This is a genomic window from Nonomuraea sp. NPDC047529 (genome assembly GCF_040642995.1).
GTDB lineage: Bacteria > Actinomycetota > Actinomycetes > Streptosporangiales > Streptosporangiaceae > Nonomuraea.
The window spans coordinates 1-53375 of record NZ_JBEYTJ010000007.1 but is presented as its reverse complement, the minus strand read 5'-3'; the positions used below and the strand labels follow the sequence as shown (position 1 = coordinate 53375).

General features: G+C 69.8%; 53 protein-coding genes and 2 rRNA genes. 33 read left to right on the top strand and 22 right to left on the bottom strand.

From position 1 onward, the window contains the following. Positions 1-224 precede the first annotated feature (224 nt). From ABZ815_RS13390 to ABZ815_RS13370, 5 genes are all read left to right on the top strand, one after another. Positions 225-539, top strand: a complete 315-nt coding sequence (locus tag ABZ815_RS13390; RefSeq protein WP_357697330.1) for a hypothetical protein — start codon at positions 225-227, stop codon at positions 537-539. Positions 540-569: 30 nt separating this feature from the next. After that, the gene (locus tag ABZ815_RS13385; RefSeq protein ID WP_357697328.1) at positions 570-1364 is read left to right on the top strand and encodes an inositol monophosphatase family protein; all 795 of its coding nucleotides are present in this window, start codon (positions 570-572) and stop codon (positions 1362-1364) included. Between the two features lie 536 nt (positions 1365-1900). Then, entirely contained in the window at positions 1901-3505 is a 1605-nt protein-coding gene (locus tag ABZ815_RS13380) for a hypothetical protein (protein WP_357697326.1), read from the top strand. Positions 3506-3945: 440 nt separating this feature from the next. Further along, entirely contained in the window at positions 3946-5652 is a 1707-nt protein-coding gene (locus tag ABZ815_RS13375; RefSeq protein ID WP_357697324.1) for a hypothetical protein, read from the top strand. Positions 5653-5832: 180 nt separating this feature from the next. Then, on the top strand, positions 5833-7377 hold the full coding sequence (locus tag ABZ815_RS13370) for a hypothetical protein (protein WP_357697323.1): 1545 nt from the start codon (positions 5833-5835) through the stop codon (positions 7375-7377). Positions 7378-7419: 42 nt separating this feature from the next. On the opposite strand, the gene ABZ815_RS13365 is transcribed toward ABZ815_RS13370, so the two are convergent. Together ABZ815_RS13365 and ABZ815_RS13360 are read right to left on the bottom strand one after the other, a co-directional pair. Beyond that, positions 7420-8778 (bottom strand): hypothetical protein, encoded by a 1359-nt coding sequence (locus ABZ815_RS13365; RefSeq protein WP_357697321.1) that lies wholly within the window; start codon positions 8776-8778, stop codon positions 7420-7422. A gap of 280 nt (positions 8779-9058) precedes the next feature. After that, positions 9059-10267, bottom strand: coding sequence for an NADP-dependent malic enzyme (locus ABZ815_RS13360; protein WP_357697319.1), 1209 nt, complete (start codon positions 10265-10267; stop codon positions 9059-9061). Between the two features lie 262 nt (positions 10268-10529). Here ABZ815_RS13360 and ABZ815_RS13355 point away from each other — a divergent pair, with 262 nt between their 5' ends. From ABZ815_RS13355 to ABZ815_RS13340, 4 genes are read left to right on the top strand one after another with little or no spacing between them, the layout of a single operon-like run. Continuing rightward, on the top strand, positions 10530-11387 hold the full coding sequence (locus ABZ815_RS13355; protein ID WP_357697317.1) for an ABC transporter substrate-binding protein: 858 nt from the start codon (positions 10530-10532) through the stop codon (positions 11385-11387). A 3-nt stretch (positions 11388-11390) separates the two neighbouring features. Next, complete coding sequence (locus ABZ815_RS13350) at positions 11391-12218, top strand: amino acid ABC transporter permease (RefSeq protein WP_357697315.1); 828 nt, start codon at positions 11391-11393, stop codon at positions 12216-12218. Continuing rightward, the gene (locus ABZ815_RS13345; protein WP_357697313.1) at positions 12215-12958 is read left to right on the top strand and encodes an amino acid ABC transporter ATP-binding protein; all 744 of its coding nucleotides are present in this window, start codon (positions 12215-12217) and stop codon (positions 12956-12958) included. Before ABZ815_RS13350 ends, ABZ815_RS13345 begins: the two co-directional genes overlap by 4 nt. Before the next feature lie 55 nt (positions 12959-13013). Continuing rightward, the gene (locus tag ABZ815_RS13340) at positions 13014-13442 is read left to right on the top strand and encodes a CGNR zinc finger domain-containing protein (RefSeq protein ID WP_357697311.1); all 429 of its coding nucleotides are present in this window, start codon (positions 13014-13016) and stop codon (positions 13440-13442) included. A gap of 37 nt (positions 13443-13479) precedes the next feature. Here ABZ815_RS13340 and ABZ815_RS13335 read toward each other — a convergent pair whose 3' ends face one another. Then, positions 13480-13773: a S24 family peptidase gene (locus tag ABZ815_RS13335; protein WP_357697309.1), complete on the bottom strand. Its 294-nt coding sequence runs from the start codon at positions 13771-13773 to the stop codon at positions 13480-13482. 89 nt (positions 13774-13862) lie between these two features. Between ABZ815_RS13335 and sodN the strand changes: the two genes are divergently transcribed. The 3 genes from sodN (at position 13863) to ABZ815_RS13320 (ending at position 15614) form a co-directional block, all read left to right on the top strand. Further along, on the top strand, positions 13863-14264 hold the full coding sequence (sodN, locus tag ABZ815_RS13330; protein WP_352331376.1) for a superoxide dismutase, Ni: 402 nt from the start codon (positions 13863-13865) through the stop codon (positions 14262-14264). A 127-nt stretch (positions 14265-14391) separates the two neighbouring features. Then, complete coding sequence (locus ABZ815_RS13325) at positions 14392-14817, top strand: anti-sigma factor (protein ID WP_357697307.1); 426 nt, start codon at positions 14392-14394, stop codon at positions 14815-14817. Between the two features lie 17 nt (positions 14818-14834). After that, complete coding sequence (locus tag ABZ815_RS13320; protein ID WP_352352343.1) at positions 14835-15614, top strand: RNA polymerase sigma factor SigF; 780 nt, start codon at positions 14835-14837, stop codon at positions 15612-15614. Here ABZ815_RS13320 and ABZ815_RS13315 read toward each other — a convergent pair. Then, positions 15611-15994 (bottom strand): hypothetical protein, encoded by a 384-nt coding sequence (locus tag ABZ815_RS13315; RefSeq protein WP_357697305.1) that lies wholly within the window; start codon positions 15992-15994, stop codon positions 15611-15613. The genes ABZ815_RS13320 and ABZ815_RS13315 overlap by 4 nt on opposite strands. 89 nt (positions 15995-16083) lie before the next feature. Here ABZ815_RS13315 and ABZ815_RS13310 point away from each other — a divergent pair, with 89 nt between their 5' ends. Together ABZ815_RS13310 and ABZ815_RS13305 are read left to right on the top strand one after the other, a co-directional pair. Next, positions 16084-17049: a diacylglycerol kinase family protein gene (locus ABZ815_RS13310; RefSeq protein WP_357697303.1), complete on the top strand. Its 966-nt coding sequence runs from the start codon at positions 16084-16086 to the stop codon at positions 17047-17049. Positions 17050-17321: 272 nt separating this feature from the next. Then, the gene (locus tag ABZ815_RS13305; protein WP_113705541.1) at positions 17322-17576 is read left to right on the top strand and encodes a WhiB family transcriptional regulator; all 255 of its coding nucleotides are present in this window, start codon (positions 17322-17324) and stop codon (positions 17574-17576) included. Positions 17577-17717: 141 nt separating this feature from the next. On the opposite strand, the gene ABZ815_RS13300 is transcribed toward ABZ815_RS13305, so the two are convergent. After that, complete coding sequence (locus ABZ815_RS13300; RefSeq protein WP_357697301.1) at positions 17718-19187, bottom strand: histidine kinase N-terminal domain-containing protein; 1470 nt, start codon at positions 19185-19187, stop codon at positions 17718-17720. 461 nt (positions 19188-19648) lie between these two features. On the opposite strand from ABZ815_RS13300, the gene ABZ815_RS13295 reads away from it, so the two are divergent. Continuing rightward, positions 19649-20368 carry a GntR family transcriptional regulator gene (locus ABZ815_RS13295; protein WP_357697299.1) on the top strand — a complete coding sequence of 240 codons (720 nt, stop codon included), beginning with the start codon at positions 19649-19651 and terminating at the stop codon, positions 20366-20368. A 35-nt stretch (positions 20369-20403) separates the two neighbouring features. Then, positions 20404-21111: a dethiobiotin synthase gene (gene bioD, locus ABZ815_RS13290; protein ID WP_357697297.1), complete on the top strand. Its 708-nt coding sequence runs from the start codon at positions 20404-20406 to the stop codon at positions 21109-21111. Here the strand turns inward: bioD and ABZ815_RS13285 are convergent. Then, positions 21108-21683 (bottom strand): hypothetical protein, encoded by a 576-nt coding sequence (locus ABZ815_RS13285; RefSeq protein WP_357697295.1) that lies wholly within the window; start codon positions 21681-21683, stop codon positions 21108-21110. The two genes, bioD and ABZ815_RS13285, sit on opposite strands and share 4 nt — an antisense overlap. A 135-nt stretch (positions 21684-21818) precedes the next feature. On the opposite strand from ABZ815_RS13285, the gene ABZ815_RS13280 reads away from it, so the two are divergent. From ABZ815_RS13280 to ABZ815_RS13265, 4 genes are all read left to right on the top strand, one after another. Next, complete coding sequence (locus tag ABZ815_RS13280) at positions 21819-22979, top strand: histidine kinase (protein ID WP_357697293.1); 1161 nt, start codon at positions 21819-21821, stop codon at positions 22977-22979. Next, positions 22970-23623 carry a response regulator transcription factor gene (locus ABZ815_RS13275; RefSeq protein ID WP_357697291.1) on the top strand — a complete coding sequence of 218 codons (654 nt, stop codon included), beginning with the start codon at positions 22970-22972 and terminating at the stop codon, positions 23621-23623. The genes ABZ815_RS13280 and ABZ815_RS13275 overlap by 10 nt, the downstream gene beginning before the upstream one ends. Then, complete coding sequence (locus ABZ815_RS13270) at positions 23620-24393, top strand: DUF4097 family beta strand repeat-containing protein (RefSeq protein ID WP_357697289.1); 774 nt, start codon at positions 23620-23622, stop codon at positions 24391-24393. Before ABZ815_RS13275 ends, ABZ815_RS13270 begins: the two co-directional genes overlap by 4 nt. 77 nt (positions 24394-24470) lie before the next feature. Beyond that, positions 24471-26117, top strand: coding sequence for an acetolactate synthase (locus tag ABZ815_RS13265; RefSeq protein WP_357697287.1), 1647 nt, complete (start codon positions 24471-24473; stop codon positions 26115-26117). 4 nt (positions 26118-26121) lie between these two features. Here ABZ815_RS13265 and ABZ815_RS13260 read toward each other — a convergent pair whose 3' ends face one another. Beyond that, a complete protein-coding gene (locus tag ABZ815_RS13260; RefSeq protein WP_357697285.1) occupies positions 26122-27891 on the bottom strand; it encodes a protein kinase in 1770 nt (589 codons plus the stop codon). Positions 27892-28129: 238 nt separating this feature from the next. Here ABZ815_RS13260 and ABZ815_RS13255 point away from each other — a divergent pair, with 238 nt between their 5' ends. Continuing rightward, entirely contained in the window at positions 28130-28513 is a 384-nt protein-coding gene (locus ABZ815_RS13255) for a hotdog domain-containing protein (protein ID WP_357697283.1), read from the top strand. Here the strand turns inward: ABZ815_RS13255 and ABZ815_RS13250 are convergent. The 7 genes from ABZ815_RS13250 to ABZ815_RS13220 all read right to left on the bottom strand — a co-directional run bounded on the left by ABZ815_RS13250 (position 28503) and on the right by ABZ815_RS13220 (position 34932). Next, positions 28503-28715 carry a biotin/lipoyl-binding carrier protein gene (locus tag ABZ815_RS13250; RefSeq protein WP_357697281.1) on the bottom strand — a complete coding sequence of 71 codons (213 nt, stop codon included), beginning with the start codon at positions 28713-28715 and terminating at the stop codon, positions 28503-28505. The two genes, ABZ815_RS13255 and ABZ815_RS13250, sit on opposite strands and share 11 nt — an antisense overlap. A gap of 42 nt (positions 28716-28757) precedes the next feature. Beyond that, the gene (locus ABZ815_RS13245) at positions 28758-30137 is read right to left on the bottom strand and encodes a biotin carboxylase N-terminal domain-containing protein (RefSeq protein ID WP_357697279.1); all 1380 of its coding nucleotides are present in this window, start codon (positions 30135-30137) and stop codon (positions 28758-28760) included. A gap of 101 nt (positions 30138-30238) precedes the next feature. Further along, positions 30239-31537 carry an HD domain-containing phosphohydrolase gene (locus ABZ815_RS13240; protein ID WP_357697277.1) on the bottom strand — a complete coding sequence of 433 codons (1299 nt, stop codon included), beginning with the start codon at positions 31535-31537 and terminating at the stop codon, positions 30239-30241. Then, positions 31534-32889, bottom strand: coding sequence for an HD-GYP domain-containing protein (locus ABZ815_RS13235; RefSeq protein WP_357697275.1), 1356 nt, complete (start codon positions 32887-32889; stop codon positions 31534-31536). Before ABZ815_RS13235 ends, ABZ815_RS13240 begins: the two co-directional genes overlap by 4 nt. Before the next feature lie 225 nt (positions 32890-33114). Then, the gene (locus ABZ815_RS13230) at positions 33115-34053 is read right to left on the bottom strand and encodes an NAD-dependent epimerase/dehydratase family protein (RefSeq protein WP_357697273.1); all 939 of its coding nucleotides are present in this window, start codon (positions 34051-34053) and stop codon (positions 33115-33117) included. Between the two features lie 10 nt (positions 34054-34063). Continuing rightward, positions 34064-34330: a mycothiol system anti-sigma-R factor gene (gene rsrA / locus ABZ815_RS13225; RefSeq protein WP_357697271.1), complete on the bottom strand. Its 267-nt coding sequence runs from the start codon at positions 34328-34330 to the stop codon at positions 34064-34066. After that, on the bottom strand, positions 34327-34932 hold the full coding sequence (locus ABZ815_RS13220) for a sigma-70 family RNA polymerase sigma factor (RefSeq protein WP_357697269.1): 606 nt from the start codon (positions 34930-34932) through the stop codon (positions 34327-34329). Before ABZ815_RS13220 ends, rsrA begins: the two co-directional genes overlap by 4 nt. Positions 34933-35166: 234 nt before the next feature. Here ABZ815_RS13220 and ABZ815_RS13215 point away from each other — a divergent pair, with 234 nt between their 5' ends. After that, the gene (locus ABZ815_RS13215; RefSeq protein WP_357697268.1) at positions 35167-35907 is read left to right on the top strand and encodes a methyltransferase domain-containing protein; all 741 of its coding nucleotides are present in this window, start codon (positions 35167-35169) and stop codon (positions 35905-35907) included. Positions 35908-36003: 96 nt separating this feature from the next. Here ABZ815_RS13215 and ABZ815_RS13210 read toward each other — a convergent pair whose 3' ends face one another. Continuing rightward, positions 36004-36336 carry a TraR/DksA C4-type zinc finger protein gene (locus ABZ815_RS13210; RefSeq protein WP_357697266.1) on the bottom strand — a complete coding sequence of 111 codons (333 nt, stop codon included), beginning with the start codon at positions 36334-36336 and terminating at the stop codon, positions 36004-36006. A 156-nt stretch (positions 36337-36492) separates the two neighbouring features. After that, positions 36493-37236, bottom strand: coding sequence for an SOS response-associated peptidase (locus ABZ815_RS13205; RefSeq protein ID WP_357697264.1), 744 nt, complete (start codon positions 37234-37236; stop codon positions 36493-36495). A 62-nt stretch (positions 37237-37298) separates the two neighbouring features. On the opposite strand from ABZ815_RS13205, the gene ABZ815_RS13200 reads away from it, so the two are divergent. From ABZ815_RS13200 to rsgA, 3 genes are all read left to right on the top strand, one after another. Next, on the top strand, positions 37299-38330 hold the full coding sequence (locus ABZ815_RS13200; protein ID WP_357697262.1) for an NAD(P)-dependent alcohol dehydrogenase: 1032 nt from the start codon (positions 37299-37301) through the stop codon (positions 38328-38330). A gap of 72 nt (positions 38331-38402) precedes the next feature. Continuing rightward, positions 38403-39677: a 3-phosphoshikimate 1-carboxyvinyltransferase gene (gene aroA, locus ABZ815_RS13195; protein ID WP_357697260.1), complete on the top strand. Its 1275-nt coding sequence runs from the start codon at positions 38403-38405 to the stop codon at positions 39675-39677. A gap of 94 nt (positions 39678-39771) precedes the next feature. Next, positions 39772-40803, top strand: coding sequence for a ribosome small subunit-dependent GTPase A (gene rsgA / locus ABZ815_RS13190; protein WP_357697764.1), 1032 nt, complete (start codon positions 39772-39774; stop codon positions 40801-40803). A gap of 12 nt (positions 40804-40815) precedes the next feature. Here rsgA and ABZ815_RS13185 read toward each other — a convergent pair whose 3' ends face one another. Further along, on the bottom strand, positions 40816-41271 hold the full coding sequence (locus ABZ815_RS13185; RefSeq protein WP_357697258.1) for a DUF4442 domain-containing protein: 456 nt from the start codon (positions 41269-41271) through the stop codon (positions 40816-40818). An 89-nt stretch (positions 41272-41360) separates the two neighbouring features. Here ABZ815_RS13185 and hisN point away from each other — a divergent pair, with 89 nt between their 5' ends. Further along, positions 41361-42158, top strand: a complete 798-nt coding sequence (gene hisN / locus ABZ815_RS13180) for a histidinol-phosphatase (protein WP_357697762.1) — start codon at positions 41361-41363, stop codon at positions 42156-42158. A gap of 17 nt (positions 42159-42175) precedes the next feature. On the opposite strand, the gene ABZ815_RS13175 is transcribed toward hisN, so the two are convergent. The 3 genes from ABZ815_RS13175 to ABZ815_RS13165 form a co-directional block, all read right to left on the bottom strand. Further along, positions 42176-42547, bottom strand: coding sequence for an Rv3235 family protein (locus ABZ815_RS13175; protein ID WP_357697256.1), 372 nt, complete (start codon positions 42545-42547; stop codon positions 42176-42178). 165 nt (positions 42548-42712) lie between these two features. After that, on the bottom strand, positions 42713-43498 hold the full coding sequence (locus ABZ815_RS13170; protein ID WP_357697254.1) for a fructosamine kinase family protein: 786 nt from the start codon (positions 43496-43498) through the stop codon (positions 42713-42715). Beyond that, on the bottom strand, positions 43485-43958 hold the full coding sequence (locus ABZ815_RS13165) for a low molecular weight protein-tyrosine-phosphatase (RefSeq protein ID WP_357697252.1): 474 nt from the start codon (positions 43956-43958) through the stop codon (positions 43485-43487). Before ABZ815_RS13165 ends, ABZ815_RS13170 begins: the two co-directional genes overlap by 14 nt. A 137-nt stretch (positions 43959-44095) precedes the next feature. Here ABZ815_RS13165 and pstS point away from each other — a divergent pair, with 137 nt between their 5' ends. The 7 genes from pstS to ABZ815_RS13130 all read left to right on the top strand — a co-directional run bounded on the left by pstS (position 44096) and on the right by ABZ815_RS13130 (position 52195). Continuing rightward, on the top strand, positions 44096-45211 hold the full coding sequence (pstS, locus tag ABZ815_RS13160; protein WP_357697250.1) for a phosphate ABC transporter substrate-binding protein PstS: 1116 nt from the start codon (positions 44096-44098) through the stop codon (positions 45209-45211). Between the two features lie 6 nt (positions 45212-45217). Next, entirely contained in the window at positions 45218-46198 is a 981-nt protein-coding gene (gene pstC / locus ABZ815_RS13155; RefSeq protein WP_357697248.1) for a phosphate ABC transporter permease subunit PstC, read from the top strand. Further along, positions 46195-47067: a phosphate ABC transporter permease PstA gene (pstA, locus tag ABZ815_RS13150; protein WP_357697246.1), complete on the top strand. Its 873-nt coding sequence runs from the start codon at positions 46195-46197 to the stop codon at positions 47065-47067. The genes pstC and pstA overlap by 4 nt, the downstream gene beginning before the upstream one ends. Positions 47068-47082: 15 nt before the next feature. Beyond that, on the top strand, positions 47083-47859 hold the full coding sequence (gene pstB / locus ABZ815_RS13145; protein ID WP_357697245.1) for a phosphate ABC transporter ATP-binding protein PstB: 777 nt from the start codon (positions 47083-47085) through the stop codon (positions 47857-47859). Beyond that, complete coding sequence (locus ABZ815_RS13140; protein WP_357697243.1) at positions 47859-48584, top strand: response regulator transcription factor; 726 nt, start codon at positions 47859-47861, stop codon at positions 48582-48584. The genes pstB and ABZ815_RS13140 overlap by 1 nt, the downstream gene beginning before the upstream one ends. A 513-nt stretch (positions 48585-49097) precedes the next feature. Beyond that, positions 49098-50447 carry a hypothetical protein gene (locus ABZ815_RS13135; RefSeq protein WP_357697241.1) on the top strand — a complete coding sequence of 450 codons (1350 nt, stop codon included), beginning with the start codon at positions 49098-49100 and terminating at the stop codon, positions 50445-50447. A gap of 473 nt (positions 50448-50920) precedes the next feature. Further along, positions 50921-52195 (top strand): PQQ-binding-like beta-propeller repeat protein, encoded by a 1275-nt coding sequence (locus tag ABZ815_RS13130; protein WP_357697239.1) that lies wholly within the window; start codon positions 50921-50923, stop codon positions 52193-52195. A gap of 900 nt (positions 52196-53095) precedes the next feature. Here ABZ815_RS13130 and rrf read toward each other — a convergent pair. Then, a 5S ribosomal RNA gene (gene rrf / locus ABZ815_RS13125) occupies positions 53096-53212 on the bottom strand. 75 nt (positions 53213-53287) lie between these two features. Next, a 23S ribosomal RNA gene (locus tag ABZ815_RS13120) occupies positions 53288-53375 on the bottom strand; the annotation flags it as partial.

Below are 53375 nucleotides of genomic sequence, written 5' to 3'. Positions count from 1 at the left end.
CTCCACCGTTACCTTGCTTCGCGCCCCGGGCATCCCCACCACCACCCCAACCCCCGCCCCGCCCGCCCCCCCCCGGCGGCCCGGGGGGGGGCCGGCCCGCCGACCGTAGGGGAGCACCCATGCACTGGCACGCCTACCTGTGGACCGGCTCCGGCGCCGACCGCGGGAACGAGGCCGAACGCCGTCCAAGCTCCCCCGATTTCCCCACCTCGACGCTCCCTCCGATGCGCACGGGCGACTGGCTGGCGAAACCGGCGGCGCGCATCGCGGCCACGTTCGAGGAACCGGAACCGGCGACCAGGTGGATGGCGGCCGAGTACGGAAAGACGCATGACCAACTCCACCCGCCCGAGCGGATTCCCCTTGAGGAACGGCTTGCGACGGCCCTCGACCTGCTCCCCCGAGGCATCGACGTGCAGTGGGGCGAATGGCTCCAGCGCGGACGATTCATCACGATCGGCGTGATCTGCTGCCCGAACCGACACATCTCCCACCCATGCCCGATCCACCGCCCTTACCGACAAACCCCTCTTCAGTGACGTAAGGGCCCGATGTCTAACATGACACCCATGCTGATCGACGCGGTGACCGAGATCCTTCGCGAGACCGCCGAGATCGCGATCCTCCCCCGATTCCGCGCCCTCGCCGCCGGTGACGTCTCCGAGAAGACGCCGGGCGAAGTGGTCACCGTGGCCGACCACGAGGCCGAAGACCTGATCAGCCGCCGCCTCCGCGACCTCCTGGACGCCCCCGTCGTCGGCGAGGAGGCGACCGCCGCCGACCCCGCGCTCCTCTCCGCCCTCCAGGACGCCCCGACGGCCTGGCTCGTCGACCCCCTGGACGGCACGGCCAACTTCGTCGCCGGCCGCCCCGAGTACGCGGTGATGGCGGCCCTGGTCCGGTCCGGCGAGACGGTCGCGTCCTGGGTCGTGCGCCCGGCCGAGGACGACGTCTACGTCGCCGAGCTCGGCTCCGGAACCTGGCGCAACGGCATCCCCGTCCACCGCGTCCCCGCTCCCGCCGACCCCGCCCACCTCCGCGGCGCCGCCCTCACCCGCTTCCTGGACGACGCCACCAAGGCCCACGTCAGCTCAGCCGCCCACCGCTTCGCCGCCCTCACGCCAGGCACGAAGTGCGCCGGCGTGGACTACCCCCGCCTCCTGAACGGCGACCAGGACTTCCTCCTCTTCCACCGCACGCTGCCCTGGGACCACGCGCCGGGCGTCCTGCTGCTGACGGAAGCCGGCGGAACCACCCGCCACCTCGACGGCACCCCGTACAGCCCGTCGATCCCCAAGGCCGGCCTGCTCGCCGCCGCCGACGAAGCCTCCTGGCAGACGGTTCGCCCCCTCCTTCTCCCCTGACACCCCGCGAACGCGGGGCCGCCTAGGGACGAGCTCCCCCTTGAAGACGCACCGCCGGAGATCCCGGCGGCGCCTTGCCATGCCCAATACCGACAAAAGGCACAAAAGGCACACGGACCGAGCGGTCAGGTTGCCCCCACACCCCCTGCGAAATCGGCCAGATTGTCGAATCCTGAGGGCTCCCGACGCGAACCTGAAGATCACCTGTGAACGATGGACCGATTTAGACGGATGAGCCCTAAATCTGGTTCCTGTGATCTGAGTCACATTCAACCGGTCACAGAGAGCGACAGGCCACTAACGGAACTTTCGTTCCAATGGTCAAATTCCCTACAGGGCCAGCGAAAACATCACCTTCCGGTAACGTCACGCTAAAGCCTCTGACAGATAACAGCACGGTAACGGCGGAAACGGCGCTTACCGATCGCGTCAGAACGGCTTTCACCTGCGGAGATCACTGGCTATGTTCCTTGCTATCCCTTTACTGACGCATGGGACGCATGTTGCGACCCACGACAGAGCAAGGAGCAGTTCCCTTGAAGCGCATCCTCATCCCCGCCGGTGGCGCCATCCTGGCTACCGGCCTCCTGGCCGCCGGCCTCGCCGGCACGGCCTCGGCCGACAGCGACGTCTCCACCGACGCGATGGCGGCGAGCGCGGCCAACGCGAAGGCCATCGCCCAGTTCTGGGCCGAGAACAACGGTGCCGCCCTCAAGGCCGCCACCGAGTCCAACGTCTGGGACAAGGCGGACGTCGCCAAGCTGCAGAGCAAGGGCGGCTACAGCGCCGACACCAAGCCGGGGTCCACCGCCCCGATTGGTGAGGAGAAGAAGACCACCGCCAAGACGCAGAACGTCAACATGCCGCGGACCATCGGCAAGGTGTTCTTCGTCAACGGCAAGGGCGAGAAGAAGTGGTGCTCCGCCACTTCGATCCAGTCGAAGTACCGCAACCTGGTCGCCACGGCCGGTCACTGCGTCTACGACACCGGCGCCAACGCCGACGTCCTGTCCAAGTGGGTCTTCGTCCCCGGTTACTACCAGGGCAAGGCTCCGTGGGGCATCTACGTGGGCAAGCAGGCCTTCACCCACTACGACTTCGACGTGTACGAGGACTACGACCGCGACTACGCGTTCGTCACCGTGTACAACGGCGTCTCCCTCAGCGGCAAGACCACCAAGGTCACGCCGAGCGAGTACAAGTCGCACGTCGCCAAGGGCGGCATCGGCTACGTCGAAGAGAAGACGATCACCAAGGAAGAGTTCGACGCCGGCTTCGAGAAGTACGGCCAGGACGGCCCCTTCAAGTCGAAGGCTGTCGACCCCAAGGTCGAGACCGTCGCCAAGCCGGGTGACGTGACCGACAAGAACATCGACGCCTACATCAAGGGCGAGGGCCCCACCAAGGGTGTCCAGCTCACCGGCGCCGAGGTTTACAAGTCGCAGTACACCGCGGCCGGCACCGGCTGGGACAACGGCGACAAGTTCGAGCGTCTGAGCAACGAGGTCCCCGTCAGCAAGGAGGACTACGAGTCGCTCAAGTCCGCCAAGGCTGACGGCAAGTTCCTCGGTGAGGTCCGTGCCGAGCTCGGCAAGGACGGCAAGACCGAGATCGCTTGGTACAAGCAGCAGTTCTTCATCAAGAAGTGGATCAAGACCACCGCTCAGATCAAGTACTGGGTCGAGGACTACTACGTCGTCGACATCTCGGGCAAGGACTACGGTCGCCTCGGCGACAACGTCGGTGGCCAGGGCTTCGCGTGGAACCAGCCCACCGGCAAGGACGTCCGCGTGTTCGGCTACCCGGCCGCGCCGCACCCCGACGGCCACAAGAACTACACCGGCGTCACGCCGAAGTGGTGCTACGGCAAGACCACCAAGAAGCTGGTCGGTTCGGCCGCCAAGAAGATCGAGGAGCACGTGGCGCTCAAGTGCGCCATGACCGAGGGCGCCGACGGTGGTCCTTGGCTCCTCAAGTACAGCAACTCCAAGCGCCTCGGTTACGTGAACGGTGTCACCAGCACCTTCAACGACCAGGACGGCAACAACCGCGTGGACTACATCTCATCGCCGTACTTCGACGGTGAGACGAACGTCGTCTACAAGGCCGCTGCCAACGTTTGGTCCGGCAAGATCGTCTAAGGGCGGCTCTCCCAACGACCGGCTCTGACCGTTCGTGAGAACCGTTAGCAACTGAAGGGCCTGGCATCCGCCGGGCCCTTCAGCCTTTCCGGCCCGGAAAGTGAAGGCGGTTGGACGCACGCGACGCCGAATCGGTGCCATCAACCTAATGTGATCTGCGTCACATCGCCCAAGCGGACCGGATCGCGCGCGATCGGCGAGCCCGCCCGCCCTCCTCACACCTTCTTTATGTTGATCAGGGCAAACAGTCTCAAGCCCGACTTCATTCAACTCCTGCGCAACATCAGCCTAAACATCACAGAACGATAACGCCCGGCTTGTCGCATCTTTTCCTCTCAAAGCGGCTACCGGATCTCAAGATCGACACTGTATGTTCCTGGCTATCCCTTTACTGACGCATGGGACGCAAGAAGCGTTCCACGACAGCGCAAGGAGTTACCTTGAAGCGCATCCTCCTCCCCGCCGGTGGCGCCATTCTGGCCACCGGTCTGCTGGCCGCCGGTCTCGCCGGTGCCGCCCAGGCCGACCCGGACGTCGACAACGCCGCTCTGGCTGCCAGCCAGCAGAAGGCCGCCGAGATCCTGGACTTCTGGACCAAGTCCGACAACGCTGCCCTGCGGCAGGCCACGGCCTACTACTGGGACAACAAGGACGTCAAGAAGATCGTGCAGAAGGGCGGGTACGTCGCTGACGGCAAGCCCGGCTCCACCCCGCCGATCGGCGCCGAGAAGACCACCACGGTCAAGTCGCAGAACGTGAACCTGCCGAAGTCCATCGGCAAGGTGTTCTTCGAGGGCCGCGACGGCAAGCTGTACTGGTGCTCCGGCACCTCGATCCAGTCGAACTACCGCAACCTGGTTGCGACGGCTGGTCACTGCGTGTACGACATCGCCGCCAACGACGAGGTCGTGTCCCGCTGGGTGTTCGTCCCGGGTTACTACCAGGGCAAGGCTCCCTGGGGCATCTACGTGGGCAAGCAGGCCTTCACGCACTACGACTTCTCGAACTACGAGGACTTCGACCGCGACTACGCGTTCGTCACCGTCTACAACGGTGTCGGCGGCGTGCTGAACAAGTCCACCAAGGTGACCAAGGCCGAGTACCTGAAGCACCCGGGCAAGACGTACTTCGAGGACGAAGAGGTCAAGGCCGAGGACGTTGCGGGCCTCGAGGCCAAGTACGGCAAGGCCGAGCCCGCCTCGGACCCGAAGGCTGGGCCGGTCGTCTACAAGAGCTCCGAGAAGACTGCGGACAAGGTCGGCAACGACTACCCCGCGGCCCAGAAGGAACTCTCCGCTGACGAGACCAACCTCGCCGGCTGGACTGCTGCTTCGGACCCGCAGAGCGAGAACGAGGCTTTCCAGAAGAACGGCGACCGCGCCTACAACAAGAAGACGACGATCACCACGTCTTCGCACCCGCACCTGCAGCGTGGTGGCGCGGACCGCGGCAGCAAGACTTACTACGGCCTTGACATCAAGCCCGTCACTGAGTCGGAGTACGCGGCCTTCGTTGCCGACAAGGCTGCGGGCAAGGAGCCGAACGCGCAGGGCTACAAGAAGGGTGACACCCTCACCCTTGGCCGCGACACCTACGCGGTGAACGACGGCTACTACGTGGCGCGCTTCTACCTCAACCAGTGGTACAAGAAGACGTCGGTCAAGTTCTTCCTGCGTAGCTACTTCGTCTCGGAGCACGAGATCAAGGACGTCGGTCGCCTCGGTGACAACGTCGGCGGTCAGGGCTTCGCGTGGAACCAGCCCACCGGTAAGTACGTCCGTACCTTCGGCTACCCCTACGCCAAGCACCCCGACGGCTCGAAGCCCTACTCCGGCGTTACGCCGAAGTGGTGCTACGGCAAGACCGGTGCGAAGGCCACCAAGGTCCCGAGCCTGAAGATCGAAGAGCACATCTCGCTGAAGTGCGCCGTCACTGGCGGCTACAACGGCGCCCCGTGGCTCCTCAAGTACAGCAACGCCAAGCGCATGGGCTACGTCAACGGCGTGACCAGCGTTCTGTACGACACGGACAACAACGACCGCTGGGACTACATGTCCTCCCCGTACTTCGACGGTGAGACCAACTCGGTCTACGCCGCCGCGGCGAACGTGTGGTCGGGCAGCATCATCCCCAAGGCTGACAGCTAATCCTTGGGATGATCACGGGCTGAGGGTCCAAACCTCCGCTCAACCTAGCTTCACCCGAAGGGCTCGGCATCTGCCGGGCCCTTCGGCCTTTTCTGGCGAAAGAGACAGTAACCCTTACCAGAGTGACTAAAGGGCCGATAGTGTCTTTACGCCATTCTTGACAACTTCGTGGAGCCTCCCTTGAAGCGCCTGCTCATCCCCCTCGCCGCCGCCGGCTTGAGCGCCGCCCTGCTTGCCCACCCCTCCAGCGCCGTCCCCAGCTGGGTCAGCGACAACCTCATGCCGAAGCCCGCCGACGCGTACAGCACCGCCAAGTTCTGGCTGGGCGCGAACGGCGCGGCCCTGCGCAAGGCGACGCAGTACCACTGGGACGCCAAGGACGTCTCCAAGCTGGTCGCCACGCAGAGCAAGGACGGCGCCCCCGACGGCAAGCCCGGCCTGACCGCTGCCACGAGCGCGCCGAAGCCCAGCGCGAGCAAGAACGTCAACCTGCCCAAGACCATCGGCAAGGTGTTCTTCGTCGACAGCGCCGGCCGCCACCGCTGGTGCTCGGCCACCTCCGTCCAGGCCCGCTACCGCAACCTCGTGGCGACCGCCGGCCACTGCGTGTACGAGACGGGCAAGGACGTCTACGCCAAGTGGATCTTCGTTCCCGGCTACTACCAGGGCAAGGCTCCCTGGGGCGTCTACGTCGGCGCCTACGCCTTCACGGCCTACGACCTCGACACCTACGACGACTACGACGGCGACTTCGCCTTCGTCGCGGTGCACAACGGCTTCTCTTTGACCGGCAGCAAAGAGGTCACCAAGAGCGAGTTCACCGCCTGGGGCGGGGACAAGTGGATCGACCAGGAAGAGGTCAAGAAGGACGAGTACGACACCGGCCGGGAGAAGTACGGCTCGGCGGGACCGTACTGGTCGAAGGACTTCGACGTCACCCCGGACAAGGTGGGCCACGACTACAAGGGCGAGAAGGCCCTGACCAGGGTCGAGGTCACCGAGGCCGACTACGCGAAGGCTCCGGCGGGCACCCGGGACGACAAGAACGGCGAGCAGTACGAGAAGGTCGGCCCCACGCCCATCAGCCAGGAGACCTACAAGAAGCTCGTGGCCGACAAGGCCGACGGCAAGGTCCTCGGCAAGCTCGACGTCACCAAGGACGCCAACGGCACCGAGACCGGCTGGTTCGAGACGCACTACTACCTCAAGCAATGGGTCAAGGCGGGCAAGACGGTCCGCTACTTCCGCGACCACTACTTCATGGGCATGGCCAAGGACATGGGCCGGCTCGGTGACGTGGTCGGCGGTCAGGGCTTCGCGTGGAACCAGCCGCGCGGCCAGAAGGTCACCGTCTTCGGCTACCCCGGCGACCCGCACCCCGACGGCGACAAGCCCTACACCGGCGTGACCCCCAAGTGGTGCTCCGGCAAGACCGGCACGAAGACGTACCAGGTCAACACCTTCCGGGTGGAGGAGCACCAGGTGCTCAAGTGCTCCATGACCGGCGGCGCCGACGGCGGCCCCTGGCTCATGAAGTACGACAACGGCAAGCGCACCGGCTACGTCAACGGCGTGACGAGCATGTTCCACGACCAGGACGGCAACGACCGGATCGACTACATCAGCTCCGCCTACTTCGACGGCGAGGTGGCCGACGTCTACAACAAGGCCAACTACGCCGAGACCAAGAGCATCGTCGGCCCGAACGGCGAACTCCTCAAGTAGCGCAGCGATGCCCCGGACCGCCAGGAAAGGCGGCCCGGGGCATCACACGGACGTCAGCTCGCGCGTACGCTCCCGCAACGCCATCACGGCCCGCTCGTTCTTGAAGGGCTCCAGCCGCCGCCGCAGATCCGCCGCGTACGACCGGGACCGCGCCGACTGCAGCTCCCCCGCCAGCGAGAGCGCGCTCCCCGCCGCCTGGCACGCCTCGTCGAGCTCGCCGCACTCCAGCAGCCCGGCCGCCAGCAGCGACAGGTTGAACATGCGCCCCCGGACGTACCGGGTGTCCATGTCGAGGGAGCGCCGCGCCAGCCGCACGGTGCGCTCCCCCTCCCCCAGGTCGCGGAAGCAGTGGGCGAACTTGGCCGACAGGTAGGCCTCGTCGAAGTAGCTGAGCCAGCGCGGCTCCTCGGTGGGCCTGCGGGCGTCGAAGGCCAGCTCGGCCTGGTGCAGGGAGGCGCCGCAGGACCTGGGGTCGCCGAGACCCGCGTGCGCGTGGGCCTCCAGGACCTGGGCGGAGGCCAGCAGGGTCTGGACGCCGGCCCGCCGGGCCGCGAGCTGGGCGGCCCTGGCGAGGTCGAGCGCGTGGGCGGGCTGGCCCATGTAGATGGCCTGGTGGGCCATGCCGGCCAGGATCTCGCCGCCCAGGGTGTGGTCGTCGGCGCCCCTGGCCAGGCGGAGGGCCTGGATGAGATAGCGCTGGGCCAGGCCGTGCTGCTCCATGTCGTAGGCCATCCAGCCGGCCAGGCGGGTCAGCTCGGCGGCCGCGGCGGCGAGCTGCTTGCCGGTGGACTCGCCGTAGCTGCCGTCCTTGAGCAGGGGGGAGACGGCGGTGTCGAGGTACTTCACGACGGACGAGCGCACCCGGCCGCTGCCGAAGCGGTTGTCGAGCTCGCCGAAGGACCGGGTCACCTCGTGGATCGCGGCGATGTCCGCCCGGCCCACCCGGCGTGCCCCGGTGCCGCTGGGACGCCCGTCGGCGGGCGCCGTCAGCCACCGTATGGCTCCGACGGAGCCTGCTCCGATCGCGAAGGTGGAGTCGATCAGAAACCTCCGTCTCTCTACGTCGGCCCGCCACAACGCCGTCACGGTCGCGACCCCCTCCTGCCACGTGTGGGTGAACTCCTGACCGAGGTCGAGGGGCGTGATGTTGGTCGGCATGCCCAGATCCTCCGAGCTCACCGGGCGGCCGAGCCGCAACGCGAAGATCTCCGTGAGCAGGCACGGGACGGGATCCCGTGGTTTCTGGCCGCCGATCCACCGCAGCACCGAGCTGTGGTCGTACTTGAGGCCCGGCGTGCCGCGCGCGGCTCCGAGATCGTTGAGGCGCCGGGCCAATCCCTTGTGGGAGAAACCTGCCTCCGCGATGAGCTGCTGCAGCAATCGATTAGGCTCGCGTTCCATCGCTCTCCTCGTCACAGGAGTCGGCGCCCACATCCTTACAGAGCGCTATTGTTATAGCACGTTGTGTAAAGGCTTTCCGGCGGTTCCCCAAGGTCACGCGAACTCCATCGCAATCCCTCCGCCAGCCCTGCTCGGGATCCGGATCCGCATCCGGTTCCCCTGGACGGGGAACTCACCTACCCACGCCGCGGCCGGGAAACAGCAATGCCCTCCGACCTGCGAGGAAGCGCGAAAAAGCGGCGAACGGGGGCCGATCGGCCCCCGTTCGCAACAGTGTGGATCAGGCGCGGGCGACGCCGTCGGCGCGGGCCTGGGCGGCCACGGCGGCGGTCACGGCCGGGGCCACGCGCGGGTCGAACGGGCTCGGGATGACGTACGTGGCCGAGAGGTCGTCGCCGACGACGGCGGCCAGCGCCTGAGCGGCGGCCACCTTCATGTTCTCGGTGATGGTCGTGGCCCGCACGTCGAGCGCGCCCCGGAAGACCCCGGGGAAGGCCAGGACGTTGTTGATCTGGTTGGGAAAGTCGGAGCGCCCGGTGGCGACCACCCTGGCGTGCCTGGCGGCCACCTCCGGGTGGACCTCCGGGGTGGGGTTGGACAGGGCGAAGACGATGGCGTCGGGGGCCATCGACGCGATGGCCGCCTCGGAGACGGTCGAGCCGGACAGGCCGAGGAAGACGTCGGCGCCCGCCAGGGCCTCCTCGGTGGAGCCGGTGTGGCCGGCCCGGTTGGTGTCGCGGGCCAGGGCCTGCTTGACCGGGTTGAGCCCTTCGCGGCCCTCGTAGATCATGCCCTTGGAGTCGGCGACCGCGATGTCGCCGATGCCGGCGCCCAGCAGGATGCGGGTGACGGCGACGCCGGAGGCGCCCGCGCCGGCCACGACGGCGCGCAGGTCGCCGAGCGTGCGGCCGGTCAGGCGGGCCGCGTTCTGCAGGGCGGCCAGCGCGACGATGGCGGTGCCGTGCTGGTCGTCGTGGAAGACCGGGATGTCGAGCAGGTCGCGCAGGCGGTCTTCGACCTCGAAGCAGCGCGGGGCGCTGATGTCCTCCAGGTTGACGCCGCCGAACGACGGCGCGAGACGCACCACGGTCTCGACGAGCGCGTCGACGTCGGTGCAGTCGAGGCAGATCGGGACGGCGTCGACGTTGCCGAACTCCTTGAACAGCAACGCCTTGCCCTCCATGACCGGCATGGCGGCCGACGGCCCGATGTCGCCCAGGCCGAGCACGGCGGTGCCGTCGGTGACGACGGCGACCACGTTGGAGACCCAGGTGTAGTCGTTGACCAGCGAAGGCGTCTCGGCGATGGCGGTGCAGACCCGGGCGACGCCGGGCGTGTAGGCGAGTGACAGGTCGTCGGCGTCGCGGACGGGAATGGTCGAGCGGACCTCCAGCTTGCCCCCGCGGTGGAGCGCGAAGGCCGGATCGAGGTCGAGCGATTCGACGGAAGCAGAAGCGGGTGTGGCAGACACAGCGACCCCAGTATTCATCGGAACGGACGAAACCATCGGCGTACGAGCGCGAGTGGGCCGGCTTCGGTAGCTGCCGGGCTCCCCTCGTCGGTCGTCTCTGAGGGGTTACGGGGGTCACCCGTCTCCCCATAGTGCCACATGGTGAGATGGTCGATGGTGTCGGAGCCGACGCCGTTCCGTTGACGCATCGTTAAACGCAGGATGACGGACCGCTGCTAAACCCCATTTAAACTGCACAAAACGCAAGTTACGTGGCATAACTCTTTCGAGGAGGCCGTACATGGCCCTCAGCCCCCAGGGCCGCCGTGGCTACGCTGTCGGCGCGCTCGCCCTGACCGCCGCTCTCGCCCTCAGCGCGTGTGGCAGCGACACCGGAGGCTCCTCCGGCAGCACGACCGGTGCGAGCTCCTCCGCGGCCGGCGGCGTGAAGCTCGTCCAGCCCGGCAAGCTCACGGTCTGCACGAACATCCCGTACGAGCCGTTCCAGTTCAAGGACGACAGCGGCAAGATCGTCGGGTTCGACGTGGACATCGTCGACCTCGCCGCGAAGAAGCTGGGCGTGACCCAGAACATCGTGGACATCGACTTCGCGGTGATCAAGAGCGGCGCCGCCATGGCCGCGGGCAAGTGCGACGTGGCCGCCGCCGGCATGACGATCACCGACGAGCGCAAGCAGAACATCGACTTCTCCGAGCCCTACTTCGACGCCACCCAGGCCCTGCTGGCCAAGAAGGGCTCGGGCGCGAAGTCGCTGGAGGACGTCAAGGCCAAGAACCTCAAGCTGGGCGCGCAGGCCAGCACGACCGGCCTCGACTACGTCAAGAAGCAGGGCTTCAACCCCACCGAGTACGCCGACTCGGCCAAGGAGCTGCTGGCCCTCCAGGCCGGGCAGGCCGACGTGATCGTCCAGGACCTTCCCGTGGTGCTGACCTGGCTGAAGAAGCCCGAGATCGCCGAGAAGTTCGAGCTGGTCGCCAGCCTGGACACCGGCGAGCAGTACGGCATCGGCCTCAAGAAGGGCGCCGACCCGACCCTGCTCAAGACGATCAACGAAGAGATCACCAAGGCCAAGCAGGACGGCTCCTACGAGAAGATCTACGTGAAGTGGTTCGGCAAGAAGCCCGGCGAGCTGGGCTGATCCATGGCCGACCAGCCGAAGACCGCTGAGCCCGGCCGTGCCGGGCTCAGCCCTCGGAAGAAACAGCAGATCACGCGTACGGTCCAGTACGTCGTGCTGGCCGCCGCGCTCGTCGCCGTGGTCCTGTACGCGGACTGGGCCAGCCTCGCGCAGAACTTCGCCAAGGCCGACGTCGCCAAGCAGGCGCTGCCCGACCTGTTCACGGTCGCGCTGCGCAACACGATCATCTACACGGTGGGCGGGTTCGTCGTCTCGTTCGTGGCCGGGCTGCTGCTGGCGCTCATGCGGTTGTCGCAGGTGCGGCCGTACCGGTGGATCGCGGTCGTCTACATCGAGATCTTCCGCGGCCTGCCGGCGCTGCTGATCTTCCTGATGATCACCTTCCTGCCGCTGGCGCTGCCCGGGTTCGAGGTGCCGTTCGGCACGTACGGACAGGGCATCCTGGGCCTCGGCCTGGTCGGCGCCGCCTACCAGGCGGAGGTCTTCCGCGCGGGCCTTCAGGCGGTCCCCAAGGGCCAGACGGAGGCCGCCAGGTCGCTGGGCATGTCCGCGACCCGGGCACAGGTGACGGTGGTCATCCCGCAGGCCATCCGCATGGTGATCCCGCCGACCACCAACCAGTTCGTCTCCCTGCTCAAGGACTCCTCGCTGGTGCTGTTCCTGGGCGTCTCCGGCGAGTACGTCGAGCTGGCCAAGTTCGGCAACGACCTGGCCTCCCAGTACGCCAACGCCACGCCCATCATGGTCGCCGGCGTGACGTACCTGATCGTCACGATCCCGCTGGGCTACCTCGCGTCCCGGCTTGAGGGGCGTAAGCGGAGGAGCCAATGACGCACGCCATCGAGCTACGAGACCTGCACAAGTACTTCGGCAAGAACCAGGTGCTCAAGGGCATCGACATGACGGTCGAGCCGGGCCAGGTGGTGTGCGTCATCGGGCCGTCCGGCTCGGGCAAGTCCACGCTGCTGCGCTGCGTGAACCTGCTGGAGGAGCCCACCAAGGGCAAAGTGTTCGTGCAGGGCGTGGAGGTCACCGACCCCGACGTGGACATCGACGACGTACGACGCCGCATCGGGATGGTCTTCCAGCAGTTCAACCTGTTCCCGCACATGACGGCGCTGGAGAACGTCATGATCGCGCAGCAGCGGGTGCTGAAGCGCGGCAAGCGGGAGGCCGAGGTCGTGGCCCGGGAGAACCTGGAGAAGGTGGGCGTCGGCGCCAAGTGCGACTCCTACCCCACCCAGCTCTCCGGCGGGCAGCAGCAGCGGGTGGCCATCGCCAGGGCGCTGGCCATGAACCCCGACCTGATGCTGTTCGACGAGCCGACCTCGGCGCTCGACCCAGAGCTGGTCGGCGACGTGCTCACGGTCATGCGCAAGCTGGCCGAGGAGGGCATGACCATGCTCGTGGTCACCCACGAGATGGGCTTCGCCCGCCAGGTGGCCGACCGGGTGGTCTTCATGGACGGCGGCGTCGTCGTCGAGGACGGCGACCCCGCCCAGGTGATCGGCGACCCGCAGCACGAGCGCACCCGCACGTTCCTGCACCGGGTGCTGCACCCGGAGGAGTGACCCTTCCGGGCCCCCGGAGGTGCCGGGGGCCCGGCAACTCGTGTAATACTCCCGCATGGACCTGACCTCTTACGCGGAGTGGGCGGTCCGCCTGATCAACGATCCCGCCCCGCCCCCGGAGCTGACCGGCCTGCGCGCCGAGCTGGCCGCCGTGTTCGACGCCGCGGGCGACGCGCACTCGGTGGCCGACCGCCTCAACGCCCTGCTGGTGCGCTACCCGGTGCACCCGCGGCTGTCGGACCACGACGGCCAGGGCTGGCACCTCCATCTGGCCGAGGACTCCGCCGCCAGCGCGGTGATGGGCCTGGCCGCCGTCGTCGCCGAGCTGGGCGCCGACCGGCTGGGCCGCTGCCACGAGCCGCGCTGCGCCCGCGCCTTCCTCGACACCTCCTCCAACCGCTCCCGCCGCTACTGCTCCTCCCGCTGCGCCACGCGCGCGAACGTGGCGGCCTACCGGCGCCGCAGGAGCGCCCAAGAAGGCTGAGGGGCCGCCCACGGGGTCGCAGCGGTCGCCTGAGAGGTCAGCTGCGGCGCACCAGCGGCCAGTAGCGCAGCACGACGCGCCCGACGATCTCCTCGACCGGCCCGAAGTCCCAGCTGTCCCGGCGCCCGCCGGCGCGCTGGTTGTCGCTCTCCAGCCACCAGCCGCCCTCGCCGTGCCACTGGGCGCGTTTCACGATGAGCTGATCGGGATCGCCGGGCAGCCTGGCCACGACGAGGTCGCCGGGATGGACGACGGCTCCCCGGCGGACCAGGAGCCAGTCGCCGGGAACCAGCGCGGGACGCATCGAATCGCCCTCGACACGCACTCTCATGGGCAGAGACCCCCTACTCCACAGGCGTTGGGACCCGAGTAAGGTCGGTTGTGGACCAAGCTGATTCAGCATCAAGGAAGGACTTTCTGATGCTCGCACGACTGCTACGACCCAAGCATGTCGCTTCCGCCCACTGCGACCTGCCCTGTGGTGTCTACGACCCCGCCCAGGCCCGGATCGAGGCCGAGTCGGTCAAGGCGATCATGGAGAAGTACGAGGCCAGCGACGACCCGGTCTTCCGTACCCGCGCGCTCATCATCAAGGAGCAGCGCGCCGAGCTGGTCAAGCACCACCTGTGGGTGCTCTGGACCGACTACTTCAAGCCGCCGCACCTGGAGCAGTACCCCCAGCTGCACCAGCTCTTCTGGGAGGCCACCAAGCTGGCGGGCGCCGCGGCCGCCAAGGGCACCGTCGACGGCGGCAAGGCCGACGAGCTCCTGGCCAAGATCGACGAGATCTCCAAGATCTTCTGGGAGACCAAGGCCGCCTAAATCGGCACAAAAGGCTCTGTGCGGTCCAGACCGCACAGAGCCTTTTCCGTTGATGGCGAGTCTGAATCCGCCAAGCACCTCCCGGGAGCGGTAAGTTGCAGTTGGCGTCGGAAACGCGAGGAGGAACGTGACCGAGGAAACCGAGACGCGTCCGGAGGGCGTGGCCGGCATCCGTGACGTGGTGAGCATCAGGCTCCCGGCCGCGAGTGCCTACCTGTCCGTGCTGCGTACGGCCACCGCCGGCCTGGCCGCCCGGCTCGACTTCACCCTGGACGAGATCGAAGATCTGCGCATCGCGGTCGACGAGGCGTGTGCCATGTTGCTGAGCGAGGCGGTCCCGGGCACCGACCTGACCGCCGAGTTCGAGCTGACCGGCGACGTGATGAAGGTCAGCGTCGAGGTGGCCACGGTAGGCAACTCCGCCCCGAAGCGCGACGACTTCGCCTGGATGGTCCTGACCGCCCTGGCCGACGACGTCGACGCCGTGACCGACTCCCCCGACCGCATGGCGATCGTCCTGCGTAAGCGCCGAGGCGCAGCGAGGCCGGCGTGACGGAAAGGACTGGAGCCATGGCCACCAGCGAACACGCCGTGCCCGACAGGGTTCGCGCCCGCTTGCTCTTCGCCGAGCTGGCCGAGCTGGGTCCCGAGGAACCGCGCCGCCAGCGCATCAGGGATGAGCTGGTCGAGCTTCACCTTCCTCTGGTCGAATACCTGGCCCGCCGCTTCCGCAACCGCGGCGAGTGGCTCGACGACCTCACCCAGGTCGCCACGATCGGCCTGATCAAGTCGATCGACCGGTTCGATCTCAAGCGCGGGGTGGAGTTCTCCACCTACGCCACGCCCACCATCGTCGGCGAGATCAAGCGGCACTTCCGCGACAAGGGCTGGGCGGTCCGGGTGCCGCGCCGCCTGCAGGAGCTGAAGCTCTCGCTGACGAAGGCGATCAGCGACCTGTCGCAGCGCGAGGGCCGCGCGCCCACGGTCGCCGAGCTGGCCGCCTACCTCAAGATGACCGAGGAGGAGGTGCTGGAGGGCCTGGAGTCGGCCAACGCCTACTCCACGGTGTCCCTCGACGCGCCCGACTCCGGCGACGACGACGCCCCCGCGGTGTCCGACTCGCTGGGCATCGTGGACGAGTCGCTGGAGGGCGTCGAATACCGCGAGTCGCTCAAGCCGCTGCTCGAACGGCTGCCGCCGCGCGAGAAGCGCATCCTGCTGCTGCGGTTCTTCGGGAACATGACGCAGTCGCAGATCGCGACCGAGCTCGGCATCTCGCAGATGCACGTGTCCCGGCTGCTGGCCCGTACCCTCGCCCAGTTGCGCGAGGGGCTGACCGCGGAGGACTAACCGTCCCCGTAGAGAGCATGGGTGGTGGGGGGCGCGAGCAGCGCCACCAGCCCGGTCAGGGCCACCACGATCAGCGGAACGCCGATCAGTGGCTGGTCCGACTGGATGAGCGTGACCCCGACGGGCAGCAGGAAGATCTGTGCCAGCACGCCCGGCGACCTCCCCCACCGCTCCGCCCGGAGCAGGCCGCCCCAGGCGACCCAGAGCAGCCCGGCCCCGATCATCAGCCCGAAGGCCGACTCCGCGATGGCCGTGGTGAGACTGTCAGGCGTGCTCACCACCGTCTCCACCGCTACGTAGATCCCGAGCCCGAGGGCGACGAGCCCCTCCAGGGCCACGACGACGGCGGCGACGAGCAAACTCCACGGACGCTTCGACACAGCCAAACCCTATCCGCCCCGGGGTCCGGTCCCGCCGGGGATGTTCCCCCACCCCGAGCAGGTCGGCGATCAGCGGCTACGCTGGCGATATGCGCGCAATGTTGCTGGTCAATCCCAAGGCCACCACCACCAACGCCCGCACGAGAGACGTGTTGATCCGCGCGCTCGGCGCGGCCGTGGAGCTGTCGGTGGAGGAGACCGGCTACCGGGGGCACGCCGCGACACTGGCGGCCACGGCCCATGCCAAGGGGTTCGACGTGGTCGCGGTGCTCGGCGGCGACGGCACGATCAACGAGACCGTCAACGGCCTGCTCAACCCGGTCAACGGCCATGACACCCCGCCGGCCGATGACCCCAGCTCCGGCCGCCCCGGCCTCATCGTGATCCCCGGCGGCAGCGCGAACGTGTTCGCCCGCTCACTCGGCCTGCCGAACGAGCCGGTCGAGGCCACCGGCGCGGTCCTGGAGGCGCTGCGCGAGGGCCGGCGCCGGACCGTGGGCCTGGGGCAGGCGCTGTGGGAGGGGCACAACCGGTATTTCACGTTCTGCGCGGGCATGGGGTACGACGCCGAGGTCGTGCGGGCCGTGGAGGGCCTGCGGGGCACGGGGAGGAAAGCTACCCCAGCCCGGTATGTGAACACCGCTCTGCGGCACTATCTGGCCACGGACAAGCGGCATGCTCCGATGACCCTGACCGGGCCGGGCATCCCGGCGGCCGAGGGAGTGTTCATGACGATCATCACCAACACCTCGCCGTGGACGTACCTGGGGGGCAAGCCGGTGACGCCGACGCCGTGGGCGAGCTTCGAGACCGGGCTCGACCTGCTCGGGCTGAGGCGGATGGGGCCAGTCCAGATCGCCGGGCTGATCCGGCAGATCCTCACGGAGAGTGACGCCGTCCCGTCCGGCAAGCATCTCGTCCAGCTGCACGACGAGGCCGAGTTCACCCTCACCGCCGACCGTCCCGTGGCCTTCCAGCTGGACGGGGACTACCTGGGCGAACGCGAATCCGTAACATTCCGGTCTACCCCGAACGCGTTACAAGTTCTGGTCTAGCCGGTTACATTCGGTCATTGTGTGACGCATCCGACATCCATAACCCCCAAAACTTCGCCCCAACCCTCTTGCGTGCACTCTGCGTGGCTGAAAAGCTCAACACTGACGTCGGAACGTAGGACCTTTAACAACCCCAAGGCCCTCCGGCTGTCAGGCGGACAACCCCGGTCCAACACCTGGATGCGGGTAATTGTTCGCGCGAGTTAGTGAAACTCTTCACAAAGTAGCCGCACGGAGCCGACCAAAGGTTCCATCTACTAAGGAGTGGACGCATGGACTGGCGCCACCGAGCTGCCTGCCGTGACGTGGACCCCGAGCTGTTCTTCCCGATCGGCAACACCGGCCCTGCCCTGATGCAGATCGAAGAGGCCAAGCAGGTCTGCCGGTCCTGCCCGGCCGTCGACGCGTGCCTGAAGTGGGCGCTGGAGTCCGGACAGGACGCCGGCGTCTGGGGCGGTCTGAGCGAGGACGAGCGCCGCGCTCTCAAGCGCCGCACCGCCCGCGCCCGCGCCCGCGCCTCCGCCTGACCCCGCTGTTCCCCGCAGGAGCCGTCCAGCTTGGCGTGATCGACGTTTCCGCCAAGACCCCGTCGCGACGCGTACGCGGCGGCCAGGCTCGTACGGACCGGGCGCGCCACCTCTGAGGCGGCCGCCCGGACCTGCAGAACCTCACGCGGACGGCATCGGGATCGACAACCCGACGTGCGTGCCGCCCCCCTCGCGCGGTTCGATCGTGAGCCTGCCCGACAGCTCCCCCTCCACCAGCGTGCGGACGATCTGCAGCCCCAGACTGGTGGACTTGTCGAGATCGAAGTCCGCGGGAAGGCCGCGCCCGTCGTCCCAGACGGTGACGTTCAGCCGGTCGGGAGCGGGCTCGACCACCACCTCCATGCGCTTGGGACGCCCGTGCTGCAACGCGTTCTGCAGCAGCTCGGTCAGCGCCATGGCCAGCGGCGTGGCGATGAGCGAGGGCAGCACGCCGAACGCCCCCACCCGCCTCGGCGTGACCGCCGCCTCGGCCGCCGACACCTCGCCCGCCATCGCGATCACCCGGTCGGCGATCTCGTCGAAGTCGACGAACTCCTCCGGCGCGTGCGACAACGTCTCGTGCACGATGGCGATCGAGCCGACGCGGCGCACGGCCTCCTCCAGCGCCTCGCGGCCCTCGGGCACCTGAAGGCGCCGCGCCTGGAGCCGCAGCAGCGCGGCGACGGTCTGGAGGTTGTTCTTGACGCGGTGGTGGATCTCGCGGATCGTGGCGTCCTTGGTCATCAGCTCGCGCTCGCGCCGCCGCAGCTCGGTGACATCCCTTATGAGGACGAGCGCGCCGATGCGGCCGCCGCCGACGATCAGCGGGATCGCCCTGAGCTGCACGATCGTGCCGCCCGACTCGACCTCGGTCTCCTTGGCCGCGCGCCCGCTGGCCACGATCATCAGGTCTTCGTTGATCGGCTCGTCGGAGTAGCACAGCGTCGCCGTCACCCGGCCCAGCTCGGCGCCCACCAGGTCGGCGTGCAGGCCGAGCCGCCGGTAGGCCGACAGGGCGTTGGGCGAGGCGTACGTGACCCGCCCGGCCCGGTCGAGCCGCAGCAGGCCGTCGCCGACGCGGGGCGAACGGACCAGGATCGGCTCCTCCCCCGAGAACGGGAAGCGCCCCTCGGCGACCATCTGCGCCAGGTCGGACGCGCTCTGGAGGTAGGTCAGCTCCAGCCGGGACGGCGTGCGGGCCGAGGAGAGGTTCGTGGAGCGCTGGATGACGCCGAGGAAGCGGCCCTCGCCGTTGTCGACCGCCCGGCGCACCGGGATGGTCTCCTCGCGGACCGGGACCCCCGTGGACCAGTCGGGGTCGCCCTCGCGGCAGATGCGGCGCTCGTTCCAGGCCGTGTCGATGAGGTGGCGCTCGCCCTTGGCGGCCATGCTGCCGACGATGTCGTCGTGGTAGACGGTGGGGCCGGTGGTGGGGCGCATCTGGGCGATGGCGATCCAGCCGTTCTCGCCGAGCAGCGGCGCCCACAGGATGAGGTCGGCGAAGGACAGGTCGGCCAGCAGCTGCCAGTCGGAGACCAGTGAGTGCAGCCAGTCGAGGTCCGCCTCGTCGAGTGCGGTGTAGCGGGCGACGAGGTCGCTGAGAGTCGGCACGAGTGCATCATGCGTGCTTCGGCCGCCAACAGCCAAACCGACCCCCTGATCGAATGCGCAGCTCCTGGCCGGGGAAGGACTCCGCGCACCGCACACGGGTGCGCCACCGTGCACCCGGCGCGACTTTCGGGGAATCTCATGATGTGAGAACCGTCACACGGCGGGGTCGCCCGATCCCCATGACGGGACTTCACGGGCATGCCGGAGGTGATCGACACGGGCGGGTGGCTCCTCGATGACGCGGGCCCGGCACCGGCCTCGGTTGCGATCGCGCACGCTGCTGTGGATATCCTTCACAATCAGTCTGAGCTGCCCGGATTCGCGCGTACTTGGTGGTGTGCGCGCTCCGTGCGGATATGCCGTCCCTCCAGATGGTTGACCGCTCGGGCCGATATGAGTTCCGATGATCTCGCGGTGATCAGACACGCCCTCACCGCCGTGCCAGAAGTGAAGGTGAGAGCGTGACCGACGACGGCCCCCGCGTTCCCAAGTACTACGACGTGAAGCGCAGTCTTCTGGAGCTCACCAAGAGCCTGCCCACGGGTACCGCCCTGCCTCCCGAGCGCACGCTGGCGGTGCGGTTCGAGACCTCGCGCACCACCGTCCGCCAGGCGCTGACCGAGCTGGTCGTCGAAGGCAGGCTGCTGCGCATCCAGGGCAAGGGCACGTTCGTGGCCCAGCCGAAGGTCGCGCAGGTGCTCCAGCTCACCTCCTACATCGGCGACCTGCGCACGGCGGGCCTGGAGCCGGACACCAAGATCCTGGAGATCGGCTACATCACCGCCGACGAGGCGCTCGCGCGGCGGCTGGCCATCAACCCCGGCGGCCGGGTGCTGCGCATCCACCGGCTCCGGCTGGCCAACGGCGAGCCCGTCTCCATCGACACCACCCACCTGTCCGCGCGGCGCTTCCCCCGCCTGCGCCGGGAGCTGGAGGTGCACGCCTCCCTGTACGAGACGCTGCACAACGCCTACAACGTACGGCTCACGGACGCCGAGGAGATCATCGAGACCGTCCTGGCCACCCCGTACGACGCCAAGGCCCTGGGCGTGGACGTGGGCCTGCCGATGCTCCTGCTGACCCGCCACGCCTTCGACGCCGACGGCCACCCGGTGGAGTGGGCGCAGTCCCTCTACCGCGGCGACCGGTACAAGTTCGTCACGCGCCTGCGGCGTCCCTGACCGCGATCGCGGACGGCGGCTTCTAGGCTGGGACGATGAGCGTTCTCGTCGTGGCCGGCACCGACTTCGGCGTGGGCAAGACCGTCGTGTCGGCCGCCCTGGCCGCCCTGGCCGTGGAGCGGGGGTCGTCCGTGGCCGTGGTGAAGCCGGCGCAGACCGGCGGCGGCCACGACCTCGACGAGGTGATCCGGCTGTCCGGGGTGAGCACCACGTTCGAGCTGGCACGCTACGCCGAGCCGCTCTCCCCGGCCGCCGCGGCGCGGGTCGCCGGGGTGCCGCCGGTGTCGCTGACGGCCGCCGCCCGGTTCGTCGAGGAGCTGGCCGAGAGCAACCGGCTGGTCGTCGTCGAGGGCACGGGCGGGCTGCTGGTGCGGTTCGACGAGGACGGCGCGACGATCGCCGACCTGGCCCGCCTGGTGGGCGCACAGGTGCTCGTGGTGGCCGGGGCCGGGATCGGGGCGCTCAACCACACGGCGCTGACCCTGGAGGCCCTGGCGCACCGGGGGCTCGACCCGGCGGGCGTGGTGATCGGGCGCTGGCCGGCGGAGACCGGGATCATCGAGCGGAGCAACGTCGCCGATCTGGAGATGCTGGCCGCGCGGCCGCTGGCGGGGGTGCTGCCCGAGGGAGCCGGGAGACTCGGCCGCGAGGCGTTCGCCCGGGCGGCGCGTGAGGGGCTGGGCGCCACGCTGGGCGGTTCGTTCGACCCGTCCGCCTTCAAGCGGCGGGTGGGGGTGCTCTAGCAGGCGGCCTCGGGGAGGCGGCAGACCTTTACGGTCATCTCGCGCGCCTGTCCGATCAGCCCCTTGAAGCCCTTGAGCGGCAGGCTCCTGGTCGGCCAGGCCGACTCGCCGGCGATGTAGAGGGCCGCGCCGCGCCTGACGGCGACCGCGTGCTCGCCGTTCTCGAAGAAGCGGCCGCCGGCGCGCAGGCCGTCGTCGCCCACGTCCAGGGGCCGGGTGAAGTAGCGGCGACGGTTGACGCCCTTGCCGACGTCGGCGCAGCGCCTGAGGTCAGCGCGCAGGACGCGCATGGCGGCCTCGGCGTGCCGGACGTCCTGGTAGACGACGAGCTGCTCGTACTTCATCTCGTCCTCGCTGGAGTACAGGACGGCCCGCGCCTCCAGGCGGCCGCCGTCCCGCCTGCGGTACGACAGGCACGGGTCGAGCTGGAGCGGCAGTTCGACGGAGTTCTTGACGGTGTAGGTCTCCCACTGCCTGGCGGGCGGGTGCTTCTCCAGGAACAACATGCCGTGCGGTAACCCGCCCAGCAGCGTGGACACGGCCGCCAGCGCGGCAACCCCTGCTGCGAACATGCGAACCTCCCCTTGGTCTGTTTGGGAATGAGATGTCCGGTGCGCGGCAATGGTTCGAGGGTGGGGTTAGCCCTACCGTCCACCGGCACACCAGACCCATTTCGCGGGGGTCTGGTGGGTCAATACCTTTGACGCATGAAAGTCCCCCGTCCCTGGTCGGCACGTGCCTGGCTCGACACGTCCCACGTGATGATCGGGCTGCCGGTCGCCATGGTGCTCGGCGGGCTCACGTTGCTGCTGGCCGTGGCCCCGCCGGTGCTGCGGCGCGGCGTCCCGGTGTTCACCCGGGTGCAGCGGTCCAGGTTCGCGGCCTTCCTCGACGTACGCATCCCGCCGCCGGTGGGACCGGCCGGCTGGCGCAGGGCGACCACCTGGCGGCAGATCGCCTACCACCTGCTGTCGCCCTTCGTCGGCGCGGCGGCGGCCTTCCTCGTCGCGCTGGCGTGGGGCGGCGCCGTGGTGGGGCTGCTGGCGTTCCTGCCACCGCGCATACAGGCGCCGCCGCTGGTGTTCCTGGTCGACCTGCGCGATCCGGTCATCGCGGGGGTCTCCATGGCGACCGGCCTGGCACTGCTGCTGCTCGCCCCCCTCCTGGCCAGGGGCATGGCGGCGCTCGACCTGTCGGTGGCGCGCACGCTGCTCGGGCCCAGCCGTAACGAACTGGGGCAGCGCATCGAGACGCTGACCGAGAGCCGGGCCGGCGTGATCGACGCCGCCGACGCCGAGCGCCGCAGGATCGAGCGCGACCTGCACGACGGCGCCCAGCAGCGCCTGGTCTCGCTCGCCATGAACCTCGGCCTGGCCAGGGCCACCCTCACCGACCTGCCCGAGCCCGCCCGCGAGGCGATCGAGCGGGCCCACGAGGAGGCCAAGCAGGCGCTCAAGGAGCTGCGCGACTTCGTCCGCGGCCTGCATCCGGCCGTGCTCAACGACCAGGGGCTCGACGCGGCGCTCTCTGGCGTCGCCGCCCGCGCCCCGCTTCCCGTACGCCTGCGCGTCGACATCGACCGGCGCGTCTCCCCGACCATCGAGGCGGTGGCCTTCTTCATCGTGTCCGAAGCACTGACCAACATCGCCAAACACTCCGCCGCGACCAGGGCCGAGGTGACGGCCCGGCGCGAGCGCGACCGCCTGCACGTGCTGGTGCACGACAACGGCTGCGGCGGCGCCCGGCTCGACGGCGGCACCGGGCTGCGCGGCCTGGCCCAGCGCATCGACTCCGTGGACGGGACGCTGCGCCTGTCCAGCCCGCTCGGCGGGCCGACCACGATCGAGGTGGACCTGCCGTGCGAGTAGTGCTGGCCGAGGACTCCGTCCTGCTGCGCGAGGGGCTGATCAGGCTGCTGGACGCGTCCGGCATGCGAGTGGTGGCGGCCGTGGACGAGGCCGAGGGCCTGCTGCGGGCCGCCGAGGAGCACCGGCCGGAGCTGGTGATCACCGACGTCCGGATGCCGCCCACGCACACCGACGAGGGGCTGCGCGCCGCTCTCGTGCTGCGCCGCCAGCATCCCGGCCTGCCCGTGCTGGTGCTCTCCCAGTACGTCGAGGAACGCTACGCCGCCCGCCTGCTGGCCACGGCGACCGGCGGCGTCGGCTACCTGCTGAAGGACCGGGTGGCCGACGTGGCCGACTTCATCGACGCCCTGCGCAGGGTCGCCGGCGGCGGCACCGCCCTCGACCCGGAGGTCGTCGCCCAGCTCCTGCTGCGCGGCGACAGCGACCCGCTGGAACGGCTGACGCCACGCGAGCACGAGGTGCTCAAGCTCATGGCCGAGGGCCGCTCGAACGCCGGCATCGGCCAGGCGCTCGTGCTCAGCGAGGGGGCCGTGGGCAAGCACATCGGCAACATCTTCACCAAGCTCGACCTGTCCCCCGCCGAGGGCGATCACCGCCGGGTCCTCGCCGTCCTGCAGTTCCTCAAGATCAGGAGCATGCCGTGAGGGCCATATGGCTGACGGCGGGAGCCGTGGCCACGGTGGCCGCCCTGCTGCTGTCCGTCCTGCTGGTCTGGAACGGGTTCGCCCGGGCCACCGCGCCGCAGGAGAGGCAGGTCAGGTCGGTGCCGTTCGAGCTGAGCACGCTGAAGGTCACGACGGGCAGCGGCGAGGTGAACGTGGAGATCGCCCCGGGCCCGGCGGGCGAGCTGACGATCGCGCGGAACGTGGGCTGGACCTCGATCGACCGGCCGGTGATCACCGAGGACTGGAACGGCGACACCCTGCGGCTCGACATCCGGTGCGGGGCCTCGCGCGACCCGGACGGTCCCGTGTGCCGGGCCGACTACACGCTTCTGGTGCCGTTCGAGACCGGGATCGAGGCCCGGACGACCGTCGGCGACCTCTCGGTCGGCAACGTGGTCGGCGCCGTGCGGCTGACCACCGTGTCAGGGGACGTGCGGGCCGACGGGATCACTGGCGGGCTGTGGGCCAGGTCCGGTTCGGGGACCGTCAACGGCAACTCGCTGCTCGGCACCCAGGCCGACGTCGAGACCGGCTCGGGCGACGTACGGCTCGACTTCGCCAGCCCGCCCCTCACGGTCAGGGCCGTCGCGCGGGCCACCGGCGACGTCGAGCTGCGCCTGCCGCCGGAGACCTACGACGTGACGACCGAGGGACGGCGCACCGAGGTGGAGGTCGACGCGTCCACGGGCGCGCCCAGGAAGGTCGAGGCACGGGCGCCGCTGGGCTCGGTCCGCGTCTGCTGCGGATAGCGGCGGAGCACCCGGTCCAGCCCAGACGCAAGCCTGAGGATCTGTTTACTCTTATCACTGGTTGGTAAGTTCCCGGCATGGAGTCTGCGAAGCACGCCGGTGACGTCGCCGTCGCCGTGTCCAAGGCCTATGGCGTCGAGACCATGTTCACCCTGTCGGGAGGCCACGTCTTCCCGCTGTACGACGGCGCGGTGCACGAGGGCATGCGCATCCTCGACGTACGCCACGAGCAGAGCGCGGTCTTCGCCGCCGAGGCGACGGCCCGGCTGACCAGGAAGCCCGGCCTGGCCGTGCTCACCGCCGGCCCGGGCATCACCAACGGCGTCAGCGGCATCGCGACCGCGCACTTCAACGGCTCGCCGGTGGTCGTCATGGGCGGCCGCGCCCCCCAGTCGCGCTGGGGCAGCGGCGCCCTCCAGGAGATGGACCATCCGCCGCTGCTCGGCCCGATCACCAAGCTGTCGTTCACCTCCTCCGGCGCCGACTCGGTCGGCCAGGACGTCGAGTCGGCCTTCCGCACCGCCGTCGCGCCCCAACGCGGCCCGGTCTTCCTCGACTTCTACATGGACCACCTGTTCGCCCCCTCGCCCGCCCACGAGGTGCACACGCAGTCGCCCTCGCCGCTGGAGCCCGACCCCGACGACCTGGCCTCCATCGCCCGGCTGCTGGCCGAGGCCGAGCGTCCGGTGCTGGTCTACGGCTCCGACGTGTGGATGGACCGGGCCGAGGAGGCCGCGCGCGACTTCGCCGAGACCTGGCGGCTGCCGGTCATCCCCAACGGCCAGGGCCGCGGCATCCTGCCCGCCGGGCACGAGCTGCTCGTCACCCGCGCCCGCGGCCTGGCCTTCTCCCAGGCCGACCTGGTCATCGTGATCGGCACCCCGCTCGACTTCCGGCTCGGCTACGGCTGGTTCGGCGGCAAGGACGGCGCGCCGCTGGCCCGCGTCGTGCACATCGCCGACGCGCCCTCGCAGCTCGCCACGCACATGCAACCCGCCGCCAAGGCCGCGGGCGACCTGTCGGTGGTCCTGTGGAGCCTCGGCGCGGCCTGCGGCGACGCCGGGGTCAAGCCCGGCTCGTACGCGTCCTGGCTGTCCACGCTGGCCGACGCCGCCGCCGCGGCGATCGAGGGCGACGCCGACCTGCTGGCCGCCGACACCGACCCGATCCATCCCATGCGCATCTACGGCGAGCTGGGCAAGGTCCTGGCCGACGACGCCGTGGTGATCGGCGACGGCGGCGACTTCGTCTCCTACGCCGGCAAGTACGTCGAGCCCAGGCAGCCGGGCAACTGGCTCGACCCCGGCCCGTACGGGTGCCTCGGCACCGGGCTCGGCTACTCCATCGCCGCCCGGCTGGCCCGTCCGTCCTCGCAGGTCGTGCTCCTGCTCGGCGACGGCGCCGCCGGCTTCTCCCTGATGGACGTCGACACCCTCGTACGCCACCGCCTGCCGGTCGTCATGATCTGCGGCAACAACGGCATGTGGGGCCTGGAGAAGCACCCCATGCAACTCCTGTACGGCTACAACGTGGCCGCCGACCTCCAGCCGCAGTGCCGCTACGACCAGGTCGTGACGGCACTGGGCGGCGGCGGCGAGCTGGTCACCAAGCCGTCGGAGATCGGGCCGGCGCTGCGCAGGGCGTTCGACTCCGGCATCCCGTACATGGTCAACATCGCCACCGACCCGCAGGTCGCCTACCCCCGCAACACGACGGGGATCTGACCCCCTACGACTTGGGCGTGGCCGAGGGGGTCGGCGACGGCGTCGGCGTCGTGCAGATGCCGTCGATGACGTAGAGCGTGATCACCTTCGTCTCCGGGACCACCGTGCCACCGGCCGGCACCGTCTTGGTGATCTTGCGGCAGGCGGGGTCGTCGGTGGTCACGGAGGTGTCGCGGACGTGGACCTGAAGGCCCGCCGCCTCGATCATCTCCTGCCCCTTGAGGAAGGACAGGCCGGCGACCTCGGGCACCTTGATCTTCTTGACCGTCGACGTCGGCGTGCTCGTGGGCGTCTTGGTCGGTCCCTTCGTGGTGGTCGGGGTGGTGGTGGGCGTGGTCGTCGGCTCCTCCTCGGGCTCCGACGGCTCCTCGCTCGGAGGGTGCGTGGGCGGCCTGGTGGTGGGCGGCAGGGCCGGCTTCGTGGCAGGCGTCGCCGTGGGCTTGCCGCCCTTCTTGGGGCCGGACTTCGTCGGCGTGGGGCCGTCGTCGCTGTCGCCCTGATGGGTGATGGTCGAGGTCGGCGTCGGCGTGCCGGGGACCATGCCCGTCAGCGCCACCGCGCCGGCGCCCACGCCGAGCACCACCGCGGCCGTGAGCCCGACGACCAGGCCGGTCCTGCGCGGCGCCTTGGCGGCGCGGCGGCCACCCGGGCGGCGCTCGCCGACGGCGGCGGTGGTCTCCTCCGCCGACGCCGGCAGGTGCGTCCCCGTCTGGAACGCGCCACCCCCGGCCGGCGGCTGCCCGCCCTGGTAGGCGGGCGGCTGCCCCTGCTGGTAGGCACCGGTCTGCGAGGGCTGCCCCTGCTGATAGGCGCCCGTCTGCGAAGGCTGACCCGGCTGATAGGCGCCCGTCTGCGGGGACTGGCCCGCCTGGTAGGCGCCGGTCTGGTACGACTCGGGCGGCGGGGCCATCGTGGCCCCCGTGGCCGGCGGCGCGATCTCGGCCACCGGCGTGATCGCCTGGCCCGACCCGGCCGTGCGGGCCGCCTCGCTCATCGCCTTCGCCGTCGGGAACCGCCTGGCGGGGTCCTTCGACAGCGCCACCTCCACCAGCGTCCGGATCGGCGCCGGGATGTCGGCGGGCAGCGGCGGCGGCGCCTCCCGGATGTGCTTGAGCGCGATCGTGACCGCGCTGTCACCGTCGAACGGCCGCTGACCCAGCAGGCATTCGTAGGCGACCACGCCGAGCGCGTAGATGTCCACGGCCGGCGTGACGGGCGCGCCCTCGGCCTGCTCGGGCGCGCAGTAGGCGGCCGTGCCCAGCACCATGCCGGCGTCGGTCAGCCGGTTGGCCAGGTCGGAACGGGCGATGCCGAAGTCGGTCAGCACCAGCGTCCCGTCACGCTGCACCAGCAGGTTGCCCGGCTTGACGTCACGGTGCACGATCCCCTGGTCGTGCACCGCCTGCAGGGCCGAGGCGGCCTGTGCGATGAGCTCCATGGCCGCCTGGGGCGGAATCCGGCCGAGCCGGGCCAGGAGCCGGTCGAGCGGCTCCCCGTCCACGAACTTCATCACGAGGTAGACGGTGTCGCCGCTCACCCCATAGTCGTAGACGTCCACCACGCCGGAATGGTTGATCGTGGCCATCGCCCTTGCTTCCCCCTGGAAGCGGGCGACGAATCCGCGATCATCCATGCGGCCTGGGAGCAGCACCTTGACGGCGACGGTGCGGGCGAGCACGATGTCCTCGCCTCGCCACACCTCGCCCATGCCGCCGGCGCCGATGCGGGTATCCAGCCGATACCGCCCCGCCAGCGTCGTGCCTTGGGCAACCATGACTCCCCCGCTACCCCCTACATCGGTAACCTCGCCCACCCCGCGGTTCTCCAACAAAGCGAACTTTTGTCGCGGTGAGGTAACACCGTGGTCACGGAAACTCCGAGAGTGTACCGGTCTCAGGAGTCCCATATGCCACTCAAATGCCGCAAGCCGTACAAACCCTATCCTGGAGCCTTATAGGCGTTGTTGTCCGCGTTTCCTGGAGATCAGAATCGCCCTGGGTAGGCTGATTCCCATGACGCTCTCACCTGGACTCCGCTCCCAACTGCTCACCATGGTCGAGAGATCCGACACAGCCGAGAAGTTCGGCAGCGGCGACGTGCCCGTGCTGGCCACGCCCAGACTGCTCGCGCTGGCCGAACGGGCCACCGTCGAGGCCGTACGCCCCCAGCTGGCCGAGGGCGAGACGTCGGTCGGCACCCGGGTCGAGCTCGAACACCTGGCCGCCAGCCCCCTCGGCGCCCATGTCGAGCTCACCGCCGAGCTCACCGAGGTGGACGGCCGCCGGCTGGTCTTCACCTTCGAGGCCCGCGACCTGCAGGGCACGGTCGTGGGCAGGGGCACGGTCGAGCGAGTGGTCGTCGACCGCGCCAGGTTCCTGGCCCGCGTCAGTCGATGACGGCGATCAGATCGCCCTCCTGGATCACGTCGCCCTCGGCGACCTGGAGCTGGGACACCACGCCCCCGTCCTCGGCGAGCACGGGGATCTCCATCTTCATCGACTCCAGGATGACCAGCGTGTCGCCCTCGGAGACCGCCTCGCCCTCCCGGACGACCACCTTCCACACGTTCGCCACCATCTCGGCGCGCACCTCAGCCACCGGGGCTCCTCTCTTCCGACGCCACCAACCATGTCAACAGGGTCAAGCCCGCATTCGCCCGACCAGTCCTGTGTCGTAGTCTCCCGCGACGAATGCCGGGTTCTCCAGCAGCTCGGCGCAGAAGGGCAGATTGCTCTTCGGCCCCTCCACGGTGAACTCCGCGACCGCCTTGCGGCCCAGCTCCAGCGCCTCGGTACGGTCGGCCCCAACCACGCACAGCTTGGCCATCAGCGGGTCGTAGTACATGCTCACCGTGTTGCCCACCTCGTAGCCGGAGTCGACGCGGACGCCGTCGCCGGCGGGCTCGTCCCAGGTGGTGATCCGGCCGGGCCCGGGGAGGAAGCGCTTGGGGTCCTCGGCGTAGACCCGGAACTCGATCGCGTGCCCGGTGGGCGCCACCGTGATCTCCGGGCTCTCCCCCGCGGCCACGCGCAGCTGCAACTCCACCAGGTCGAGGCCGGTGACCAGCTCCGTGACCGGGTGCTCGACCTGGAGCCTGGTGTTCATCTCCAGGAACACGAAGTCCTGGGCGTCGGCGTCGACCAGGCACTCGACCGTGCCCGCGCCGACGTAGCCGACGGCCTCGCCGGCCCGCATGGCTGCGGCCAGCATGCGTTCGCGCAGCTCGGGGCCGATGCCGGGGGACGGCGACTCCTCGACGACCTTCTGGTGGCGGCGCTGCACCGAGCAGTCGCGCTCGCCCAGGGCCAGCACCCGGCCGTCGGGCAGGCCGAGGATCTGCACCTCGACGTGGCGGGCGCGTTCGACGTAGCGCTCCAGCAGGACAGCGGGCCCGGCCAGCGCGTCACCCGCGCCGCCCGCCGCGGCCGCCGCGGCGAACCTGGCCGCCGCCCTGGCCGCCTGCTCGAACGCCTTGGCCAGCCCGGCGTCGTCGCGGGCCACGCTCATGCCGATCCCGCCACCGCCGCCGGCGGTCTTGACCATGACCGGGTAGCCGATCAGCTCGGCCGCGTCGAGCGCGGCGACCAGGTCGGTGACCGGTTCCCTGGTGCCCGCGGCGACGGGCACGCCCGCCTCCTCCATGAGGTTCCTGGCGTTGATCTTGTCGCCCATACGGTCGATGCACTCCGGCGACGGCCCGATCCACACCAGCCCGGCCTCGATCACCGCCCGCGCGAACGCGGCGTTCTCCGACAGGAAGCCGTAACCGGGGTGAACCGCCCCCGCTCCCGTGGCACGGGCCGCCTCCAGGAGCCTGGCGGGGTCGAGGTAGCTCTGCGCGGGGTCGGCCGGGCCGATCAGCACCGCCTCGTCGGCCTCGCGCACGAACGGCAGCCCGGCGTCGGCCTCGGAATGGACGGCGACGGCCCGCAACCCCATCCGCCTGACCGTGCGGATGATCCGCCGCGCGATCTCCCCGCGGTTGGCGATCAGAACGGGCCCGAGCGTCTCAGCAGTCACGCGGACAACCCTATGACCGCCGTCGGCTCGTCCCCTTTCCCCCGGGCACACCGATCAACAGAGCATGATCTGTAGGAACCCCACAAAACCGGGCGATTCAGCTAGATGCGGCCTCTGCCGACCACCCGGGTCAGGGCGTCGAGCGCGGCGGCGTCGTACGCGCTGCCCGCCGTGAGCCTGATGCGCTCCAGCGCCGCCCCCGCCCGGTCGCGATCGGTGGACGGCCCCACCAGGTCGTCGTAGGCGTTGGCGACCCTGATGATGCGGCTGGACAGCGGCGGGTCGTCGGCGATCTCGTCGCACTGCCTGCGGACCACCTCGGCCACCCGGTCGAGCACGCCCGTCTGCCTGATCACCTCGGCCCCCAGCTCGGCGATGCGCCGCGCCTGCTCCGGATCGGCGAGCACGGTCGCGCCCCCCGGGATGGGGTCGCGCAGCGAGAGCTGGCCGATGTCGTGCATGAGGGCGGCGTACTCCAGCTCCAGCAGCTCGGGCTCGGCCATGCCCAGCTCCCGGCCGACCGCCACGGCCAGGCGGGAGACCCGGCGGGAGTGGCCGGGCTCGACGTAGCCGCCGACCTCGGTGACCCGCGACAGGGCGCGGACGGTCTGCAGGTAGGTGGCGCGAATGCCGGCGTACTTGCGGAAGGCCACCTGCGTGACCAGCAGCGGCGCGGCGAAGACCAGCAGGGCCACCAGGTCCATGCTGTGCGTGGCGAGCGCGAGCAGCACGCCGGAGGCGGCCACGGCGGCGCCCAGCGGGAACGCCATGTTGATCTCGTCGCGCACCGCCACCCGGAACGCCGTGCGCAGCCGCTCGGCCCGCAGCAGCGCGGCGATCAGCACGTCGACCAGCAGCGTCACCGTGATCAGCGAGACCATCACGACGAGCGCCGGCCACCAGGTGTGGGCGCCCGGCGGCGGCTTGGTGAGCTGGTAGAGCGGGTCGGCCAGCGGGCGGAAGGCGAAGGCCAGCAGCGCGCCGGTGAGCAGGCGGCGGGCCATCGCGTCGAGCCGCGGCGGCCGGCCGACGGCCAGGTGGGGCAGCGCGCCGGCGACCATCCCCGCCGCGATCACGGCCACGACCTGCAACGCGGAGTGGCGCAACTGGTTCTGGCTGAGGTCGAGCAGCAGGGTGTAGCCGAGCGCCGCGGCGGCGCCGATGGGCGCGACCTCCCTGTTGCCCGGCATGGTCAGCCGGGCCAGCTCGCCCACCGCGATCAACGCGCCGAACCCGATGGCGATCTCGGGACGGTCGAGCCCGACGGCCGCCGTGTGCGCCACCCCCGCGACGGCGACCAGGCCGGCCGCGCAGATCAGCAGCAACTGGCCGGAGTCGAGCCTGCGCAGGACGGTGGCCTGCGCCCTGTCGGCGCGCCGGACGCGCTCGGTGGTGGTCATGGCCCGCTCACGACCTGGATGGGCATCGTCGGGTCGTCGTGGTCCTTGATCGTGGCCTCGGCGGCGTCGGGCGGCGGCGCCTCGACCCGGCGCGGCGGCTGCCACGGATTGCGTTCCAGCGCCTTGATGAACGCGGCCACCATGATCGGGTCGAAGTGCGTGCCGGAGCACTTGCGCAGCTCCTCCACGGCCACCTCGACCGGACGCGCCCCCCGGTAGGAGCGGTCGGAGGTCATCGAGTCGAACGCGTCGGCCACCGCGATCACCTTGGCGAACTCGGGGATCTCGTCGCCGGCCAGGCCCATCGGGTAGCCGGTGCCGTCGTGGCGCTCGTGGTGGTGCATGATCCCGGCGTAGGCCTCGTCGAGGAAGCCGATGCCGCGGACGATCTCCAGCCCGCGCATCGGATGGAGCTGGATCGCGGCGAGCTCCCCCTCGGTGAGCGGCCCGTCCTTCTGCAGCACCTTCGTGGGCACGCCGAGCTTGCCCACGTCGTGGAGCATGCCGGCGTAGCGGATGGCGCGCACGCGTTCGAGGCCCATGCCGATCTCCTGGGCGATCATGCTGGAGGCGAGCGAGACACGCGTGCAGTGGCCCCGCGTGTAGTAGTCCTTGGTCTCGACGGCCTGGCAGAGCGCGGCGATGGTGGCGTCGTACGAGCGCTGCTGGGCGTGGTACTGGCCGAACGCCCAGCGGGCCACGAACAGCGGCATCAGCACGAGCACCGCCGAGATCGACTGCACGGTCGCCCACAGCCCGGCCACCAGCAGCCCGAACGTGCCGTAACCGAGGTAGGACAGCAGGAACTGCACCATGCCGCGCAGCGGCACCTCCGTGGCCCGCACGCTGGTCGCCAGGCTGATCATGGTCAGCGTGAGCACGATGTTGAGCGGCACGAAGACGGCGGTCGCGGCGGCGTAGGGGCCGATGAGGCTGTCGAACTCGTTGACCCGCGGCACCCCGATCGTGCCGTGCAGCCACTCGTAGACCCAGCCGGAGGCGTAGCCGCAGACGGCGAACTGGGCGCCGTTGAACAACCGTTTGATCAACGGCAGCCCCGGCCGCACGCTGACCGCCGCGGTGAGCCCCACGACCGCCGCGCCCTCCGGCCCGATCAGCACGACCGCGGCCAGCGACGCCGAGAAGCTCACCGACACCGCGAACTGCTCGACGTTGAGCAGCGTCGGCATCGACTCGCACACCAGGAAGAGCAGCGCGAGCACCAGCAGGATGTCGAGATTCTCCGGCGCCACGAGCGGGCCGGAGACGATCGCGCTGTGCCCGATGAGAGCGGCCGCCGCCGCGATCACGGCGACCAGGTAGACCCTCGCGGGCCAGGGCAGGTCACGCATTGCCGCCCCCTACTGCGGTCAGGTCCAGGACACCCCTGGCGGAAGCGCGCCGATACCGGCCAGGACCACCGTCGAGGCGACCACGATGACGGCGGCGAGCAACCAGGTGAACCTGTCCTTCAACATCCCACATGCCTCCACGTCGACTTCTGGAGTTCACGCTACAGAAGAGGACGTCACCGTACGGGCCGAGCGGGAAATCGCAAGCAAAGTGTAATCAAGCAACTACCTGGCGCGACTCCGCGCCCAGGCCACGGTGCTCTTGACACCGGTAGGCAGGTCGGTGCGCGGCTCCCAGCGCAGCCCCTCGTGGGCGGGCACCGGGTCGACGGCCATCGCGGGCAGGTCGCCGACGCGCGGCGGCGCGAACCCCGGCTTGTCGTGGGCTCCGGCCGCGTCGGCGATCAGCGAGTGCAGGCGCCTGTCGGTGGTCTGGATGCCGGTGCCGAGGTTGAACCGGCGGCCGTTGCCGTCGCTGCCGCAGGCCCGGACGAAGCCGTCGACCACGTCGTCGACGTAGACGTAGTCGCGGGTCTGGGTGCCGTCGCCGTAGAGGACGGTGGGGGTGCCGTTGAGCAGGGCGTCGGTGAAGATCGACACGACGCCGGCCTCGCCGTCGGGCGACTGGCGCGGGCCGTAGACGTTGGAGAGCACCAGCGTGGTGTACTCCAGGCCGTAGAGGGCGCGGAAGGTCGCCAGGTAGGTCTCGGCGCTCAGCTTGGAGGCCGCGTACGGCGAGCGCGGGTCGGTGGGCGCGTCGCCCGGCACGGGGATCGTGGACGGCCGGCCGTAGACCGCCACGGAGGAGGCGAACACCACCTTGCGCGTGGTGCCCTCCTTGGCCGCCGTGAGCACCGAAGCGGTGCCCTCGACGTTGAGCCGGGCGTCGTGGACGGGGTCGGCCACGCTCTTGCGCACGCTGATCTGGGCGGCCAGGTGGCAGATGACCTCGGGCCGCAGCTCGGCCGCCAGCCCGATGATCGCCGGGTCGCGCACGTCGAGCACGTGCAGGCTGAAACGGTCGCTCTCGGCCGCGTTGACCAGGTTGTCCCTGCTGCCGGAGGACAGGTCGTCTACGGCGACGACCTCGTGTCCGTCCGCGAGCAGGCGGTCGACGAGATTCGACCCGATGAAACCGGCACCACCGGTGACTAGGACGCGCATGGCGTGAATCCTAGTCGGCCAGCTCCGACCTCACCTGCTCGATCCGCGCCAGCACCTTGGAACGCAGATCGGCGGGGACGGGGTCGCAACCGCAGTGCTTGGCCACGAGCGCCTTGACGGCCTTGTCGAGGTCGTACTCCTTCAGGCACGGGCTGCACTCGTCGAGGTGCACCCGGATGTCGGAGACGTCATGGTCGGTCAGCTCGCCGTCGAGATAGGCGTAGACCTTGTCCAGCACCTCGCGACAGTCGGTGTCGTGCGGGTTGCCACAGCTCATTTCGTTCCCTCCGAGGGGACCAGGCCGCGCTCGCGGGCGTAGTCCTCAAGGAGGCCCCGGAGCTGCCTGCGTCCCCGATGCAGCCTGGACATCACGGTGCCGATGGGAGTGCCCATGATGTCGGCGATCTCCTTGTAGGGGAAGCCTTCGACGTCGGCGAGGTAGACGGCGATCCTGAACTCTTCCGGCAGTGCCGCGAGCGCCTGCTTGATGTCGCCGTCGGGGAGGTGTTCGAGCGCCTCGACCTCGGCCGACTTCAGCCCGGTGGAGGTGTGGGACTCGGCCCGCGCGAGCTGCCAGTCCTCGATCTCCTCGGTGCCGGACTGCTTGGGCTCACGCTGCTTCTTGCGGTAGCTGTTGATGAACGTGTTCGTCAGGATCCGGTAGAGCCACGCCTTGAGGTTCGTGCCCTCCTGGAACTGGTGGAACGACGCGAACGCCTTGGCGAAGGTCTCCTGAAGCAGGTCCTCCGCGTCCGCTGGATTCCGGGTCATCCGGAGCGCGGCGGAGTAGAGCTGTTCGAGATACGGCATGACGTCGCGCTCGAACCGCTCGCTGCGCTGCTCCAGAGTCTCCGCGCCTGTCGCGGGCACCGGACCCACCCCCCTAAGATCACCGGTGGCCGGCTGTGGCGGTACACCGTACTCAGGGGAGAATACCCGCTGGCCGATGACCTCCTGGTCATCGGGGCGCGGTCTTTCCAATGTGAGCATGCTCGTCGCAACACGCCCGCGCCCTTGTCTGTTCCCGCAAGATAGAAGGTACAGAGGACCCGGTGCGGGGAACGTCAATACGTACCGGCTGGTAGCCCTTTTTCCGGAACTCAGGAGTCGCGTGTGCTGCCCATTCCGGCCGAGGAACTGAACGGCTCTGGGACGCTCGGGCCGTACTGGACCTTCTACCGCGCCGTCGCCGCCGAGCAACTGAACCGATGGCTCCCCGGCGAACCATCGGTGATCCTGGATCTGTCCGGCGGCCGCGGACGCTGGTCCGGCCAGGCCGCGAGGGCGGGACACCGGGTGATCGAGGTGCTCGACTTCCGCCGGACCGTGGACGCGCAGTCCCGTTTGCGGGACGCCGACCGGGTTCGGCACGTACGCGCCGATGATCTGGCGTTTCTTCCCGATGAGAGCGTCGACGCCGTGCTCGCCGAGGAACGCGCGATGTCGATCGAGCTCATGGCCGAATCGGCGATGAGCGACGTGGCCAGGGTGCTGCGTCCGGGCGGGCGGGCGCTGGTGTGCGTCGACTCGCTGGTGCTCGGCATGGCGATCCTGGCCGAGCAGGAGCAGTGGCAGCATCTGCGGCAGACCGGCGAGGTCATGCTGGTGCCCTGGCCCGACGGCAGCATCACGCGCTGCTTCAGCAGCGGTCAGCTCCGGGAGCTGCTGATGGGGGCCGGGCTGGAGGTGGAGTGGATGCGGCCGCGCACGGTGTTGTCGCCGTCCACGGTCGACCACGTGCTCGGGTCCGACGGGCGGTCGCTGACCTGGCTCGTGCGCACCGAGCTCGACGCCCATCCCGACGACGACGACACGGTCGGGATTCACCTGGTGGCCAGCGCCCGCAAGAGCTGAGCCGCCGGCCGGTCCCGGGGGCCGCCGTTCTTCGTGTCCGGCGGCCTTCGGCTCCCGCCCGCGCGGCTCCCGCCCGCCGGGGCGGCGTCCGGGCGGTCAGCGGCGGCGTTCGCGTCTTCCCTGGCACTGTACGCAGCGGGCGGCCTCCGGGCGGGCCTCCAGCCGGCCCTCGGGCACCGGCTTGTCGCAGTCGACGCACCTGCCGTACGCGCCTTCGTCCAGGCGGGTGATCGCCTCGGTCACCGCGCGGCGCTGCGCGGTCGCCGCGGTGAGCATGGCCTGCGCGCGGTCGGCGTCGGTGAGGTCGGAGCCCGCGTCGGCCGCCGAGCGTTCACGGATCGCGACGGGATCGCCCCGAAGGACCCCGATCGAACGGTCCAGCTCCACGAGCATGTCTTCGAGCCGCCTACGAGCGGTCGCGACGTCCACGAATCCGCACCTCCGGGTGAAAAGGGGGAAGCCCGCGGCGAGGACTCCCCGGTTGTCCCGCCTGGCGCAATTAGGGGCATGTCAGAGCGGTGACACCGAGTGAACGGTTGCATCGCTTTCCTCACCGAATGCCCACTTACCCTGCTTCTTACACCTTTAGAAAAGGCCGGCTTCTTCCCCGTCGGGCAGCGGTTTGATGAGATCCGGTCCATTGTTCCGGACATTATTGACATCAGTGGAAACGGGATATGCCGCCAGCCTCCCGGCCTCCGCGGGCACCAGGAGACGCGAGGCGCGGTCGGTGTCGGTCAGCCCCGGGTCGAGCCAGTCGGCCCAGCGGTCGCGCTCGATCATCATGGGCATCCTGTCGTGGATGCGGCCGAGGTGGTCCTCCGCGTCCGTCGTGATGACCGCGCAGGTCACCAGCCACTTGAGCGGGTCGTCGTCGTCGCGCGTACGGTCCTTCCAGAACTCGTACAGGCCGGCCATGGCCAGCACGCCGCCGTCCTCGGGGTGGATGAAGTACGGCTGCTTCTTCTTCTCGCCCTCGACGGCCATCCACTCGAAGTAGCCGTCGGCCGGGATCAGGCACCTGCGCTTGGCGAACGCCTGCCGGAACGACGGCTTCTCGGCCAGCGTCTCGGCCCTGGCGTTGATCAGCCGGGAGCCGATCGACGGGTCCTTGGCCCAGACGGGCACCAGGCCCCACTTGACGATCCTGAGCTGCCGGACCGCGTGCTCGTCCTCCTTGGACGTCCGGCTCATGACCGCGTAGACGTTCTTGGTGGGGGCGACGTTGAAGTCCGCGCCCAGCTCCTTGTCGGGCTCGCCGTCGAGCTCGACCTGGAACTCCTCCAGCAACTCGTGCTTCTTGCGCGCCGAGGCGTATCTACCGCACATGTCCCCACATTGCCATACGTGTGTTCGCTTCCGGCCCCGCCGGACGGGGTAGGCGTGCTCGCGTGAAGGCTTACCAGCTCGTCGAGCCCGGCAGAGCCGAGCTGACCGACGCCGACGTGCCCTCCCCCGGACCCGGTCAGGTGCTGCTGCGCGTGGCCGGGTGCGGCGTGTGCCATTCGGACCTGCACCTGCTGCACGCCGCCTCGGGGCTGCCGTACCCGATGACGCTCGGGCACGAGCCCGCGGGCACGGTGGCGGAGCTCGGGGCCGACGTGCGCGGATGGGAGGTCGGCCAGGGCGTCGTCGGGTACATCGTGTGGGGCTGCGGGGTGTGCCGCCGGTGCGCCGAGGGGGCCGAGAACGCCTGCGAACGGTTCCCGCGCGGTCTCGTGCCCGGCCCCGGGCTGGGGTTCCCCGGGGCGATGGCCGAGTACATGGTGGCCCCGGCGCGTTCGCTGGTGCCGCTCGGCGGGCTCGACCCGGTGGAGGCGGCGCCGCTGGCGGACGCGGGGCTGACGCCGTACCACGCGATCGACAGGTGCCGCGCGCTGCTCACGCCGGCCGCGACCGCGGTGGTGATCGGGGTGGGCGGGCTCGGGCACATGGCGGTGCAGATCCTGCGGGCGGTCACGGGCAGCAGGATCGTCGCCGTGGACCTCGATCCGGCCAGGCTGGCCGCCGCCGGGGGCTACGGCGCCGACGAGACCGTCCTGTCGGACGGCGACGCGGCCGGGCGCGTCCTGGAGCTGACCAAGGGGGTGGGCGCGGACGTGGTGCTCGACTTCGTGGGCGCCGGGCCGACGCTGTCGCTGGCCGCGGCGGCGGTGTCCTCGTACGGGCAGGTCGTGGTGGTGGGCCTGGCGGGCGGGACGCTGGCGTTCCCGGCGGCGAGCCCGCCCCAGGGCCTGCCGTGGGGCGCCGCGGTCGTCAAGCCGTACGCCGGGACGCGGCGCGACCTGCACGAGGTGCTCGCGCTGGCCCGCCAGGGGCGGATCAGGGCTCGGGTGGAACGCCGGCCGCTGGCCGAGGCCGCGTCGGTGCTGTCCGAGCTGGAGTCCGGCGCGATCGAGGGGCGCGCGGTCCTGACCCCTTGATCCCTCGAACACGGGACGACGCGTTGTCCACAGGCTGTGAACGCGCCGTACCAGGCCCAGTAGGCTTTGGACATGCCCGCTCAGCACTGGCCCGCGCCGACGGCCGCCACCCCCGTCAACGCCTCCGTCCGCCTGCCCGGCTCCAAGTCCGTCACCAACCGCGCGCTGCTGCTGGCCGCGCTGGCCGACGGTCCGGGCGTCGTGCGCCAGGCGCTGCGCAGCCGCGACGCCGACCTCATGGTCTCGGCCCTGCGCGCGCTGGGCGCCACGCTGACGGCCGTGCGCGAGACCACCGACGCGGTCGACTGGGAGGTGACGCCGGGCCCGGTCAGCGGCGGCGCCCGCATCGACGCCGGTCTGGCGGGCACGGTCATGCGGTTCGTCCCGCCGATGGCGGCGCTGGCCGACGGGCCGGTCTTCTTCGACGGCGACCCCTACGCCCGCAGGCGTCCGATGGGCCCGATCCTCGACGCCCTGCGCGCGCTGGGGGCACGCATCGACAACGACGCGCTCCCGTTCACGATCAGCGGGCCGCTGACCGGCGGCGAGGTCACGATCGACGCCTCCGGCTCCTCGCAGTTCGTCTCGGGGCTGATGCTGACGGCGGCGCGGTTCGAGAAGGGCGTCACGATCCGCCACGTCGGCCCGCCGGTGCCGTCCCAGCCGCACATCGAGATGACCGTGCACATGCTGCGGGAGGCCGGGGTCAGGGTCGACGACGCCGAGCGCGACGTGTGGCGGGTCGAGCCGGGCCCGATCGCGGCCAGGGACATGACGGTCGAGCCCGACCTGTCCAACGCGGCCCCCTTCCTGGCCGCCGCGCTGGTCACGGGCGGCACGGTCACCGTCCCCGGCTGGCCGCCGGAGACCACCCAGCCGGGCGACGCGCTGCGCGGCCTGCTCACCACCATGGGCGCCACGGTGACCCGCGACGGCGACGACCTGGTCGTCACCGGCACGGGCGAGGTCAAGGGCCTCGACGCCGACCTGCACGAGGTGGGCGAGCTGACCCCCACGATCGCCGCGCTGGCCGCCCTGGCCACCACGCCGAGCCGCATCCGCGGCATCGGCCACCTGCGCGGCCACGAGACCGACCGGCTGGCCGCGCTGGCCACCGAGATCAACGCACTCGGCGGCGACGTCGAGGAGACGGCCGACGGCCTGCTCATCCGCCCGCGCCCGCTGCACGGCGGCGTGTTCCACAGCTACGACGACCACCGCATGGCCACGGCCGGCGCCGTGATCGGCCTCGCGGTGCCGGGCGTCGAGGTGGAGAACATCGCGACGACCGCCAAGACGCTGCCCGAGTTCGTCCAGATGTGGGCGGCCATGCTGGAGTCCCGATGAGCAGCGGTGATCGGGCGTTTCGCGGCAGGCGGCGGGGGCACTTCGCAGGAGGGTCCGGCATGGTGAGAGGAAGCGAGCGCATGGGAGCGGACCGCTGAGAAAGCGGGAGTACGACGAGGACGACGTACGGGTCAGGCCGGGCAAGGGCTCGCGCCCGCGCACCCGCATCCGTCCCGCGCACGAGGACGCCGTGGAGGGCTTCGTGGTCGCCGTCGACCGGGGCCGCTACACGACCCTGGTCGAGCCCGAGCGCGGCCACAAACGCAAGCAGCAGCAGCGCCGGCTGGTGGTCGCCATGAAGGCCCGCGAGCTGGGCCGCAAGGGCATCGTGGTCGGCGACCGGGTGGCCCTGGTGGGCGACGTGTCGGGCCGCCCCGACACGCTGGCCAGGGTGGTCCGGGTGGAACCGCGCACCTCGATGTTGCGCCGCTCGGCCGACGACACCGACGACACCGACGGCATCGAGCGCCCGGTCGTGGCCAACGCCGACCAGCTCGTGATCGTCACCGCGCTGGCCGACCCGCCGCCCCGGCCCCGGATGATCGACCGGATCCTGGTGGCGGCGTTCGACGCCGAGATCGACGCCCTGCTCTGCCTCACCAAGTCCGACCTCGCCCCGCCGGACGAGCTGGTCGCCCTGTACGAGCCGCTGGGCGTGCCGCACATCGTGGTCCACAAGGGCGGCTCGCTCGACGAGCTGCGCGAGCATCTGGCCGGCCGCATCAGCGTGCTGGTGGGCCATTCGGGCGTGGGCAAGTCCACCCTGGTCAACGCCCTGGTGCCCGACGCCAACCGCGCGGTCTCGCACGTCAACGCGGTCACCGGCCGCGGCCGTCACACCTCCACCTCGGCCGTCGCGCTGGAGCTGCCCGAGGGCGGCTGGATCATCGACACGCCGGGGGTGCGCAGTTTCGGCCTGGCCCACGTGTCGGTCGAGACCGTGCTGGCCGCCTTCCCCGACCTGGTCGAGGGCACGGTCACCTGTCCGAAGGGCTGCACCCATCTCGGCGACGGGTGCGCGCTCGACGCCTGGGCGGCCGAGGGCAACGCCGACCCGGCCCGCCTGGAGTCGCTGCGCCGCCTGCTGTCCAGCCGCGAGGGCGCCCCCGACGAGCCGGCCGCCTGACCCCCGGCGGGTTCAGGGGCGGTTGGGGCGCAGGGTCCAGGTGACGGTCAGGCTGGTGACCAGGGTGCCGGCCGCGTCCCGCACGTCGACCAGCACGTCGAAGACCGGGCGCTCACCGGCGTCCAGCTTCGCGACGACCTCCTCCCTGGTGGCCGCCACCCGCGCCTCGGCCCGCACCTCCCCCAGGGCCACCTTCCGGAACTCGATGGTCGCCGTCGTGGGCAGCGGCACGCTCCGGCTGAGCTGGTCGCCGAACCTGGACAGCACCGCCGCCCCCGACGCCGACTCGGCCAGGGTGAACAGCGTGCCCGCGTGCGGCCCGGCCACGTGGTTGTGCAGCTCGGGCCGGTCCGGCAGCCGGCACTCCGCCCGGCCGTCCTCGACCGAGTCGAACACGATCCCCAACGTACGGGCGAATGGAACGGTTTCGAGGAGGAAGGCACCTACATCAATGGACATAGGAGACATGTTACTGGTCAGTAGGTGAAAAGGGAGTTACCAGAAAAGGGCGCCGGTGACTGATGTCCGGCACGACTGACGCGATAGCGTGGCTGACCGTGCAGGGTTACAACGACGATCTACGCCTCGCTCACGTCATGGCGGACGCCGCCGACGACCTGACCATGCGGCGGTTCAAGGCGGTCGACCTCAAGGTCGAGACCAAGCCCGACCTGACGCCGGTCAGCGACGCCGACCGCGCCGTCGAGGAGGCCATCCGCGGCACGCTGCGCCGCGCCCGGCCCCGCGACGCGGTGGTGGGCGAGGAGTTCGGCAAGACCGGGTGGGGAGCCCGGTCGTGGATCATCGACCCCATCGACGGCACCAAGAACTACGTGCGCGGCGTGCCCGTCTGGGCCACGCTGATCGCGCTCATGGAGTACGGCAAGGTCGTCGTCGGCCTGGTGTCGGCCCCCGCGCTCGGCCGGCGCTGGTGGGCGGCGACCGGCGGCGGCGCGTGGACCGGCAGGAGCCTGGCGAAGGCCACCAGGATGAACGTCTCCTCGGTCGCCAGGCTGGAGGACGCCTCCTTCTCCTACTCCAGCTTCGGCGGCTGGGAGAAGCTCGGCAAGCTGGACAACTTCCTCGACCTCGGCCGCGCCTGCTGGCGCACCCGCGCATACGGCGACTTCTGGTCGCACATGATGGTCGCCGAGGGCTCGGCCGACGTGTCCGCCGAGCCGGAACTGTCCCCCTGGGACATGGCGGCCCTGACCGTGATCGTCGAGGAGGCCGGCGGCGTGTGGACCGACCTCGCCGGCGTGCGCGGGCTGGAGGGCGGCAGCCTGGTCTGCACCAACGGCGCCCTCCACGACGAGGTCCTCAACCGCCTCAACGGCACCACGATCATCTCCTGAGCCGGGGCGGCCCGCCCTCAGGCCGTCTCGAAGTCGGTGCACAACCATTGGTGTCCGTGCCGCTCCAGCCGTACGGCCAGAACGTGGCTGCGTTCACCGCAATGCACCAGAAGGCACATCTCCACGGCCCCTTCCCTGGGCTCCTTGACGTGCGGGCTCCCGACGAACGGCGGCCGCTCTGCGGAGATCATCCGCCCGGCCCTGACGAGGTCGCGGTAGGCCCGGCCGGTGAGCCGGTCGGCCACCGACTCCGGCGGACGGCGGCCGGTCAGCACCTCGGCCAGCGCCTGCCCGAGCTGACGCAGCCTGCGCTCGTCGGGCCGGGCCCCGGGCGGCCCCCAGACCAGCGGGGTCAGGGCCAGTGCGCCGTGGGTGAGGTCGTCCGCCATGCGTCCTCCAATGACTCAGGGGGAAGAAGGAAACGCCTTAATGAGTTTCCGGCCGGGGCCGCCGGATACGAAATCCGCCAACTTTACCCGGCCATCGTCCTCTTTCATCCGCTTGGGCGAAGAAAGGCTTCCCCGAGCTGGATCCCCTATTTCTTTATCGGTTGTTCACAGCGACAACACCCTGGCGACCGCATTCATCAGTGAATCGCGGTAGGAACCTCCGTACAGGACCACGTGCACCAGCAGCGGATGCAACTGGTGCAGCGGCACCCGCTCCCGCCACCCCGGCGCGAGCGGGAACTCCTCCCGGTAGCCCCCCATCACCTGATCCAGGTACGGCAGCCCGAACAGGGCGAGCATGGCCAGATCCGTCTCCCGATGCCCGCCGTGGGCCGCCGAATCGACGAGCACCCCCGTGCCGCCGGACCACAACACGTTCCCGCTCCACAGGTCCCCGTGGACGCGGGCCGGCGGCTCGGGCGGCCCGGCCACCTCGGCGAACCGTTCCATGGCCCGCTCCACCAGCGTCGCGTCCCGGGACGGCAGCCGCGCCAGGCGCAGGAACGGCAACACCCGCCGGGTCGCGTAGAAGGAGGGCCAGTCGCCGTCCGGCGAGTTGTCCATGGGCAGCTCGGCGATGAACCCCGGCCAGGGCGCGCCGAACCCGTCGGCCCCGGCGCGATGCAGACGGGCCAGGTCACCGCCGAACCGCACGGCCGCCGCCGCCGTGGGCGCTTCCTGCGGCACCCACGACACCACCAGCCGGTCCGGGCCCACCTCCACGACCTCGGGCACGGTGATCGCCTCACCCAGCCAGCGCAGCCCGGCGGCCTCGGAGGCGAACACGTCGGAGGCCGCGCCGAGCTTGGCGAACACCTCCCGCCCGTCCGGCAGCACGCCTCTGAGCAGCCGCCAACCGTGGGAGGAGCCGAGGTCCTCAGTCGATCTCATCGGCGATGTGCCCGGCCACGCCCTCCGAGGCCGTCTCCAGCATGGTCAGCACCTCCTCGAAGCCCTCGCGGCCACCGTAATAGGGGTCGGGCACCTCGGCGCCGTCCGGCGCGCCGGCGTCGAACGAGCGGAACAGGCGCACCTCGACCCCGCCGGGGGCCAGCCGGCGCAGGTTGGCGGCGTTGTCCCGGTCCATCGCCAGCACCAGGTCGTAGCGGTCGAACCAGTCCTCGGTGAACTGCCTGGCGCGGTGGGCGGCGCCGTCGTAGCCGTGCTCGGCCAGGATGCCCAGGGCCCGCTCGTCCATCGGGTCGCCGACGTGCCAGCCGCCGGTGCCCGCACTCTCGACGACGACCCGGCCGCCGAGCCCGTGCTCGTCCAGGGTGCGCCGGAGCACCACCTCGGCCATCGGTGAACGACAGATGTTCCCCATGCACACGAGACACACGCGATAGCTCATGGATCCCATCTTCCCTGGTCAAATTGATGGAGATGACCAGGCGCGTTCACCGAACGTTCACCCTTGTTGGGGGGTCTGAGTCACTTTGCCTGCATAACTTCATGGACGACTAAGGACCAAGTGAGGGGAACCCAACCGTGAAGTATGCAGGCCGGCTCGCCGCCGTCGCCGTCGTCGGCGCGCTCTCGCTCGCTGCGTGCGGCACAGACAACAACAGCTCGGGGAGCACGAACGGCACCACCGCCGCCAGCGCACCCGCCGCGGGCAACGACAACGGCCTGAGCGGCACCATCAACGCCGCCGGCTCCTCGGCCCAGGCCAACGCGATCGACCAGTGGAAGAAGGACTTCCAGGCCAAGAACTCGGGCGTGAGCCTGAACTACCAGCCGAGCGGTTCGGGTGCCGGTGTGCAGTCGTTCATCGCGGGCACGGTCGACTTCGCGGGTTCCGACTCCGCCCTCAAGGACGACAAGGGCGAGCCCGCCCAGGCCGACGCCCGGTGCAAGACCGGCAAGGCCATCAACATCCCGATGGTGACCGGCCCGGTCGCGGTGGTCTACAACGTCCCCGGCGTGGACGGCCTGCAGCTGTCGCCCAAGACCATCGGCGGCATCTTCGACAGCAAGATCACCAAGTGGGACGACGCGGCCATCAAGGCCGACAACCCCGACGCCAAGCTCCCGTCGACGCCGATCTCGGCCTTCCACCGCTCGGACGAGTCGGGCACCAGCGACAACTTCACCAAGTTCCTCAAGGCGACCGCCGGCTGGCCGTACGAGCCCGCCAAGGCGTGGCCCGCCGAGGCCAAGGGCCAGGGCGCCAAGGGCTCCGACCAGGTCGCGGCCAGCGTCAAGAGCACCGAGGGCTCCATCGGCTACGTCGAGCTCTCCTTCGCCGAGAACTCCCAGCTCAGCAAGGCCAAGGTCGCCAACGGCTCCGGCGAGTTCGTCGAGCTGACCGCCGACAGCGCGGCCAAGACGGTCGAGACCGCCGAGATCACCGGCACCGGCAACGACCTGAAGCTGAGCATCGACTACGCCACCAAGACCGCGGGCGCGTACCCGATCGTGCTGGTGACGTACGAGATCACCTGCGAGAAGGGCCTCGCGCCCGAGCAGGCGAAGATCGTCAAGGAGTTCCTCACCTACACCTCCAGCGACGAGGGCCAGGCCGCGCTGAAGGAGCTCGGCTACGCCCCGCTCGCGGGCGAGCTGCTCACCAAGGTCCGCACCGCCGTCGGCGCGATCTCCTAGCAGAACATGACGACCAACGTTCGTACCCGTGGGGGCGGGCCGGCCACGGGCCGGTCCGCCTCGCGGCGCAGCCATGGTGAAGGCCCCTTCAAGTTCGTCTCCACCGGTGCCGGCGTCCTGCTGCTGGGGATCATGGCGGCCATCGCCGTCTTCCTCATCAGCGAGGCCGTCCCGGCCCTGCAGGCGAACAAGGGCAACTTCTTCACCGACCTGATCTGGGAGCCCAACGGCAGCCAGGTGTTCGGCATCGGCGCGCTGGCCTTCGGCACCGTCCTCAGCTCGGCGATCGCGCTGGTCATCGCCACCCCCATCGCAGTGGGCGTGGCGCTGTTCATCTCCCACTACGCGCCCCGCCGCCTGGCGGGGCCGCTCGGCTACCTGGTCGACCTGCTGGCCGCCGTGCCCAGCGTCGTCTACGGCCTGTGGGGCGTGACGTTCCTGGTGCCGCTGCTGCGCACGCCGTCGCAGTGGCTCAACGAGAACCTCGGCTGGTTCCCGCTGTTCTCCGGCGAAGGGGCCATCGGCGGCAAGACCATGCTCGCCGGCGGCATCGTCCTGGCGATCATGATCCTGCCGATCATCGCGGCCATCTCGCGCGAGGTCTTCCTCCAGGCACCGAAGATGAACGAGGAGGCGGCCCTGGCGCTCGGCGCCACCCGCTGGGAAATGATCAGGATGGCCGTGCTGCCGTTCGGCCGCCCGGGCGTCATCAGCGCCGCCATGCTCGGCCTCGGCCGCGCGATGGGCGAGACCATCGCGGTCGCGCTGATCTTCCCCGCCACCTTCGACATCAGCTTCGAGATCCTCACCCCGCACGCCAACAGCATCGCGGCCAACATCGCCAACGGCTTCGGCGAGGCCACGCAGGTCGGCCGGGGCGCGCTGATCGCCTCCGGTCTGGTGCTGTTCGTCATCACGCTGCTGGTCAACATGGGCGCACGCATGGTGATCAACCGGCGCAAGGAGTTCAGGGCGGTAGGGGCATGACCATCCAGCACATCTCAACCAGCCGCCGGATCAAGGACAGGTTCGTCCAGGGGCTGGTCTATCTGGCGTTCGCGCTGGCCGTGGTGCCGCTCATCTCGGTCCTCTGGCTGGTGATCTCGAACGGCCTGCCCCGCTTCGACCTGGAGTTCCTCACCCACTCGATGCGGAACATCGGCGCCCGCGACGTCGGCGGCGGCGCCTACCACGCCATCATCGGCACGTTGGAGCAGGTCCTGCTGGCCTCGCTCATCTCGGTCCCGATCGGCCTGTTCACCGCCATCTACCTGGTCGAGTACGGCCACGGCGGCCGGCTGAGCCGGGCCATCAGCTTCTTCGTGGACGTCATGACCGGCGTCCCTTCAGTCGTTTCCGGCCTGTTCATCCTCGCCTTCTGGGTGCTCTTCCTGGGCAACCCGTTCTCCGGCTTCGCCGGCGCGCTCGCGCTGTCGATCCTGATGATGCCGACCGTGGTCAGATCGGCCGAGGAAATGCTCCGGCTGGTGCCCAACGACCTGCGGGAGGCGTCGTACGCGCTGGGCGTGGCCAAGTGGCGCACGATCCTGAAGGTCGTGCTGCCGACCGCGTTCACCGGCATCGTCACCGGCGTCATGCTGGCCGTCGCCCGCGTGGCCGGCGAGACCGCGCCGCTGCTGCTCACGGTGTTCTTCACCGACTCCATCAACAACGATCCGTTCAGCGGGCCGCAGATGGGCCTTCCTCTCTTCGTCTTCGACCAGGCGGCCCGTCCGAACGACACCGCCATCGACCGCGCCTGGGCCGGAGCCCTCACGCTGATCCTGATCGTCATGCTGCTCAACCTGGTGGCGCGCCTGATCGCCTGGTGGCGCAGGCCCGCCAGGGGCCGATAGGGGGTAACCGCCACAATGTCCAAGCAGATCCAGGTCTCGGGCCTCGACGCGTACTACGGGTCGCACAAGGCGATCGAAGACGTGTCGATGACCATCGAGCCGCGCTCGATCACCGCGTTCATCGGCCCGTCCGGATGCGGCAAGTCGACGTTCCTGCGCACGCTCAACCGCATGCACGAGGTGATCCCCGGCGCCCGCGTCGAGGGCAAGGTCATGCTCGACGGCGAGGACCTGTACGCCCCCACCGTCGAGCCCGTCTCGGTCCGCCGGATGGTCGGCATGGTCTTCCAGCGCCCCAACCCGTTCCCCACGATGTCGATCTACGAGAACGTGGCCGCCGGGCTCCGCCTCAACGGCCGGGTCGGCAAGTCCACCCTCGACGGCATCGTGGAGGATTCGCTGAAGGGCGCCAACCTCTGGAACGAGGTCAAGGACCGGCTGAACAAGCCCGGCGCCGGCCTGTCCGGCGGTCAGCAGCAGCGCCTGTGCATCGCCCGCGCCATCGCGGTCAAGCCGCAGGTCCTGCTCATGGACGAGCCGTGCTCGGCCCTCGACCCGATCTCGACGCTGGCCATCGAGGACCTGATGGCCCAGCTCAAGGAAGAGTTCACGATCGTGATCGTGACCCACAACATGCAGCAGGCCGCCCGCGTCAGCGACCGGACCGCGTTCTTCAACCTGGCCGCCCAGGGCAAGCCCGGCAAGGTCATCGAGATGGACGAGACCTCCCGTATGTTCACCAACCCCTCGGAGAAGGCGACAGAGGACTACATCACGGGACGCTTCGGCTGATGACCCCACAGCAGGCGGCATCCACGATGAACGGGGACACGCGGACCAAGCCCGTACTGCTCATCGCCGACCCCGACGAAAGCGTCGTCGAAGACCTGGCCACGGCGCTGGAACGCGAGGGCGTGGCCGTCACCGGCGCGCCGGACGGCGCCCAAGGGCTGCTGCAGGCCGGGGCGCTGCAGCCGGACGTGGTGCTCGTGTCGGCCACGCTCCCGGTCATCGACGCGGTGGAGTTCGTCCGCGCGGTACGGCTCGCGCGAGCCGTACCGGTCCTGCTCGGCGTCGGCGAGGGCAACGCCGAGCAGGCCGTACGCGCGCTCGCGGCGGGGGCGGCGGCCTGCGTGGCCCGGCCGTACCGGGTGCCGGAACTGCTGCCCTTCATCCAGGCGGCCTCCCCCGAATCCCGCAAGGTGCTGGCCGTCGGCGCCGTCGAGCTGGACGTCCAGGCGTATCAGGTACGCGTCGACGGCCGCGCGGTGCACCTGCCGCTGCGCGAGTTCGAGCTGCTGCAGTACCTGATGCGCAACGCCGACCGCACGGTCACCCGTGAGCAGATCATGCGGCACGTGTGGCACGCCGCCGCGACCACCTCGACGAACACCATCGCGGTGCACGTCAAACGCCTGCGGGCGCGCCTGGGCGACAACGACGACCGGCTCATCCAGACCGTACGCGGCGTCGGCTACCGGCTGGTCACGCCGGGCAGCTCCGGAAGCCGCGCCTGATCCGTTCGGCGACGCCGCCCCCCCACCTCGGCGAGGACGGCGACCGCGTAGTCGTGCCCGCGGCCCCGGGCACCAGCGCCTTCATCAGGCGAACGTGGTCATCCACTGCGCCTCCCGCCGGCCTCGGTGAATCCCGCCGCGCCGCCATCAGGATCTGGACCTTGGCCGTGCCGGCGGTGATCAGCCGTTCGCCAAACGTTCTCGCGCCGCCCGCGATCACGCCGTGAATTATCACGAAGAATGACGACAGAACGCCAGGAGTGGCTGGAAATCATCTTCACCTACTCCACATGGCGCGAAGACCCCGACCACCCACCAGACTGGCGATGTGACCACTGGTACGATTCCCCTCTTTCGGGGTTTCCCAGCACTCTCGGGGCAAAAGTGACAACGGGGCCGACTTATCCGCAGTATCAGGGGCAACAGCAGCAACAGTGGCCGGGCATGCAGCCGCCGCCACCACCTCCCACTCCTCTTCCTCCTCCCAGGCGCAGGACCGGCTTCTGGGTCACCATGGGCATCGTCTCGCTCGTGGCGGCGATCGCCGTGGGCGCCGGGGTCGGCTTCGTCCTGCGAGGGCGCATAGGCGGCGTCCAGGACCCGCTGCGGCAGGAGGCGTCGGGCAAGAGCGACCCGAACGCCGTGGTCGTCACCGACCAGGAGATCAACAAGCTGGTCTACGAGCACGGCAAGGCGCTGAGCAGCGGCAACGCCGACGCGTTCACCTCCATCTTCGACAAGGGCAACGCGGCGCTCATCCGCGACCAGCGCAAGGTGTTCACGAACCTGCGCAAGGTGCCGCTCAGCGAGGCGTCGTACAAGGTGATGCGCCGCGAGGGCCGCGCCGAGGACAGCTTCGGGCGGGCCCTGAAGTTCACGCAGGACGTCGCGTTCGTCCACCGGTTCGCCGGCATCGACCTGCGGCCGGTCTCGGAGTGGTACCGCTGGACGCTGGAGAAGGCGTCCAAGGACGCGCCGCTGGTCGTCACCAAGGTGGACGGCGCGCCGCCGCCGATGGTGAGCGAAGGCTCCAAGTCCGTGTACTACCCGGGCCCGTGGGACATCTGGCCGGACATCGCCGTGGTCCGCGCGGGGGCCAGCGTCGTCCTGGCCCGTCCCCAGGACGCGGCCATGGCCAGGCGCGTCGCCCCGGTGGTCGCCGGCGCGGCGCAGAAGAACCTGGACTTCTGGAAGCGCAACGGCGACCCGTCCGCGCCCGTACCGGCCGGATTCGTGGTCGCGCTGGTGGAGGGACAGAACCAGCTCGGCAACCTGTTCCGCAAGGAGAAGGCGCACGAAGCGGGCGTGTCCATCCCCATGCTCGCCTGGAACTCGCTGGGCGACGACGTGAAGGTCGGCGGCACGCGGGTCGTCATGGACACCACCTCAAGCTTCTTCCGGTCCTCCGGGGGCATCCTGGAGATCAGCACGCACGAGCTGGCCCACTCCCTCCTGGCCGGCCTGGACAGCGCCGACTTCTCCCTCTTCGGCAAGCCGAACTGGGTCATCGAGGGCTTCGCCGAGTACGCCGCCAACCGCGGCCGGCCGCTCAACCAGAACATCCGCGTCCAGGAAGGCCGCGCGTACGTGGCCGGGCGCCTCAGCACGCCCTTCTCCGGCCATCTCCCTGACAACCCGTCCTGGGACTCCAACGGCATGACGAACGTGCACTATCTGATGGGACACCTCGCCATGCGCTACATCGCCCAGAAGTACGGCGAGCAGAAGCTGACCACCGCCGTGGTCGCGTCCTACCGTGCCAAGGGCGACGAGGGCGAGACGGCACTGTTCAAGGTGCTGGGCGTGAGCAAGGCGGACTTCGAACGGCAGTGGACGTCGTACGTCCGCGGGCAGCTGGCCTGAACGGGGAACCAACCATGACCGACCACTCCAACACCCCACCCGGCCCGTACGGCCACCAACCCCCCAACCCGTACGGCCAGCCGGCGTCCACTCCCGGCTCCTACCCCCCGCCCTCCCAGCCGTGGCCCCAGAGCCCCGCCGCATATCCCCCACAAGGGACGCCCCCGACCGCCTACCCACCCGCGGGCCACCCACAACCGACCGCGGGCCCGACCTCCTACGCCCCCACCGGGGCGCCTTCCTACCCTCAACCCCCGACGGGCTATCCCCAGCCCCCGACGGGCGCGGCTCCCTACCCGCCACCGACGGGCAACCCAGCCGCATACCCACCGAACTCCCCCTCGCCCGGCGCTCCCTCGCCATACGGACAACCCCCGCAGCCTCCCGCGAACGGCGGCTACCCCGCGCCCACGCACCCCCAGCACAGCCCCCGCCCCAAGTGGAAGACCGCCCTGCTCGCCACCGGCGCGGCCGTGGTCCTCCTCTCCGTCAGCACGGGCACCGCCTGGTTCGTCGCCACCACGGGGACCACCAGCGGGGGCATCACCGCGTTCGGCGGCGGGGACAGCGCAGGCGAATGGGACGTCCCCCTCCCCAACGCCGGAAGCTGGGACTTCACCACCGCCCTGGCCTTCGGCAGCTGGCTGACCGACAAGGTCGTCATCCGCGCCCAGAAGGACGGCGTCCTGGCCTACGACCTCACCTCCGGGAAACGCGCCTGGGGCATCCCCTCACCGGGCGCCCAGCTCTGCGGCGCCACCCCGGACCTGTCACAGGGCAAGGCCGCCATCGCGTACGGCAGCAACACCTCGTGCGACCACCTGGCCGGCATCGACACCACCACGGGCAAACTCACCTGGAAGATCAAGATTCCGGCCGAGAAGTCCACCCTCGCGAACTCCATCAACGTCCCCCGCATCATGAGCGCCGACGGCGTGGCCGTCACCGAGCTGAACGACTCGGTCACCGCCTACCGCCTCTCCGACGGCCGCAAGGCGTGGAGCGCCACCACCGCCCGCGACGACGGCTGCCATATCAAGGACATCAACACCGCCCCCACCCGGGTCGCCGTGATCCTCGACTGCACCTTCAGAGGCGGCACCCGCCTCCAGTACATCGACCCGGGAACCGGCAAGATCACCAAGCAGGCCCCCCTCGGCCAGCTCGGCCTGATGAGCAGCCTCCTGTCGGCCTCCCCCGCCATCATCCGCAACGAGTCCGGCGGCCAGAACAGCTTCACCGTCTACTCCGACACCGCCACCAAGGTGACCGAGATCAAGACCGCCGAGGTGGACATGCTCGCCATGAACACCGTGGCCTTCGTCAGCGGCCTGTACGAACAACGCCGCTACACCATCCACGGCGACCGCCTCTACCTGGCCTCGTTCCCGGAGAACGTCCCGCAGAGCATGCGCTCCCGCAACAAGGCCCTGGCCTTCGACCTGAAGACCGGCAAGCAACTGTGGGAATCCTCCGGCACCCACGACACGATCCTCACCTACATCCGCGCCGACGATAAGGGCCTGCTGGCCGTGGAAACGGGCGACCGCCGCGACCTGGCCCCCCGCCTCATCCGCCTGGACGCCGCCACCGGCAAGGTGACCGAACTGGCCACCCTCCCCCAGAAGTACGGCACGGAAGCCGAAAAGGCCCACGTCTTCGAACGCAACGGCGCAGTGATCACCGTCCCCTGGACCTCCGTAGCCACCAAGTACGCCGTCACCTACGTCAACACAAAGTCCGACTGACCTCCAACGCAGAAGGGCCCCACGCATCCCGCGTGAGGCCCTTCTCCCATATCCAGCAACCCCACAGGCTCCCCGCCGCCCTACCGATCCTCTCTGCCGAGAGCAGGTGGTGGAAGAGCCACGTTGTCAGGCACAGGGCTTCGGACAGGCCCTGGTTGTGGAGGCTTCGAAACGGGCCGGTGGTGGGGGCGGGGCACTGCTGTGTGAAGGTCTCTGGTCGGGAGGGGGACGCAGGGTGGGGTTCGCCTTCTCATGGAGGGCGCGGTTGTGATGCTCGTGAGGGGCGCTACTGGAGGGTGGAGGCGCCTGGGTGTGGTTGGGCGGAGCCCCCGGGGAGGTGTCCCTGGGATCTGGGGCAAGAGGGTGGGGAAACTGAGGGTGTGGGCTGGTTCCCTGGGTGTGTGTGGGGTCGGTTTCACCGTCGGCTGTCTGCCTCCGTCAACCGGACCGTTCGCTGCCCGCCTCTAACGAGCCGGTGACGCCGCTCTCAATGGCCTACCGCTCCGACACCATCCCAGCCGTCGCCTCTCAAATGCCGACGGCCCGGCGCGCAGCACCCGCCGCCACGCCCATTGCCCTACACCTGCCGCCCGCCAGGGCACCCGCAACCGCGCTCGCCAGCTGTTTCACCCGGCGCATCCCGCAGTCCCCGTCGCACGGCCTCGCCCCATCACGCACCCGAAGCCCCGGCCCACCCAGCACCGGCCCGCACCCTCGCGAGTGCCCACCCTGCCGGCCCACACCTCACGCCAGCCCGAGCGCAGCACCAGCCGCGACATCCCGGAGCGCGGCCAGCCACACCACCACGCCCATATGCCCTCGAAGAGAACCAGGCGCGTGGAGAATGCTCCAGAAATACAGAAAGGGCCCCGACCTAAGTCGGAGCCCTTTCAAAAGATTGTCCGGCGGTGACCTACTCTCCCACACCCTCCCGAGTGCAGTACCATCGGCGCAGAGAAGCTTAACTTCCGGGTTCGGAATGTAACCGGGTGTTTCCTTCCCGCCATAACCGCCGTAACCCTATGAAACTGTCAAACGAACAACGCCGTTTGCTGTCTCAGAATTGCCTAGTGGACGCGAGCAAAATGCTTTGAGGTCAAGTCCTCGGCCTATTAGTACCGGTCAGCTCCACACATTACTGTGCTTCCACCTCCGGCCTATCAACCCGATCGTCTACCGG

Excerpts from the sequence above, each read along its gene's own strand:
- ABZ815_RS13390 (WP_357697330.1), top strand. The coding sequence starts at position 225 with ATGCGCACGGGCGACTGGCTGGCGAAACCGGCGGCGCGCATCGCGGCC.
- ABZ815_RS13385 (WP_357697328.1), top strand. The coding sequence starts at position 570 with ATGCTGATCGACGCGGTGACCGAGATCCTTCGCGAGACCGCCGAGATC.
- ABZ815_RS13365 (WP_357697321.1), bottom strand. The coding sequence starts at position 8,778 with ATGGAACGCGAGCCTAATCGATTGCTGCAGCAGCTCATCGCGGAGGCA.
- ABZ815_RS13360 (WP_357697319.1), bottom strand. The coding sequence starts at position 10,267 with ATGAATACTGGGGTCGCTGTGTCTGCCACACCCGCTTCTGCTTCCGTC.
- ABZ815_RS13355 (WP_357697317.1), top strand. The coding sequence starts at position 10,530 with ATGGCCCTCAGCCCCCAGGGCCGCCGTGGCTACGCTGTCGGCGCGCTC.
- ABZ815_RS13350 (WP_357697315.1), top strand. The coding sequence starts at position 11,391 with ATGGCCGACCAGCCGAAGACCGCTGAGCCCGGCCGTGCCGGGCTCAGC.
- ABZ815_RS13345 (WP_357697313.1), top strand. The coding sequence starts at position 12,215 with ATGACGCACGCCATCGAGCTACGAGACCTGCACAAGTACTTCGGCAAG.
- ABZ815_RS13340 (WP_357697311.1), top strand. The coding sequence starts at position 13,014 with ATGGACCTGACCTCTTACGCGGAGTGGGCGGTCCGCCTGATCAACGAT.
- ABZ815_RS13335 (WP_357697309.1), bottom strand. The coding sequence starts at position 13,773 with ATGAGAGTGCGTGTCGAGGGCGATTCGATGCGTCCCGCGCTGGTTCCC.
- sodN (WP_352331376.1), top strand. The coding sequence starts at position 13,863 with ATGCTCGCACGACTGCTACGACCCAAGCATGTCGCTTCCGCCCACTGC.
- ABZ815_RS13320 (WP_352352343.1), top strand. The coding sequence starts at position 14,835 with ATGGCCACCAGCGAACACGCCGTGCCCGACAGGGTTCGCGCCCGCTTG.
- ABZ815_RS13310 (WP_357697303.1), top strand. The coding sequence starts at position 16,084 with ATGCGCGCAATGTTGCTGGTCAATCCCAAGGCCACCACCACCAACGCC.
- ABZ815_RS13305 (WP_113705541.1), top strand. The coding sequence starts at position 17,322 with ATGGACTGGCGCCACCGAGCTGCCTGCCGTGACGTGGACCCCGAGCTG.
- bioD (WP_357697297.1), top strand. The coding sequence starts at position 20,404 with ATGAGCGTTCTCGTCGTGGCCGGCACCGACTTCGGCGTGGGCAAGACC.
- ABZ815_RS13285 (WP_357697295.1), bottom strand. The coding sequence starts at position 21,683 with ATGTTCGCAGCAGGGGTTGCCGCGCTGGCGGCCGTGTCCACGCTGCTG.
- ABZ815_RS13280 (WP_357697293.1), top strand. The coding sequence starts at position 21,819 with ATGAAAGTCCCCCGTCCCTGGTCGGCACGTGCCTGGCTCGACACGTCC.
- ABZ815_RS13265 (WP_357697287.1), top strand. The coding sequence starts at position 24,471 with ATGGAGTCTGCGAAGCACGCCGGTGACGTCGCCGTCGCCGTGTCCAAG.
- ABZ815_RS13260 (WP_357697285.1), bottom strand. The coding sequence starts at position 27,891 with ATGGTTGCCCAAGGCACGACGCTGGCGGGGCGGTATCGGCTGGATACC.
- ABZ815_RS13255 (WP_357697283.1), top strand. The coding sequence starts at position 28,130 with ATGACGCTCTCACCTGGACTCCGCTCCCAACTGCTCACCATGGTCGAG.
- ABZ815_RS13240 (WP_357697277.1), bottom strand. The coding sequence starts at position 31,537 with ATGACCACCACCGAGCGCGTCCGGCGCGCCGACAGGGCGCAGGCCACC.
- ABZ815_RS13235 (WP_357697275.1), bottom strand. The coding sequence starts at position 32,889 with ATGCGTGACCTGCCCTGGCCCGCGAGGGTCTACCTGGTCGCCGTGATC.
- ABZ815_RS13230 (WP_357697273.1), bottom strand. The coding sequence starts at position 34,053 with ATGCGCGTCCTAGTCACCGGTGGTGCCGGTTTCATCGGGTCGAATCTC.
- rsrA (WP_357697271.1), bottom strand. The coding sequence starts at position 34,330 with ATGAGCTGTGGCAACCCGCACGACACCGACTGTCGCGAGGTGCTGGAC.
- ABZ815_RS13205 (WP_357697264.1), bottom strand. The coding sequence starts at position 37,236 with ATGTGCGGTAGATACGCCTCGGCGCGCAAGAAGCACGAGTTGCTGGAG.
- aroA (WP_357697260.1), top strand. The coding sequence starts at position 38,403 with ATGCCCGCTCAGCACTGGCCCGCGCCGACGGCCGCCACCCCCGTCAAC.
- ABZ815_RS13185 (WP_357697258.1), bottom strand. The coding sequence starts at position 41,271 with ATGTCTCCTATGTCCATTGATGTAGGTGCCTTCCTCCTCGAAACCGTT.
- ABZ815_RS13175 (WP_357697256.1), bottom strand. The coding sequence starts at position 42,547 with ATGGCGGACGACCTCACCCACGGCGCACTGGCCCTGACCCCGCTGGTC.
- ABZ815_RS13170 (WP_357697254.1), bottom strand. The coding sequence starts at position 43,498 with ATGAGATCGACTGAGGACCTCGGCTCCTCCCACGGTTGGCGGCTGCTC.
- ABZ815_RS13165 (WP_357697252.1), bottom strand. The coding sequence starts at position 43,958 with ATGAGCTATCGCGTGTGTCTCGTGTGCATGGGGAACATCTGTCGTTCA.
- pstC (WP_357697248.1), top strand. The coding sequence starts at position 45,218 with ATGACGACCAACGTTCGTACCCGTGGGGGCGGGCCGGCCACGGGCCGG.
- pstA (WP_357697246.1), top strand. The coding sequence starts at position 46,195 with ATGACCATCCAGCACATCTCAACCAGCCGCCGGATCAAGGACAGGTTC.
- pstB (WP_357697245.1), top strand. The coding sequence starts at position 47,083 with ATGTCCAAGCAGATCCAGGTCTCGGGCCTCGACGCGTACTACGGGTCG.
- ABZ815_RS13140 (WP_357697243.1), top strand. The coding sequence starts at position 47,859 with ATGACCCCACAGCAGGCGGCATCCACGATGAACGGGGACACGCGGACC.
- ABZ815_RS13135 (WP_357697241.1), top strand. The coding sequence starts at position 49,098 with ATGGGCATCGTCTCGCTCGTGGCGGCGATCGCCGTGGGCGCCGGGGTC.